Genomic DNA, 57,671 nt, shown 5'->3' with positions numbered 1-57,671 from the left:
GTCCGCCGACACAACCTGCGTTCCACCCGACCTGTTCGTGATCTGCAGCGCTTCAAGCTGGGTATCGCCATAGATCGCCGAGACGGACGACTCGAAGACCACCCGCACGTTGCTCGTATGGGCGATGCGATCCAGCAGGTAATGCGAGAGCGTCGCGGCAAGCGACTCGCCGCGAACGATCAAGGTGACGCACTTCGCGGTTCGCGCGAAATTCATCGCGGCCTGCCCTGCAGAGTTTCCGCCGCCTACGACGAAAATCCTTTTGCCCGTACACATGGGCGCTTCGCTCGCGCCCGCGCCGTAGTACAAGCCGGCGTTCAACAGCCTTTGCTCGTCGGGAATTCCCAAGCTGCGGTATTCGATACCCGTTGCGCAAATATTGGCGCGTGCCCTTAGCAAGCTTCCGTCCGCCAGATTGACTTCGATCTTTCCGTTCACAAAGGTGGCGTGTACGCCCTCGCGCATCATGAGCAGTTCGACGCCGAACTTCACGGCCTGCTGACGCGCGCGTTCCGCCAATTCTGCGCCGGCGATGCCTTGCGGGAAACCCATATAGTTTTCAATGAGCGAACTGGTTCCCGCCTGGCCGCCCACCGCCGACCGTTCAATGACGACAGCCCGCAGTCCCTCCGAGGCCGCGTAGACCGCGGCGGATAGTCCTGCGGGTCCCGCACCGTATATCGAAAGATCGTACTCCTGATAGCGTGGACGCGATACCCACCCGAGTTTGGCGGCAATGTCCGCAAGGCTCGGCGCCTCCAGCCTGGAACCATCCGGAAAAACGACCACCGGCCAGTTGATATCGTCAAAGCTGGCAACGCCTAGCTCCCGAAGACACGCTTCGTTTGAGGCGATTTCGGACCATTCATATTCGACGACGCCTCGCGCGAGGAAGTCCCGGATCTCGTACGCTTCCTTGCTGTGTGCCGCCCCAAGAACCCTGACTACTCTTGCGCCGTCCATCGCCCGCCTCCGCTGCAAACCCGCCGCCCCCGTCGAGATTGCCTTGCACGGGCGGCACCGCTGCACGTTGTCCATTGCGCATGCTGACTCAATGCAATCTCGCAGTCGAATTAAAGTTTCTGAATGGGTAGCGCGAGCCGGGCTGCCGCCCGACCTTCCAGGCAAGCAACCCATGGCCGCCGCAGCGCCGCTTACGCCGCGGTTGCGCGCTGTTTCAGCGCGTCTTCAAGCGTTGCCCGAAACAGAGCGACAGACTGTGCGCCACTGATCGTTTCGTCGCCGATCTTCACCGACGGGACCGAGTTGATGCCATGCCCGATTTGCCGGGCTTCTAGCGCACGAACTTCGTCTACGCCGCTGTCCGAGGCGAAAAACGCTTCGACCTTATCTTTCTTGAAGCCCGCGGCTACCGCGATTTCCGTCAACACGTCGATGTCGCCAATATCGCGGCCCGCCGAAAAATACGCATGGAAGATCGCCTCCACCAGCGCCGTTACGTCATGCCTCTGTTGCAACACCCATACGAGCCGGTGCGCGGCGAGCGTGTTCGGCGTACGCTTCGCCAGCGCATAGTTGAATTCCAGACCGACCTGCCTTCCGGCCTCCGTGACCTGAGCGTCCATGACCTGCGAGCGCGCCCAGCTCCCAAACTTCGCCGACCGGTATTCTTTACGGTCGCGACCGTCAACGGGCATTGTCGGATTCAATTCATAGGGAACGAATACGAGTTTCGTTTGCTCGCCGGCATTCGCTTCGCGAATCGCCTGCTTCAGTTTTTCCTCGCCAATCCAGCACCAGGGGCAAATAAAATCGTAGGTAACCTCGATATTCAGCGTGTTCATCGAACATCTCCAAAAGGGATTGTCTGCAGAAGCACGATAGCGCGGCAGCCAGCCGACCGGAATGGCAACGCGAGGCAATGCACTTTTGCGTGACAGGCAATGAGATGAAGATGAAGCTTCGCCGTTAGCAACTGACCGGCAGAGTGAAGGTGCCCGATACGGAACCCAGCGGCAGGGCTGCCTCGCTAAGCGGCCGCCTTTGCATTAAGCTGGGCGCAAAGTCGGCACGCCGCCGCGATCACGCTAACGTGTCGATTTCACCGCTTTGCCGCAGTCACGTCTGACGCATCGAGAAAAATGGCCGCACTCGCGGCATGGGTGCCCGCCGCAAAACTGCACACTGTATGGACCAAGGTTATGGACAAAATTTTGTCGCTTCGGGCGTTCGTGGAAGTCGCTGAGGCAGGCGGTTTTTCGAGTGCGGCACGGCGCCTCGAACTGGCGACATCGTCGGTGATGCGTTCGGTCGATTCGCTTGAGAAGGAGCTTGGCGCGGTACTCCTGAATCGGACCACGCGCCAGGTGACCTTGTCCGAGGCCGGGACCTTGTACTACGCCAAGGCGAAAAAGCTCCTCGACGATATGGCCGACGCGGACGCGTCAGTGTCGGACAGAGGCGGTGAACCGTCGGGCCCATTACGCGTTTCCGTGCCCGTCGCATTCGGCTCCCGGCTGATCGCCCCTTCCCTAGCGGCGTTCCTGCAAAAATATCCAAAGCTGGAACTGGACGTCAAACTGAGCGATGCCTTTGTCGATCTGGTGAGCGAACGAATCGATGTCGCCATTCGCCTTGGTGAAGTTGCCGCCATGGCCGACGTCGTCAGCAAACGCGTCGGCACCTTCGCCCGTTATCCTGTGGCGAGCAGCGAGTATCTCGATCGTGCAGGCTATCCCGCGTCTCCTGGCGAACTGGCCGACCATGAATGCCTTCGCTTCACCTACACGACAGAACCTCAAGTCTGGACGTTTTCGCGTGGCAAGGAAGAGGTGCGCGTGCCCGTAACGGGCAGACTCAAGGCAAACAGTTCCGAGGTATTGCGCGAAGCGGCACTGGACGGTATGGGCATCGCATTGCTTCCCGACTGGCTGGTGGCGTCTGATATTCAGTCAGGCGCCCTCACCCGGCTGTTCGCCGAGTTCGAAGCCGGACCGAACGACGCACGGGCTGTTGTGAGCGCCCTGTATCTACCGAATCAGCGCGGGTCGCGACGCGTCAACGCGTTTATCGACTTCGTGTCCGAACTGGCGGGTGGCCCTCAGTAGCCGCTCGCAACACCGGTAGCGCCCTTCTCTATCTTTGCACGCCACGCAACGGTGTATAGCGCGCCGTTGGGATTCCGCCCCAGCCCCGTCCCGCCTAACCTTACACACATCGACCAACCGCACCGCCATGCAGCACCGCTGCATGTCCGCCAACGAACACGGCATCTCTCAGGCGCGTTGCGGAAAGGATCAGGTAAGGCGTGCCGCACCAGGCGATGCCTTGACATGCACATGGCGGCGCTGCAAGGCGCGCCTCACATCTTGGACGGAGATACACCATGACGAAGCACCTCTTTCAGCCTATCAAACTGGGCCGCCTCTCCCTCGATCATCGCGTTGCGATGGCCCCCCTCACGCGCTCGCGCGCCGGCCAACCGGGCAACGTGCCGACCGACGTGAACGTCGAATACTATCGGCAACGCGCGAGCGCAGCGCTGATCGTGAGCGAAGCAACGCAGATCTCACAGCAAGGCCAGGGTTATGCATGGACGCCGGGCATCCACACGGAACAGCAGATTGAAGGCTGGCGTGCTGTCAGCAAGGCGGTTCACGAAGAAGGCGGCCACATGTTCCTGCAGTTGTGGCACGTCGGCCGTGTTTCGCATCCCGTCTTCCAGCCGAACGGCAGCCTGCCGGTTGCACCTACCGCCATGCCGGTGCCCGGAAAGACGTTTATTCTCGACGAGGCCGGCAATGGCGTGTGGGGCGACGTACCGGTACCGCAGGAACTGACCGTCGAAGGCATTCGGGAAATCGTCGCCGACTACCGGCGTGCCGCAAGCAACGCGATCGCGGCCGGCATGGACGGCGTTGAGATCCACGCCGGAAACGGCTATCTGCTGGATCAGTTCATCAACAGCAACAGCAACCAGCGCCTCGATAACTACGGCGGCAGCATTGAAAATCGCGCCCGCCTGCTGCTTGAAGTCGTCTCGGCCGTCAGCGACGAAGTAGGTCCGCAAAACGTCGCGGTTCGCCTCACCCCCATGGGACGTTTCATGGGCATGGGCGATGAAACGCCTGAGGCAACCTTCGGCTACATCGTGAAAAAGCTCAATGAATATGGTCTCGCCTATTTGCATCTCGTCGAACCGGCAATGGTGGGTACGGTAAAGGACGAGAACTTCGACCCGCGGTGGGACGCCATCATCAAACTGCTGCGAGACGAATACAAAGGCGTGCTGATGATCGCCGGCGGCTATGACCGCGATACCGCCGAAAAGGCGATCGCCAACGGCCGGGCGGACATCATTGCGTTCGGACGGCCCTTTATTGCGAATCCGGACCTGCCGGCCCGTCTGCGCGACGGACACCCGCTGAATGCCGCCGACAGCACGCATTTCTTCGGCGGGGACGTGACCGGCTATACCGACTACCCGAGCATGAACTAGGCGCCGGCTTTCCCGGTAGCCCGATTCAAAAAGGTGTATGGCGGGCGGACAATCCGCCCGCTGACTTCGCGCGGCGTTGCCCTGCTCAACGCACGCCGTGATTTAAGGACAATTAATCTGCCCTCAGGATATCCCGTGCACAATGAGTGGCTGAACCCGCCATGCCGCGTTCTGAACTACCCATACGTCAATAACCTTAGCCCGGGAACCCGCGGATCGTGAAAATCGAAAGCAGCATCGTTCAGCCCGTCTCTCTGCACGAACGGACATGATGCCCGACCGGCGCGCCGGGCTGCGCTATCTCGCGGTGCTTTGGCTCTCGGGCTGCATTGCCCTGAGTGGCGCGACCTGGCTGTGCTTCCAGCTTGGATTCGACTTGAGCGCAACAGGGTTTGTCTTCCTGATTGTGATCGTGCTGCTGTCCTTAATGGACAGCCTGATCTCTTCCATCGTCTTCTCCGTTTTCGCCTTAGGTAGTCTTAACTATTTCTTTGCGGACCCAATCTTTAGCTTTCAGATCGCCTACGCACGGGATCTCCTTGCGCTGGCGGCTTTTCTGATCACGTCGCTGGCCATCACTACACTGGTCAGGCAACTACACCGGCTCGGGAATGCTCAACGCGAGCAGGCCCGGCTCCTCGATCTCGCTCACGACACCGTGTTTGTCCGCGACATGAGCGGCGTGATCACCTACTGGAATCGAGGCGCGGAAGAACTCTACGGGTGGAAAAAGCACGAGGCGATCGGCAAAAACGCTCACCCTCTCTTGCAAACCCGTTTCCCCGCTCCTTTTGATGAGATCAACGAAACGTTATTGCGCACCGGTTCGTGGGAAGGCGAACTCGTCCACACGAAGCGAAACGGCGTGAATGTCGTTGTGGCAAGCCGTTGGTCATTGCAACAGAGTGAAAGCGGCCGGCCGCTCGCGATACTCGAAACCAATAATGACGTGACGGAGCGCAAGCAAGCCGAAGATGCACTACGCCGGAGCCAGGCACAGTACCTCGCGGAAGCGCAAACACTGAGTCGTACCGGCAGCTTTGGCTGGAACGTCTCTCGCGGAGATATCTTCTGGTCGGATCAAAGCTTCAGGATCTTCGAGTACGACAGCGCAATCACGCCCACGATCGACATGGTGCTCGCGCGCGTGCATCCAGATGACGTTGCGTTCGTTAAGCGGATGATGGATCGCGCAGCAGAGACCGGGTACGATTACGACTATGAACACCGGCTGTTGATGCCCGACGGCTCCGTCAAGCATCTTCACGTCGTGGCGCATGCGGTCCGCGACGACCCCGCCATCCGGCGGTTTGTCGGCGCGATAATGGACGTTACCGCGGCCAGACTCGCGGAACGACAGTTGCGTGAAGTGCAGGCGGAACTCGCTCATGTCACGCGCCTGACCGCCCTTGGCGAGCTGAGCGCATCGATTGCGCACGAAGTCACCCAGCCGCTCGCTGCTATCGTGACCAACGGCGAAGCCTGTCTGCGATGGCTTGGCTACCCGATCCCGTCTCCTGATGAAGTGCGAGCCTGCGTGGAGCGGATGATCGTCGACGGCAAGCGCGCGGCCGAAATTGTCCGGCGCGTGCGCCAGCTCACGAGGAAAGGGGCTTCCCAGAAGACGCCGTTGGATCTCAACGAAGTCATCAATGACGCCGTGTCCCTGGTGCAGCACGAAGTCCTGAGTCACCGGGTTTCGTTGCGCCTCAAACTCACCCCCGGCTTGCCTCCCCTATTCGCCGACCGGATCGAACTTCAGCAGGTGATCCTCAATCTGGTCATGAACGGAATCCAGGCGATGGATGCGCTGAACGACAGGCCACGTGAACTACTGATCGAAACGCTGCGGGACGAAAATGGTTGCGCTGTGGCCGCGGTCCATGACGCCGGCGACGGCATCAAGCCAGAGAGCGCAAATCAGCTATTCGAACCGTTTTTCACCACGAAGCCGGACGGCATGGGCATGGGACTGTCGATCTGCCGATCGATCATTGAAGCCCACGGGGGGCGAGTCTGGGCATCCAATCATGCGAGGCGGGGTGCGGTTTTCCAGTTCAGCCTTCCGCCGGTCAACCCGGGCGAGTCGTGATGCGTGGGCCGCTGTGGCTTTCGCTCAGGCGCCCACCGCACCATCATGGCGTCAAGGCGATCCCAATGCCAGATTGAGCCAATGCGCCATGGCGGCCGCGTCGACGGGTTTGGGGAGAAAAGCCAGCACATCGTCCTTCTGGATTTTCGCGTGCAGCGCGACGGGAGGGAATGCCGAAATAAATAGCGTGGGCGGCGCGTACCCGAGCTTCAGAAGCTGATCGTGCATCTCGATCCCCGACATGCCCGGCATACGCACGTCGGAGATCAGACACGACGTTTCAGCGAGATCGCCGGACTGCAGGAACGCTTCCGCCGACGCGAATATGCGTGTTTGCCATCCGAACGAGCGAACCAGGCTCGCCGTGGCCATCCGGACGGACTCGTCGTCGTCGACGATACAAACTATCTGGGTGACGTCCACGCAGCGGCCCCGGTATTCAAAAATGATCAACGGACACGCGGATTTCCAATCGTGCGCGTTCAATTAAGCAAGAATAATTCAGAAGACGCTGACAGGAAAGCATACGAATGTATAACAGTCAGGCTAGCCGCGCGCAGCCAGATCCGGCATTGAAGCGATGCACGGCCGCGGCCGTGACACTATCCCTCAAAGACGACAGCTCACGTTCAGCGTTGCGATGAGCCCCGGTTTATTGTCGGCAAAGTCGAGCGAGCCGCGATGGAGAGTCGCCACCGCCTTCACGAGTGCGAGCCCAAGGCCGACGCCCGGCGTTCCTCGACTCGCGTCTCCACGATAAAACCGCTCCGTCACTTTGGACTTCTCCTCATCCGGAATGCCTGGGCCGTCATCCGCCACCGAGATGGCGATCATGTCATCGCGGCGCGTCGCGGCCACCATGATCTCGCCCTCGTCTCGCGCGAACTTCAATGCGTTGTCGATCAGATTGCCGATCGCCTGCGCAAGCAAAAGCGGATCGGAAACCGCCATGAGGTCGCCCGAAGTCCGCAGCGATAGCGTAACGCGGCGCAATTCCGCCACCGGCTGATAGAACTCGACCGCATCCGAGACGATCGCTTCCAGATCGCTTGGCATGAACCCCGAGCGGCGCACGCCCGCGTCGATCTCGGCGAGACGCAACAGCGCATTGAAGATGCCGATCACGCGATCGACATCCGTCAGGGCGCCCTCCAGATCCGGCAGGCATTCGTCATTGCCTTGCCGTCTCAACGTGAGCGTCAGCACCTCGAGCCGGGAACGCAATTCGGTCAGCGGCGTGCGCAAATCGTGAGCAATCGCATTCGACACATTGCGCACTCCATTGATGACTTCGATCAGCGCTTCCTCAGCCTGTTTGCGTGTCTTCACTTCCCTTTGCAGCTGGATGTTCTGCTCGGCCTGCAATTTTTGCAGCACGCGTAGTTTCAAATGCGTATTGACGCGCGCGGCGACTTCTTCCATCTGCAGCGGCTTGGTGATGTAATCGACCGCACCGGCGCGAAAGCCCGTGATCTTGTCCTCTGTTCGCGTCAGCGAAGTCATGAAGATCACCGGAATATCCCGGGTCTTCTCCATCGCCTTCAACCTCCGGCAGGTCTCGAATCCGTCTAGTCCGGGCATCATGACATCGAGCAGGATCAGATCCGGTTGCACCAGCTCAGCGCGACGCAATGCCTCCGTCCCGTCACGCGCAACGGCTGCCCGCAGATGATTGCCTTCGAGGCATTCGACCACGAGCCCAAGATTGGCCGGCGTGTCGTCGACAACCAGAACAACGGGCTCACCCATGTCGAATGGTTCCATTGTGTTCACGCGTTTCGATCCAGATGTTGTTCGATCAGGGAAAGCAGGGCCTGCGACTCGAAAGCGGCCGCAAGACGGCGCAATTGCGTCGCGAAGGCCTCATAGCGGATGTCGAGACCGATCAGATAATCGGCGTGATGAACGATGTCACGCATCGAGCCGAGCAGCGCAAACCGGTGCAGTGTCGCCATTTCATCAGGCGGCGGGACGATGGGTTCGTCAATCACAAGCACGTGACGCTCTTCGCTTTCATTGCTCGCGATCCGGGGAGGTGGACTAAAGTCCGCCATTTCCGCGTAGGACACGGGCGCATCGAGCTCGAACCAGAACGTGCTCCCCCTGCCCACGGTGCTTGTCACATGGATTTCGCTGCCCATCACGCGCACCAACTGACGGCTGATCGCAAGTCCGAGGCCGACGCCGCCTGTGCGCCGCGTGAGATCTCCGGCCTGTTCGAAGGGCTGAAAGATGGTCTCGAGCCTGTCCGGACTCACGCCGATGCCGGTGTCCTTCACTTCGAAACGCAGCCTTGCTTCCGACATCATTCGCACGACAAGCGTGACTTCACCCTGGTCCGTAAACTTGACGGCGTTGGCAAGAAGATTCAGCAGCACCTGCCGAAGGCGTTTTTCATCCACGCGAATCACCTTCGACAAATTCGCCGGCGCCTCATGCTTCAGGACCAGATTCTTCTGATCGGCGCGCACGCTCACCATCTCGGAGATGACACGTAAGAACGGGCAAAGGGGTACGTCTGTCATGTTCAATTCGAGCTTGCCCGCTTCGATTCGCGCAAAATCGAGAATGTCGTTGATCAGCATGAGCAGATGCTCGCCGCTCTGTTCGATCACCGCCAGACCCGACAGTTGCCGCTCGGTCATTCCCGCATCGCGCCGCAAAATCTGGGCGTAACCCAGGATGCCGTTCAGCGGCGTGCGCAGTTCGTGGCTGATGTTGGCAAGAAACTGGTCTTTGGCGCGATTCGCCGATTCGGCAGTGTCCTTTGCGACACGCACCGTGTCCTCGAGCGCCTTGCTCGCCGAAATATCCTGGAAGATGGCAATGGTGTGAATCGCCTGGCCGTTAGCATCACACTGGGGCGCCACCGATACACTCACCCAGACACGGGATCCGTCGAGCTTGACGAGCGGCGTCTCCTCCGAATAGTGCGAGAGCTGCCCCCCGGTCAGCAAACGATATTTTTCCTCGCTCGCGGCCAGAAAGTCCGGATCGGTGATGTCCTGAAACCGCTTGAGCAACAGACTCTCACGCTGATAACCCACGATCTCGCACAAGCGTTGATTCAGGCGCAGAAAGTGCCCGTCGAGATCGCAGTGCGCGATGCCGACCGCGGCATTTTCGAAGGTGCCCCGAAAGCGGGCTTCACTCGACCGAAGCGCCTGCTCCGTGAGTTTCAGCTCCGTGATGTCCACCAGACTGCCCACGAAGCGAATCGCTTTTCCCCTTGCATCCCAGCGCGCCATACCGCGCACGAGCACCCAGCGGATGCTGCCGTCTCGATGGCACAGGCGGTTCTCCAGTTCGAACGCATCGACGTCCCGCTTGAGGTACCTGACTATCGCCGCCTCGGTGCGCGCCCGGTCGTCGGGATGCAACACACTCATGTAGGCGTCGTAGTCCAGCAGGGTCGGCGGCCGCGTGTAGCCGAGCCATTCCCAGATGTTCGAGAAACGCGCGAAGCCGTGACGGTAGTCACCGTCCGGCATGTCGATTTCCCACACGCCGACGTTGGATCCGTGCATCGCCATTTCAAGGCGCGCATTCGTCTCGCGCAGTATTTCGGCTTCTTCCGCTCGACGCCTTTGCGTGACGTCGCGAAACACCAGCACCACGCCGAGGATTTCACCGCGGTCGTCGACGATCGGCGAGCCGCTGTCGTCGATCGCGATCTCGCGCCCGTCGCGAGCGAGCAGTAGGGTGTGGTTCGCCAGTCCGACAATGGTTCCGGCGCTCAGCACGGCCGTCACAGGATCTTCCGCCGGGGCGCGGGTCGTTTCGTTGATCACGCGAAACACGTCCGCCAGTGGGCGCCCCATCGCCTCGTCGCGCGGCCAGCCCGTCAGCGTTTCCGCGACCGGGTTGATAAAGTTGATGCGTGAATCCCGGTCGGTCGCGATCACCGCGTCGCCAATACTCGAGAGCGTGACTGCATAGCGCTGTTCGCTTTCGCGAAGACGGCGTTCCGCGCCGTGCTTATAAAGCGCCATTTCGACCACGGTGCGCAACTGCATGTCGTCAAACGGCTTGAGAACATAGCCGAACGGTTCGGTGACGGTTGCGCGCCGGACGGTTTCCTCGTCGGCATACGCGGTCAGGAAAACGACCGGCAAGTTGAAGTTCTCGCGCAGCAGCCGTGCGGTATCGATGCCGTCAAGTTCGCCTTCCAGCCGCACGTCCATCAGGATCAGATCCGGCGCCGACTCGGCCGCGAGCGGAAGCGCGTCTTCGCCTCGTGCGGTGATGCCGACCACCGTGTGGCCCGCGCGGTTCATCTGTTGCGCGATGTCTCTCGCGACCACCCGATCGTCTTCGACTATAAGAATGCGTGCGGGTGCCATCACTCGTCCCTATCCACGTCCGTTTGCGTTGAAGAGAATGCTGCATGTCGTACCACCCACGCGGCTCAGTTCCAGCGTTCCATGCAGCTGGTGCGTGAGGTCGTGGACCAGTTGCAAGCCGAGCGAGTCGGCTTCGTCCAGCGAGAATTCCGGCGCGATGCCAACGCCGTTGTCGGCAACCGTCAGCCTGCACCGCTCTTCGTCGACCAGTCCAAGTTCCACGCGCACAGAACCGCCGCGCCCGTCCGGAAACGCGTGCTTCAAGGCGTTGGAAACCAGTTCGTTGATAATCAGGCCGCAGGAAACCGCACGGTTCATGTCCAGTTGCACGTCGTCGACCTCGATCTCCAGCTCCACGGCCATCTGACGCATATCGTAGGCACGCGAAAGATGACCACACAGGGTCCGCACGTGCGTCGCCATCATGATGCGAGCGAAGTTGCCCGCGCGGTACAGGTTCTCGTGTACCAGCGCCATCGAGCGCACGCGGTTGCGGCTATCGGCGAATAGTTCGGCAACCGATCTGTCGGTAACGCGCGACGCCTGCAAGTTGAGCAGACTGCTGATCAGTTGCAGATTGTTCTTTACCCGATGGTGGACTTCCTGCAGGAGCGCCTCCTTCTCTTCGAGCAGAGCCTCTTTCTCTTCCAGCGACGCGTTTTCGAGCGAGATCGCCGCCTGCGACGCCAGAAGCTCGAGCACGGCGATGCGTGGTGGCGTGAACACGCCCGGCGCCAGGTCGTTCTCCAGATACAGCACACCGATCAGCTTCGCCTGCTTCATGAGCGGAAGACACAAGACGGCACGCGAACGGCTTGAACGAAGGTATTCGTCCGCCGAGAACGGATTGGGCAGCGAGGCGTCGTCGAGCAGCACGCGCTCCTGCGTGCGAATGCTGTGATGCAGAATCGCCGCGGGCAAATGGCGCGGTGTCACGGCTTCACTTTGAAGACGCACCTCCACGCCTTCGCGACCCGCCAGCGCTTCCGCTTCGATCCATAATTTCTCCGCACGCGGCAAAACGAGTAGCGCCCGTCCCGCGCCGGCGTGCTCCAGCACAATGGTCATCAGCGTATCAATCAGCTTGTCGAAGGCAATCTCGCCCGAAATGGCCTGCGATGCTTTGACGACCGTTTCGACATCAAGTTGTTGCGCGACAAAACTCCTCGCGGGCGCGTCGTTCGCCAGTTCACGGACCAGATTCGGATAGCGCCGGTCAAGCGCCTGAACCTTGGCCAGCGCTCCCCACCGAAGGTAGGCAAGCCGCGCATTGCCGAGATAAACGAAAGCGATCGTCGTAAATCCACGCGCCATATAGAACGCCGCTGCCACTTCGTGCGCCAGCGCTTCAATCAGAGAGGACTCGTGCTCACGCGCGAGACGGATTGCGCTTTCGTATTCACGCATCGCCTCGAATTCATTCCCCTTGATACGCGCAATCTCGCCGGCGACCAACGCCGAGCGGCTGGCGAAATTGCTGGGACAGTGTTCAGCCCAGGTCGCGAGCCTGGCGTGATGCTCGACGAGCGCACGGAATTGCTCCGCCTGCTCCTCGGGCGCCGCATCGTCGTGTCGGCGCGCGCGTGTGAGTGCTGCATAGAAATGGTACTCGGCAAGCTCGAAATGGCCGGAAGAGGTCCATAACAACGGTGCCGCCTTCGCTGCGGCTGCCAACGCATCCGCTATATCTCCCGCGAAATAGCGCCCTTGCAGTTTGCGAATCCAGTACCAGCAGGTGGCAATCGCCAGGCACGGATCGGCTTCGAGATGCTGTTCAAAGGCCGCTTCATCGAAGGCGTCGTCATTAAAAGACCCGAACGAGGCCGTCAAGCCGCGCAAATTCCGAATGAGTTGCAACTGCGCACCAATGATATCGACGATCAATCCAAATTTCGCGGCTTGCACCACACCCAGGCGCTGCATCGCTTCGCGTTCGACGTCGCCGAGCGGATCGCCCGCGGCCAACAGACTCGTCACCAGGGTGCAACTGCTAAAACCCGTGTACGTGAGGTCCCCGCTCTCACTCGCGGCATCGAACGCGCGCCGCAATAGCGGAAGTCCTGCGCGAATATGCTTGGTCCATGGCATCACGTGATAGGCAAAGCACATATAAACGCGAGGCTTGAAGCGTTGCAGACCGCGTTCGTCGACGAGACCCAGGCCGAGCCGGCCGAAGCGGAATCCTGCCTCGTAATCGCCGAACACCGGGCCGGCCACCATACCGAGGTAGGCATAGCCGATCGACGACGCGTCGCAGTTGCCATACTCGAGACTCAGATTCGCCATACGGGACAACACGAGGCAGACCAGGTTTTCGTCGCTGAAAAACGCCGGCGGCAAGACCGCCGTGAGTACGTCCAGCGTCGCGCGCCGGTCGGTATCGGTAAGCAGCGGCAGATCGATCAGCGATCCGATCGGAGACTCGCCGATTTGCTGCAGAAGCCGGTCGTATTCACTGCGCGCCTGTTCACGGGTTGGATGCGGGTCCCAGTCAATCCCGACATCGCGCAGATAGTCCAGGCATATTTCCACTGCAAGATCGCTCTGATCGAGCGCGGTGAACAGGGTCACGCGCAACCACGTCACGGCGGCGCGGTCAGCCAGCGTGGCGGCACGCCGCGAAAGATCCGATAGCCGCTCCTTGGCCGAATTCGTGTCGCCAGTCAGAAACTCGCACTCCGCAAGACCGCTTTCCAGTGCGAACTTAAGTGAATAGCGGGTAACCCAGGCCTCGTCGCCAAGCATCGCGCTTCCCGTCGACAGATAGGTCGATGCCGATGCGTAGGCAGACGACGTCTTGGCACGCCGCCCGGCGATCAGATTGAATCCCGCGACGCGTCCGCTCTCCGCCGGGTCGTTGATGAGATCGGCCGCCCGGTTGTACTGATTGACGATCTCGAAGATAGTCTGTTCGAGCTCCGCCGCCGTCGCGTTTGTCGCGAACATGCGGCCGATTCGCAGATGGGAGGCCGCACGCTCATCGATGGGAATCAGCGCGTAGGCCGCTTCCTGCACGCGGTCGTGAAGAAACGCGTAGCCGTGTTCACGCCGGAACACGAGGCCGGCTTCCACCGCGTCGGCGAGTGCGAGATGCACCGCCGCCTCGGACGTGCCCGCGACTCGCATGAGCATCGCGGTCGTTGCACGGTTACCGAAACACGCAAACTGTTTGAGTGCGGCCTGCGTGATATCCGCGACACGCTCGATCTTGCCGACCATCAGGTCGACCACGCCATCCGAGAAGCGCGCCTCGCGAAGGCGCGCGAGATCCCATTCCCATGCGCGGCGCACGGGATCGAACACCAGGTGACGCTCCTCGGCCAGCGTCTTGAGAAACTGCACCGTAAAAAAGGGGTTGCCGCCGGTCTTCTCGAACACGAATTGCGCGAGCTCGTACACCTCAGCCGTGCCGGCGTGCAGTGCTTCGCCGGTCAGGCGCGCCACGTCGGCGATCCGCAGCGGCGTCAGCACGATATTGTGAACCGGCACGCCCAACTTTCGGATCGAACCCAGCGCGCGGCTGAGCGGGTGCGTGGGGCCCACTTCGTTGTCGCGATACGCACCGACCAGCAGGAGATTCTGCAGCGTCGGCGTGGCCAGAATATTCTCGAGCAGGCAGATCGTGCCGGCGTCGAGCCATTGGAGATCGTCCAGAAAGAGCACGAGCGGATGATCCGCGTGCGTAAAAGCGCCGATAAAACGCCCGAAGACCCCCAGAAATCGAATCTGTGCATCCTGCGCCGGAAGTTCCGGCACCGCCGGCTGCGGACCGATGATTTTTTCCACTTCCGGAATCAGGTTGACGATCAACTGTCCGTTCGCACCCACCGCTTCGCTGAGCCGCTCACGCCAATGCGCGATTTCTGTCCGGCCCCGGTCGAGTATTTGCCGCGTCAGACTCTGAAACGCCTGCCCGAGCGTCGTATAGGGAATGTCGCGCTTGTACTGCTCGAATTTGCCGGCAGCGAAGTGCCCCTGTGACGGTGCGAGCTTCTTTTGCAGTTCGTTCACCAGCGACGATTTGCCGATACCGGAATAGCCCGATACCAGCACGAGCACCGGCTTGCCTTGCTGCACCACGCGGTCGAACGCGGCATTCAATGCGGACGTCTCCGCCTCGCGCCCATACAATCGCTCCGGAATGAGCAAGCGCTCAGGCGCATCATGTGCGCCGAGCGCAAATGGCTCGATGCGCCCCATTTGCTCCCACGCGTCGAGACAGCGGCGCAGATCGCTTTCAAGGCCCTGCGCCGTTTGATAACGGTCCTCGGCGGTTTTCGCGAGCAGGCGCATGACAATCGCGGCGAGTTGGGACGGCACCTCGTTCGCAACTTCGTTCAAGGGTATCGGCAGCCTGGCGACGTGACAGTGAATCCATTCGATAGGCGAGTTCGCGCGATACGGAGACCCGCCAGTCAGCATTTCGTAGAACGTCATGCCCAGCGAATAGAGGTCGGCGCGCGAATCGATTGAACGATTCATGCGACCGGTCTGCTCAGGCGCGAGGTAGGCCAGCGCTCCTGCAGTGACGTCCGGCAGCGCGCTAGCGGGCAGCTCACCCGTTGCGCGCGAGGCGATGCCGAAGCCGGTCAGCGCCACGCCCCCCGTTTCCGTATTGACGAGAATGTTGGCCGGCCTGATGTCTTTGTGGACAAGACCGCGCCCATGCAGCGCGCCGAGCGCGACCACAAGATTTCCGGCAATCGCGAGGAACCGGCCGATCGTCAGCGAACCCATCGGTATCGCGGAGAGCGAGACACCCCCTGGGTCTTCGAGTACCAGCGCCGCACTCCCACGGTACTCGATCAGGGCATGAGGCCGGGTAACGAAACGGCCATCGAGCAAGCCGCGTAACTCATAGGCATGTTCGAGACGCGCCTGACTGTTGGCGGCAGGCTGCAGGGCCGGCAAGGTGACGATCAGCCACGTCTTGCCACCGTGGCGCCTGGTGATCCGGGATAGCACGAACTCGCCGTCGTCACAGAGCGTCTCGAACCCGAATTCCGATAAATCAATCATGCCGCCGCCCCCACCCGCCACTGTCGGACTAATCGTTCACCGTCAACACATAGCCCGCGTTGCGAACCGTCTTCAGCAAGGACCGCTCGAACCCCGCATCGATCTTGTGACGTAGCTTGCTCACATGCACATCGATCACGTTGGTTTGTGGATCAAAGTGATAGTCCCAGATATTCTCGAGCAGCATGGTGCGCGTGACGACCTGGTCCGCGTGCCGCATCAGATATTCCAGCAATTTGAATTCACGCGGCTTAAGCGCGATCGGCTTGCCGGCACGCGTCACTTTGCGCGAGAGCAGATCGATCGAGAGATCGCCCACCTTCAGCGCGGTTTCCGCGTAGCTTTCATACGAGCGGCGCGCCAACGCGTCGAGTCTCGCCAGTACCTCGCCCAACGCAAACGGCTTGACGACGTAGTCGTCGCCGCCCGCTTTCAGCCCGCGAATCCGCTCGTCAACCTCGTCTAGCGCGCTCACGATCAGGATGGGTACGCGATTTCCGGTTGCACGCAAAGCCGCGATGATTCCCAGACCGTCGATCCCGCCGGGCAGCATGCGATCCATGATGATCGCGTCATAGGTTTCGCCTGCGGCGAGGAACATGCCGTCGCGGCCGTTATCCGCGCAATCGACCACATGCCCCGCCTCCATCAGGCCTTTCTTCAGAAACCCGGCGACCTGTTCGTTATCTTCGACGAGCAAGACTTTCATTCAGATCTCGCCCGTTCCGGTTTCAGGCGTGGCCAGTTTTCCATTATTGACGCGACAGTCGTGCATGCCTGGTTCCGCCCCTCAGTAACTTTCGAGTCTGCCTCACTGCGCCCCCGGTACGGTGGAGTCAACCACCGCCTGCCATCACGCCACGGGCAGTGGGCTCGATCGTGCCTTCACCTATGAAGCCTTCAATTATCCGCGAAAAGAGCGGCACACGAATTGCCAACCCTATTAATTTTTTTTAATTTTTCCAGGGCGACTCGCAGGCTTTACGTCGAACGCTCCAGAATCCCCCAATCCGGCGCGTTCAGGTTCACCCTCATGCTCTCCGCTCTCCACGTTAACTTTCTTTAATGATTCCCTCACCGTAGTGGTAATTCGCAAGGCATAAGATCGTCGTCACTGCGCCGGACATGCGGTTGATCACGGCCGTGCTCAACTCAACCCTAGACGGAACCGCCATGATCAAGATCGGTCGACTCGACGTGTCGCTAGAGCGACGGCAGCTTTATCTGCAAGGCCGGCCGATACGCGTCGGCACGCGCGCGTTCGACGTTCTTCAGGTGCTGATCGAGGCAGGCGGCAAGCTTGCAAGCAAAGAGGAGATTTTCCGGCGCGTGTGGCCGGAAACGATTGTCGAAGAGAGTAATTTGCAAGTGCATATTTCTTCACTTCGAAAAATGCTCGGAGACGACAAGGACCTCATCAAGACCATACCGGGGCGTGGCTATTGTCTGACTTGCCCGAATGAAACCGAGGGCCGGACGGGCACGCGGACCCTCGCATGGACCGGCAAATCGGCCAGCAAGGAAGCGCTTCAAACGAGCAACGTTCCGCTCCGTCACACACCGCTTATCGGCCGCGAGACAGCACTCGGCGACGTGAAATGCGCGCTCGGCCAATCGCCGCTCGTCACGCTGGTCGGCACAGGCGGTGTCGGCAAAACGCAGCTCGGCCTGGAAGTGGCGCGCGTCCTGAACCCGCTCTTTGCCGAAGTCCGGTGTGTCGATCTGTCGACCGCCGAGCGGCCCGGGTCCACGCTGAATGCGATCGCCAACGGCCTCGCATGCGGAAGTTCGATAGGCACGGTCACCGCAACGGACCTGATTCATGCGATCGGTTGCCGCAAGATGCTGGTCATGCTGGACAATTGCGAACATGTGATTCTGGAGACGGCCTCGATCTGCGAACAGCTTGTCGAGAGCAATCCCAACCTCAGAATCCTGGTGACGAGCCGCGAGCCCCTGCGTGCCCGCTTTGAGCAGATTTACAGGGTTGCGCCGCTCGAGGTGCCGTCCGAAGAGGCGGGGCACGACGACATTCTCGGGTGCAGCGCGGCACACATGTTCATGTCGCGGGCCCGTGCCTATGACCCCCGCTTTCAGGCAGACGCCGAAAACATCACCTTGATCGGCACGCTCTGCCGGCGCCTCGACGGTTTGCCGCTTGCCCTCGAACTGGCGGCAGCCCAAGTCGCCGCGCGGGGCATCAGGGATCTGGTCGCGCAACTCGACAATCGCTTTCGCGTGCTCGCGGGTGGACATCGGACGGCGCCGGCGCAGCAGCAAACGCTAAAGGCGGCACTCGATCGCAGTCACCAGTTTCTTTGCCAGCGCGAGCGCATCGTCTTACGACGTATCGGCGTATTTCGCGGCGCCTTTGCGCTCAATGCGGCATGCGAAGTGGTCGCACGCGAGGACCTCGCCGCGGCCGACGTTACAGAAGCGATCGCCGGTCTGGTCGCGAAGTCACTGCTCACGTCCAGGCCGAGCGGTTCGTTCATGACTTACTACCTGCTCGAGACGACCCGGGCGTACGCGCTACAGATGCTTGCCGAAGCCGGCGAAAGCGAAATCATGGTCCGCAGGCATGAATACTATCTACGCACGTGCGGGGCCGTAACACATGAATTCGATGCGACAGACGCGTCTAATGACCGGGCGAGACTTGCGATACAGGATAGTTAAATGGGAGCCATGATTGAGCACGGAGTGAGCCCCTCGCGAGGGCTACTGACTCCGGGTTCAGTGCGCCCCGCTCCTGCGCCCAATGGCAAGCTCGATGGAATCGAGCAGGACTTCTTCAGCGAAGGGCTTGCGCAGGAAACTGATCGCGCCATGCTGCATTGCCCGCCGAACCGCCTCGTCGTCGCCATGCGCGGACATGAACACCACAGGGATATGCCGTTGTTCCGCGTTCAGTTGCCGCTGCACTTCGAGACCCTGCATGCCTTGCATCTTAAGGTCGAGCAAAACACACAGCGCATCGTCGACCGTCGGGGAGGCGAGGAATTCCTCTCCCGATGAAAAGGTCACAGTCGCATAACCCACTGCTTTAAGAAGGTTTCCGACGCCACTTCGTACCGAGGCGTCATCGTCGACGATGCAAACAAAACTCATAGCTGCCAATACTCCCATTGCGCCGACGTAGTCACAGAAACAAATATCCGGCGCGATATTTACTGCTTCAGGATGCTCATCGCGTCCGACGTATCAATTCCCACATTTTTGCCAGGTCGATCAGGGTCTTGGCCCCCATCTTGCTCATCACGCGCCGCTTGTGAACCTTCACCGTCACTTCCTGGGTGCCCAGTTCATGCGCGATCTGCTTGATCATCCGGCCGTCCACCGCAAGTTCGAAGACATCCATTTCACGCGGCGTCAGCGACGCGGCACGCTGCAGCACCTCTGCGCTGAAGGCGCGCTCCGCGAGGTTGGCCTCGTCTTGTGCCAGCGCCCGTCTCACCGCGTCGAGCAGTTCTTCGTCGTCGATCGGTTTGGTGAGGAATTCATGCGCACCCGCCTTGATCGCGCGCACCGACATGGGAATGGACCCGTACCCGGTCAGAAAAATAATCGGCACCTGCACGCCCTTCTGCGCGAGCTGGCTCTGGACGTCGAAACCGGTCATGCACTGCAGGTTCATATCCAGCAGGATGCACATCGGCACGTTAGGCAAATCCTTCGAGAGTATCTCCGCGGGCGACGCAAAACCTTGCGCGTTGAAACCCGCTGAGCGCAGCAGACGCCAAAGCGCCTCGCGCACCATTTCTTCGTCGTCGATCACATACACCATCGGCTCAAGCCCCGAAGGATCAGGCATTTCAGCTTCCAGAAAGATTGGGGTTGGGGTGCCGTCATGGTACCTGAGAGCACACGCCAAACGATCCTTTCCAGCCTGCATGGGCAGCCGCTTCATCGCGACGCGACGGATTCCGCCGCAAGGGTGTTGCCGCCTGTCGCCGCCCTGAAACGGCGCCCGTAAGGCTGCTCTTCAACCCGCGCCAGATAGGCCGCGTTTCTCGTCAGCACTTCGTCCGATTCGTCCGATTCGTATAGTTTGCGCAGGGCATATTCGCGCGTTGTTTCGAGCAGGAAATACTCTTTGGTCCTGCTGTCGAACGTTGTCATGACGACGCACTTGGAGGCAAGGCCGACGATCGCCTCCGTCACTTCGTTGGGCGACAAGCGTTCACAGGCCGCGACGGCACATGCCGCTTCCAGCGAGAACCTGGCAGGAAAAATACCGAGCCTGTGCAGCACAATCCGCTCCGTCGAACTGAGCAGCTGGTAGCTCCAGTCGAGCGAGGCCTCCAGCGTTTGCTGCCGCGGGGGCGCGGTACGGCGGCCGCCCGTCAGAAACTGGAACCGGTCGTCGAGTTCCGTGACCGTCTTGCGGATGCCAAACACTGCCGCACGGGCCGCGGCCAGTTCGAGAGCAAGCGGCACGCCGTCGAGCCGCCGGCAGATCGTCGCGACCATCTCGAGGCTGCCGGGGTCGGTCTCGACGTCCGCATTGACCGCTCGCATCTGCGCCAGAAAAAACCTGACCGAACTGGAGGCCAGAATCGCCTGGGGACTCGCCTCTGCGTCCGGGGTGTCGAGCGGCGCGACCCAATAGAATTTCTCGTCACGCGTTCGCAACGGCTCGCGGCTGGTTGCGAGAATGCGCAGGTCCGCACTTGCCTGGACGAGCAGTTCGCACACTGTTGCCGCCGACTCGATCACATGCTCGCAGTTGTCCAGCATGACCAGCAAGGTGCGCCCCTGGACCGCCGCGACGAGCGACGATAGGGCAACGTCGCCATCGGCACGCTCAACGCCCAGCGCTTCGGCAAGGGCGCTCACCACGCCCTGGGCGTGGTCCACCGCGGCCAACGTGACGAAGCACACTTCCCGATCCGACTCAGCCGCAATCGACCTCGTCACCGCGATGCCGAGTTGCGTCTTGCCGATGCCTCCCGGTCCGAGCAAGGTGACGATCGGCGTCCCGTTCAGGGCCCGCGTGATTTCAGCCATAGCGCTGTCGCGTCCGATCAGGGGCGCATGGCAGACCGGCACGCCGGTCCGGCGCGCCGTGCCAGGTTGTCCCGCTGGTCCGATTTGTCGCGTCGGACCGTCCTGAACGGCTCCAGACAACGCGACTGGCTCGTCCCCTTCGACCTGAGTGGTGAGCCGGTAGCCCCGACCCGAGATCGTGCGAATCGCGTCCTTGTCATCGCCCAGGATCTTCCTGAGCGCCGAAAGCTGGACGTGAATATTATTTTCCTCGACCACCGAATTCGGCCACACGTGCCGAAGAATCTCGTCTTTCGTGACAGTTTTGCCCCGCGCCTGGATCAGCAGTTCGAGGATATCGAAGGCCCTCGATCCGACCTGGAGCAGCCGATCATCCAGGTACGCCTCGCGCCTTTCCAACGACACGGTTACTCGACCGATCTTTATCATGCTGCACTCACGCCTGGTGGACTAGCGGGACGGGCGCGTTCGATGACTGCGCCCTTTGCACTAACGCGGCCGGTGCGAGGCTTGCGTCGTTGGAGCCATATTAATTGGGATAGTCATCCGAAACTATTATCCAAAGGGATAGGATGCCCACCCTTGCGGCGCCCGCAAAATCACGCCTCTTCGGGGTAGATGCCCGCGGACACAAGGCAGACGAATGCCGTAGCCTTTAAAACGCACTCCACCGAAGACAGCAGAAATCCCAGCGGAAACACGCGGTATTCGGCAGGCAGGCCGAACGCAACGGCCATTAATCCAATCGTGCAAAGGAACGCATAGGCAAGACGCGCCAAGCGGCTTCCGGCCAGAACGAACAACACGAGCGCCAGCCACACAAGCTTTGCAGCGACGCAGCACACCACCTCCTGCGTCGTGCGGCTGAACCACACCTCAAACGGAAGCTCGCAGACCGACCAGAGCGCGGTAGCAAACACGACCCGTTGTGTCCATCGCCCAAGCGCCAGTTCGGGCGCCGGCAGATCGGGCGCGGACCACACCTCCCTATCGGTCGGATCGATGTCCGGCAGAAACACCCGATCGCTTCGATTCAGGTCGTGCTGTGTCGTGTCCAGATAGCGCATGATGGTTCTCCAGGTTTCTTCTCGGAATCCGACGCGAATACCGCGGGAACCCTGCCGCCAACCGTCATGCAGCCTCTCCGCGTGGAAAACATTATTCGGCGACATGATCCGCCGGTCTTTTCAGTTCGCCTGCGCGATTTCGAAAACGCACGGCATGCAAGAAGGCGCGTCCGGCGCGCGCGACCACCGGCGTGCAAATATGAAACCGGCGGGCGTTTGAACAAGCGCCGTGCTCGATGGCGAGCCATGATTTCTCCTCGTGTTCCTCAACGAACCTCAAGTCACGCTTCGACCGGCGGGAGTTCCTCATGCATCTCATTGGCGTACTCGATCTGTCACGCGGCCAGTTCGCAATGACAGCCCTTTTTCACATCATGTGGCCGATTCTGACCATCAGTCTTTCGGCCTTCCTCGTGCTGATCGAAGTGCTATGGCTGCGCACCGGCAACCTCGCCTATTACCGGCATGCGCGCTTCTGGAGCAAGCTGCTGGCGCTGAACTTCGCGGTGGGCGTGGTCAGCGGCATCCCGATGGAGTTCCAGTTCGGCACCAACTGGGCCGGCTTTTCGCGTTTCAGCGGACAGTTCTTCGGCAACATCCTCGGCTTCGAAGGGGCGATGGCCTTCATGCTGGAGGCGGGATTCATCGGTGTGATGCTGCTCGGCTGGGGACGCGTGCCGCGCGGCGTGCATCTCTTCGCCACCTCGATGGTCGCGCTGGGTTCGAGCATCTCCGCGTTCTGGATCATGGTCGCCAATTCGTGGATGCAGACGCCGGCGGGCATTGCGGTCGAAAACGGCAAGATCGTCGTGACCGACTACGCAGCCGCGATCTTCAATCCGGATATGGTCTGGGGCGTCACGCACATGTGGGCGGCGGCGATCGAAACCGGCATGTTCGTGATCGCCGGCATTTCCGCGTGGAACCTGTTCAAACGCCGCCATCCGGAATTTTTCGCCCACTCATTCAGGATCGCGCTACTGGTGCTCGTATTCGTCGCGCCAATCCAGATCTGGCTCGGCGATTCGAGCGGCGGCAGCGTATTCAAAACGCAGCCGGCAAAGGGCGCGGCGATCGAAGGGAACTGGATCACGAACAAGCCAGGCACCGGTGCGTCATGGTCGCTGCTCGCGTGGCCGAACCAGAAGGCGCAGCGCAACGACTGGTCGATTGAAGTGCCGGGCATGCTCAGCATTCTCAGCACCCATACGCTGCACGGCCAGGTCAAGGGCCTCACTGACTTCCCGCCCGCCGACCAGCCGCCGACGATTCCTCTGCTGTACTACGCGTTCCGTGTGATGGCGGGCATTGGCTTCGCTTTCATGGCACTGGCGTTCTGGACGGCGTACGTCTTGCGCAAGACGCGCGGCAACCTCGAGGCGCTGCTCGCTCAACGCAAGCTGCTGCTCGCATGGGTACTGTGCATTCCCCTGCCCTATGCGGCGGTCGAGGCCGGCTGGATCGTGCGCGAAGTCGGCCGCCAGCCCTGGGTCGTCTACGGGCTGCTGCGCACGAAAGACGCTGCGTCGAGCGTGGCGCCAGCGTCGGTCACGTTGAGCATGGTGATGTTCTTTGCCTTCTACGTGGTGCTGCTGCTCACCTTCTTCGTGCTCGCGCGCCACTGGCTGCGCACCGGTCCCGATCTCACGTTGACGCCGCCCACGCCAGCCGAAGCTGAAACAGCGGCGGCCGTCACCGGGTACTAACCCAATCCCGTTACGAGGAAATCTCATGGACCACTCGATTCACACCACGCTGGCACTCACCTGGTTCGGCCTCATCGGCCTGATGCTGGTGTTCTATGTCGTCACCGACGGCTTCGACCTCGGCATCGGCATACTCAGCCTGCTACGCAGCCGCCGAGAAGATCACGACGTGATGGTGCAGACAATCGGCCACGTCTGGGACGCCAACGAGACGTGGCTGGTCGTGCTCGGCGGCGCGCTGTTCGGGGCGTTCCCCGACGCGTATGCGCTGCTTCTGCAGGATCTGTATCTGCCGGTCATGGCGCTGATCGCGGGTCTGATCATGCGCGGCGCCGCGATCGAATTCCGCCATAGCGTAACGCACGGGCTCCTGTGGGACAAGGCGTTCGGCATCGGCAGTCTGATTGCCGCCATCGCCCAGGGCGTGGTGCTCGGCAAGGTCATCACGGGCCTGTTGCCGGGCGAACTGCGCGGTGTGTTCGTCGCCGTTTCGGCGGTGGGCGTGGTGGCCGGCTATTCACTGCTCGGCTCGACCTATCTCGTCAACAAGACCGTTGGGCCGCTCGAACACTGGGCGCGCCGTTTGGCGCTGCTGAGCGCCTTCATCACAGCCGCCGCGGCCACGCTGCTGACCGCCGCGACGTGGTTCATCAGCGCCGTCGGCCGCGACCGCTGGACCCAGCCTGGTGTGTTTCATCTGCTGATCGGGCTCGGTGCGGCCGCGGCGTTCGCCTTCGCGACCGTCATCGGTTCATTGACCATGGGAAGATCGCGCGCGCCGTTCCGCGCATCGGTCGCCATGTTCGCCGTGTCGTTTATTGGCCTTGCAGTCAGCCTGTTTCCCGACTTCATTCCGGGCAAGCTCCGCATCGTCGAAGCGGCGTCCGATTCGTCGACACTCGTGTTCATGCTGATCGGGATCGGGCTCATCTTTCCGGTGATGATCGGCTACAACCTCTACCAGTACTACATTTTCCGCGGCAAGGTCGTGGCCGGTTCACACGCGGCCGAGTGAGCATCACCTTGCGATGTAGGAATGCAGCCCGATTTTTTACAGCAAACGCCCGGGCGCAGCGAGCAACGTGTCGCTATCGCCCCGGCGCTTCAAATGCGTATCGATCAAAGCGCGACGGCTTTATCGAGCACGGTGCGCAGAATCATCGCACCCGTGTTGAGCGGCGCGGGACGGCAAGGACGGGGCTTGTAGATCGCGTCGCCCGGCTGGATCGCGCGTCCGCTCATGGCGCACACGCCGCTCACGCGCGCGCGGCTTGCGTGCCAGACCTGATCGCCATAGGAGCAACGGGTCGGGTCGCGCCATATGACCGTCGCGGTCGACTGCGACGGCCGGTCGATCACATGGACCTGGACTTCAAATCGTTGCCCCATGACCGGCAGCGCGCAGTTCTTGCGGCCGTTCCGGGCAACTTCCGCGGCCAGTTCGTTGACGCCGGCGCCGGCGTCCGTGTCACCGGATAGGACGGACAGCAAACCAAGGGTTTGCATCCACGGATCGGTGAAATTCGCATTCGCCAGCATGATTGCACTCCTGTTTCGGATAATCCGGTTGATCGTCGAGGTGGCCATCGCGAACACTTCGCATGCCGTCCAGCGACAACAGTCCGTCATGGCGCAGCCCACTTCCGGACTGCCGCAGAAAAGTTTCGCTGACTTCCAGAAACGCACGAATCTGTTTAGCCATCGACATTCGCTTTCCTTCTCCAGCAAAAAGGCGTCTCTCCGACGAGGCGTTTGAACACCGTCGTAAAGTGAGCCTGCGATCGGAAACCGCAGCTCAGCGCAACGTCGAGCACCTTGTATCTCGACCCGGCGAGAAGATGCTGTGCGTGCTCGATCCGGCGCCGCAACAGGTATTCGTGCGGACGCATGCCGGTCGCGCGACGGAACTGCGAAGCGAAATGCATGCGGGTCAGCCCCGCGCTGCGGGCAATATCCGCAAGCCCGATCGACTCGGACAGATGCGCGTCGACATACTCGATTGCACGGCTGAGCCGCCATGACGGCAAGGCACTCACTTCGCGGGTTTGCCGTTCCGCAATCGTGAAGTGACGTGCGATCACGCGCGATACGATGGCGAGACTGACGCTGTCGGTGAAGACCTTGCCGAGCGCGGCGTCGTCGGACTGCGAGACGGCCAGCGCCTGCGCGAGACGTTCGAGCGCAGGGTCGCGCACGAGCTTCGGATCGTCGATACGGATATCGCCCGCATGCGGGTGGCCGAACAGGTCTTCGAAGCATTCGCCTAGCACCTGCTGCGAGACGAAAAGATGCAGGACGTCGCCCGGCGATTCGAACACGGCGCTGCACGGCACCTCCGGCGCGGTGATCTGCACCGCGCCCGCCGTTACCCGGCCGCGCACGAGTGTGCTGCCGGCGTGAACGAACGTGAGCGAGGTGCACTTCAGGTTCATGGCGATGCAATGAAGCGCGGCGCTGCCCGGATTGACGACCTCCAGCGGCTGGGTATCGTTACGGGTCCAGCGCGACACGAGGATATTGCTGCGCTGCCACGCATCGCCCTGATCGTCGCCGGGTGTGCGCCATTGCTGCTCCACAGCGATCGGGCTGCCCCGGCTTCTCTGAACGACGTGCGCAGCGGGCAACGTCAACGAACTGATCATGATCTGGTCATCCGATTGAATGGTGAAACAGTCCCGGTTAATCGGGGCTCCGTGATGACTCCACGGTATCGCACCGCAAATACGTCAACTAGCCCTACATACGGTTGCTTGCAATGACCAATGGTTGGGTCGATTCATATTCAGGTTTAGTCATGCAGCGAAAGTTGCGGACAGCACGCCACCCCGCCTCGTCGCGGCGAGCACGGAGCTGGTCCGGTTGATACGGAAACGAAACGGTTTGGTTGCCCGAAGCGGTGTGCGATCTATACGCAGGGATGAGATCGATGTCCGGCATGGCCGTGTGAACCCTGCGCCAGCAACGAACCGTTCCGCAAGTTGCGTTCAGCTACGCGAGTTGCGCGGCGGCGCCGTCATGCCTTGCGGCGGCTTGACGCCAAGCGCCTCCGCCTTCAGCACGAAGTCGGCCAGCGAGCGTGCGCCCATCTTGCGCATCGCCTGGCCGCGATGAATCTTCACGGTGATTTCGCTCAGATTCATTTCACCCGCAATCTGCTTGTTCATCAGTCCGGCCGCGACAAACGCCATCACTTCGCGCTCGCGCGCGGTCAACGATTCATAGCAGCGCCGCAGGTCCGCGACGGACCGATTGGCTTCGCGCCGTTCCTCGTCGCTCGTCAATGCATGTGCGACCGCGTCCAGCATGTCCTGGTCACGAAACGGCTTGGCCAGAAAATCCTTTGCGCCGGCCTTCATGGCTTTGACCGTCATCGCGATATCGCCATGCGCCGTCATGAAGACGATCGGCAAACCGAGTTGACTTGCCGCGATCTGTTCCTGCACCGCGAGCCCGCTTTGACCTTTGAGGCGAACGTCGAGGATCAGACAGCTCGGCACGTCCGGCATGTCGTAAGCGAGGAATTCTTGCGCGGAGCCGAAGGTTTCGACACCGAGCCCGACCGAACGCAGCAACGTGCTGACGGCCTCGCGCATCGACTCGTCGTCGTCCACGACATAGACCATGGAATGGCCCGCGTTGCCGTCGGCATCGCTACGCACATCACTGCTCATGACATCTCCCTTCGCCGACGGGCAGGATGAACTGCAGCACCGCGCCGCCCGCCGCAGGCGATTCGGCCCAGATACGGCCACCGTGTGCCTCGACGATCGAACGGCAGATCGACAACCCCATACCCATGCCCTCGGCCTTGGTCGTAAAAAAAGTATTGAACAAACGGCCGCCGTTTTCCTCGCTGATTCCCGTGCCCGAATCCTGCACGATCACCTGGACATGCGCGCCTTCGAACGGGCGCGTGGCGATCCGGAGCTTGCGCGGCCCGGTCACGTCGGCCATGGCCTGGATACTGTTCATGATCAGGTTGATCAGGACCTGCTGCAGTTGCACTCGATCGCAGCACGCCGTGGGCGGGGGCATCGCGAGGTCAATGTTCAGTTCGATGCGGTGGCGCTCGAGTTCGAACCGCACCAGTTCGATCGATTCGCCGACGATCGCATTCAGCTCGACCGCAACCGGGAGACTGTCGCGCTTTTTGGCCATCGAACGGATTCGCTGGATGACTTCGTCCGCGCGCTTCGCGTCGCGAATCATCTGTGTGACGGATTGCGCCGCTTCGTCGATCTCCGGTGCAGGACGGTTCAGCCAGCGCAACGCGGCACCGCCGCACGTCACGATGGCCGCGATCGGCTGCGTCACCTCGTGCGCAACCGAAGCCGCCAGCTCGCCGAGCAGGGTGATGCGCGTGGCGTGAGCGAGTTCCGCGGTCGAGCGCGCGAGCGCGTCCTGAGCGAGCTTGAGCAGTTCGACCTGTTCGTGCAGCAGCGTCGTCGCGGCCAGGTTTCGCAATGCCAGAATCGACGTGATGGCGATCGCCAGCAGGCTCACCGCGCACCGCGCAAGCGCGCCGCTGGTATAAGCGCCATTGTGCGAAATCGCGAAGCCGAGCAACGTCAACGCCACACAGCCCCACGCGGCGATGATCGTGGCCGGCCGGTTGCCGGCCGAGGCGACCAGCAGCACCACCACCCCATAGAACACAGCTGCCGTAATATCAAGGGAAGTCAGCGCGGCAACCCCGAACACGGCGAGCGCGATCACGGCGCCGAGCGTCGACACGACGCCAACGTCAGGGCACACCGCGGAGGGAGCGCGTCGGCAATTTTTCATGGCAGCCGGATCAATGGGCCACCAGCCGGCAATTTGCCGAAACGGAACTAGCAGGCGTGAACATAGGCGTTCGAAACGGCGTTCATTGACGAATACCGGAGCCTGTCCATCTGGATGGCAGCCAGAATGGCTGCCAGGACGCATGATTCTCAGACCTACCGGTGACGGATCGCTTTTAAGCTGAATGTGATCATGCGCGAGCCCGCGTCAAACGCGGTACTTAATGTTCCTGAATCATTCCAAATCCACTGCTGCGCGGCAGCCGCCCCTGGCCACCGCGCAGGCGCGACCGTCAGTGCTGACCGTAATTCTTGCGCGCCACGGGAATGCTCCGGACCTTCGCATACTGGAAAGCCGGAATCGACTTCACCGCCTCGCGCGTGGCGCCCGCCCACACGAGCTTGCCGTTCACGTAGTCCAGTTGCGACATCGGAAGCGCCACGTCGTGCTGGGACACGCCCAGAAACTGATGCGCCGCCACGATCGCGAACGACGCGGCGTTATCCGGCGCGATGATGATGTCGTGGAGCACCCCGACTTTCTCGCCACTGTCGTTATAAATGCTCTTGCCCAGCAGGCTCTTCGTGGTGCTCCAGCCCTCGACGATGAGCTGGGACTCCTCCACGGTGGCGCCGATAGTCTGCGTGCCTGCGACCTGTGCGCTTGCCGACTGGCACACCGCACCAAACGCCGACGCGGCCAGAAATACAAGTGCCCACTTTGCCTTCATGATTCTTCTCTCCAGAAAATGCGTTGATTTCAAAAAAAATAGTTCGCAACACTGAGCGGTGCCTGGGGTGCGGCGTGCCCGTGTCGCGCTAACCCCTACTTTGAACCCTTTGCGCGCGCAGCGTTTTCGAATTCGCACGGTGTCGGCGTTCAGGCGCTCACAGTGAGACGACCTGCGCGCCGCCGACGGATACGGTCAATGACCACTATTTTGCGGTTTCAGCGTCACCGTGCAGGTCATGCCCATCGCGAGCTTGACCCCGGCGGGAATCCGATCCAGATGAACCCGCACCGGCACACGTTGCGCGAGCCGCACCCACGTGAAGATCGGATTGACGTCCGCCAGCAGATCGCCGTTGCTGGTTGGGTTATCCCGATCGGCGATACCGCTTGCCAGGCTGTCGACATGCCCCTGGATGTCGTTACCGCCCGACATCAGCCGCACAACCGCCTGATCGCCGACATGCACGCGCTGCAGCTTCGTCTCTTCGAAGTAGCCATAAACCCAGAACGAATGAGAGTCGATCAGCGCCATCCGCGCGATGCCGGCGGTCGCGAAATCGCCGGGATACAGGTTCAGGTTGGTGATGTAGCCGTCTGACGGCGCGCGCACTTCGCTGCGCGTCAGGTTGAGCAGCGCGGTCTGCCGCTCGACCATCGCTGCTTTGTACAGGGCCTCCGCCGCGCTATAGGAAGCGACGTCGGCGGCATAGGCGGCCGCGGACTGCCTCGCGAGCGACGCCGAATCCTGCCGGCTTTCATCGGAGATCACATCGCCCGCGAGATTGGCCCGGCGCGCCGCCTGCGCGCGCTTCATCGCGAACGTGGTTTCGCTGGCGCTCATCTGGGCTTTGGCCTGGGCCATCTGGGCCTGGGCCCGCTGAAGATCCGCGTTGGCTTGTGCCACGGCATAGTGGAAGCGGGCCGGGTCGAGCACGAACAGAACGTCGCCCTGGCGCACCAACTCGTTGTCCTTCACGCGCACCTCGCTGACCAGGCCCGACACGTCGGTTGCGACCTGCACGACCTTGGCACGGACCCGGCCGTCGCGGGTCCACGGCGAAAACATGTAGTCCAGCCACAGCATGCGAACCAGCACGACCGCGACCAAGAGAAGGGTCAGCGTGAAGCCTGCGCGCAGAAGGGATTGCGTTTTCATCTTCGTTACCGGGCGTGAGCGGTCAGTGAATTCGTGGAAACCTGGGGTGTTCGAGGTTCATTGCAACAGCAGCAGCGAAGCGCCGCAGAACAGCGTGGCGAACAACGCGACCCGGAACAGGCCGGGATGCCACGTGTAGTGATAAAAGCCGAGTCGGGCCAGCACCAGATCGAGCACGATGAACAGCAGCACACACCCCACGAGAAGCGGCAGCAGGCCCGGCACCAGCAAGGAAAACAGGTCAATTTCGCCGGGCATCGTCCACTCCTTGCGCCTCGTGATCGGGCGGCGCCGAGGCGAAACCGCCACCCAGCTCCTTCATCAGCAGTGCCCAAGAATCGAGGCGTTTGGCCTGAATCTGCGCGAGGCTTTCCTCCTGCTGCAGTTGTTCGTTCTGCGCCGCCAGCACGTTCAGGAATTCGGTAATGCCGCTGCGGTAGCCCGTATCGGCGAGCCGGAACGATGCGCGCGCCGAATCGAGCGTGTTTTCAACCGACGCCTGCTGCTGTTCGAGCGAACGCAGCGAGACAACTTGCATCGCAACCGCCTGCACTGCGTTCACCACGCTCTGGTTGTACGCATCGACGGCGGCGTCGCGCGACGAAACGGCCACGCCGTAATTGCCGCGGCGGCGTCCACCGTCGAAGATCGGCAGCGAGATCGCCGCGCCTACGCCATGCCCCATGCCGTTGCTATTCACAAAGTTGAAGAAGCCGCCGAACGTCGCCGCGGAGCCCAGCGACGCGGTTGCCAGCAGGTTGATGTCGGGATAGAAATCCGCGTGCGCGACATCGATACGCTTATCCGCCGCGAGCACGCGCCAGCGCTGCGCCACCACATCCGGCCGGTGCCCGATCAGTTCGGCCGGCAGCGACGCCGGCAACGCCACCGGCACGTTCAGCGCGAGGCCCGGACGGCGCAGCGCGTCGCCATAGCCCGGCCCCTTGCCGGCCAGGCCGGCGATGCTGAGTCGGGTCAACGCGAGTTGCTGCTGCGCCTGCTGCACCCGTGTCGTGCTCATGGCGAACTGGGTCGTCGCCTGGCTGACTTCGAGACGGCTGCCGACACCCGCGCGCCAGCGGCGCGTCGCGATATCGAGCGTGCGCTGCTGTTCGTCCTGCACGGCGTGGTAGACATCGAGCAAGGCGTATTGCAGTTCCAGTTGCACGTAACTGCGCACCACCGCCGTCTGCAGTTCGACTTCCGCGAAGCGCGCGTCCGCGGCGGCCGCGTGCACATTGTCGAGTGCGCCTTCGCGAAGCGCGCGCGTCTTGCCCCACAGATCCAGGTCATAGGACAGATCGGCCTCGATGGCATTGCTCCACACCGTCGTGCCGCCCGGCGGCGCCGGCGTCGTATAGCGGGCGTAACGTCGGCGCTCGAACGTGCCACCCGCGTTGAGTTGCGGCAATGCGTCGGCGCCGGCAATCTGTGCCTGGAATCTCGCCTCGTCGATACGCGCTTCCACGGCGCGCAAGCCGGGGTTGCCGGCGGTGGCGTCCTGAACCAGCGTGTCCAGTTGCGGGTCGTTCCACTGCCGCCACCAGCCACCGGCCGGCCATCCGGCATCGGGCTGGGTCGCGCGCAATGCCGCGCCGGGGTCGAGCGTTGCCGGGTCGATCATCGAGGCTTGCGTGCGAATGCCGCCGCTGTTGATACAGGCGCCCAACAGCCAGGCTGACGCGAGCGCGACGGCCGCCGAGCGACCTGTTGCAATGGCACACAGGCAATTCCGTTTCATGCCCGCTGCGCCGTTGTTTGCCACAGGGACAAGGTGTCGTCCAGCAGCGTGAGCTCGGTGAAATGCAGCAACGCGCGCATCCGGCAGCGCGTGAGCATCGTCGCATCGACCGTCAGGCTCTGCGCGAACGGCAGCGTATCCAGCGCGCGTCGCGTCGCGGCCAGCGCTGCGTCGACGGCCTGCGGCGTGACGACGGCGAACACATTCGCGAGCGCCGCCAGCCACGCGGTCTGCACGTCGGGCCACCCGGCCGGTAGCGTGTCTGCCAGCTGTTCGGTGTCCAGCCGCATCTGGATCATCGCGCGGCCAATTTCCAGCGCCGCGAACGCCCATCCGATCAGGTGATTGCGGTCCACGCGCGCATCGGCCGGCGCCGACGCGATCTGCACGATGAAATCACGCAGACTCAATTCGAACGTGTAAAGCAGGTCGTCGAGTTCGTCATCCCATGCGCTATCCGACACCAGCGCGCGAATCTGATTCAGGTATTGGGCCGATATCCAGTCGCCCGCGCGCGGCACGATGATCGAAAACGCGGCGGCCGCCGTCGCGATGCCGCACAGCAAGGCAAAACCGGTGTCAAGGTACGCGCTCGGGTTGTAGACGGTCGGATTCGATATGCCGACGATGAAGCAGAAATAGATGTTGAAACCGAGCCCCAGCACCATCGTTTTTGCAAACGTATTCACATAGCTGCCGATCATCACGAAGATCGCAATACATGCGGCGAGCAACACGAAACCGTCGACCCGCGGCAGCAGATAAAAGTTGAACGCGAAGCCGGCGAGCCAGCCGGAGAGGCAACCACAGAACACCTGCCAGCTCGCGGCGGCGGGATTGGGCACGAGCGCGAATAGCGCGCTCGTAATCGCAACCGCGACAATTGCGCTCGATCCGCCCACCCATCCCGAGGCGAGCCATGCCGAGCCGACCAGCATCACCGCCACGGCCGCGCGTGTGCCGGCGATAACCGCGGCGGTACGGTTGGCCGTGGCACGACTTCGGCCAATGCCGCCGATGGCCTGAATCACCGACTGCGACCACGGCAGCCGATCGACCCTGCGCGCTTCGAGATAGCTTCGGCAGTACAGCCGAAGGTCGGCAATCGAAAAGAACAGCGCGGAGCCGGTGGTCGCCACGAACTGCCGCTGATGCGGCGACACATCCGCGAGTGAATGGAGCAGCCGGCCCAACTGCGCGGGCAAGGCCTGCTCGAACGCATCGAGACGGTTCGACAAGGTCTCGACCTGGTCGAGCGTAATCAGCTCCGGCGGCGCCTCGGCCGGCACGATGGCGAGCAGCGCCCCGATCAGTTCGTCGACAGCCGCAAGCGCACGCGGATCGGCCTCCGCGGCGACGCGCGCCTTCAATTGATGCAAGGCATGAATCCACGCGACCGTGTCGAGAAAACTCCGGTCGAGATCGAGAAAAACATGGTTGTGCAGGCGTATCGACGGGTCCTCGAAGACCGCCCCGCTACGCAGATTTTCCACCCCGGCGCGCTCTCGGATCAGGTCGAGAAACGTGTCGAAACCCACGACCGCGGTCGCGCGCCCCAGCATCTCGTGCACCGCGTTCAGCAGGTTTGTGAAGTTTCTCCGGCTCGACGCATAGAGCGCCGGCGTGACAGGCTGCGGAAACACCACCGCGCTGACGAGACTCGCACACACCACGCCGATCACCACTTCACTTACGGTGAACACGACGTTGTCGAACACGCCATAGGGATTGGACCAGGCCGGTATCGCCGTGATGGCCGTACCGTATCCCGTCAGGACGAAGCCATACGATTGGAAATTGCGGTAGTACGAGGCACCGAAAACGCACACACCGATCCACGCGGCCAGCGCGACGAGGAACAGCAGCGGCTGTTGCGGAAACAAGGCGATGAGCACGAGGCCGGCCAGACTGCCGCACACCATGCCTAGGCCGCGATAGAAACCGCGCGCGATCACCATGCCGCTTTGCTGATGCATCATGACGATGACGACCGACACCATCGCCGTGGCCGGCGTGCGCAGTTCGAGCCGCATGCACAGCCCCATCGCGAGAGTCGCCGCGGCAGCCACTTTCGCGATATGCAGGAACCGGGGGCCGTCGTCCTTCCAGTACGTCTTCAACTCGTCCAGCCATCGCGGCAAGGCTGGGCTGTCCGTCAGCAAAGTCATAAGCTACCCGTCAGTTCTGCGTGCGGCTGGCGCGCGTGGGTCCGAGCCGGTTCCAGGATCTCATCGCCCTACCGTTGAGGATCGCCCGCATCCAATCCGCTTAAGCTATTGGAGTGGCGGGAAAATGTCCTGAAACAGATCTGAAAACACCTGAAAGACGTGCCTCGGGGGGCACGCGGGGGCACGCCGCAGGGGATTGGTCGAGTACGGGCGAACGCCGCCGGGTCGTGTTACCTGATTTCTTCGCTCGGCGGCGAGTCGGGAGAAACGGCCTCGGCAGGCGCGTTGGCAGCCGTGCTGGCAGGGGCGTTGGCACAAGCAGCGGCCTGCTCGCCGGCCGCTGCCGCGATCTGCAGCAAATGAGTCGCGGCTTTGAAATCGTCCCAGTTGAGGCCCTCGGTCAGCCTCGAACAGGCTGACCTCAGAAGCTGGGCGGCCTCCGCGCTTCGGCCTTGCGCGTGCCAAAGCCGGGCAAGGCTGGTCGCGGCGCGCAATTGCAGCGAGCGGCAGCCTTGCGTCAGCGACTCCCCCAACGCTGCGATCAGACATACTTCGGCGTCCCTCGCGAGGACTCCTGACGGGGCCGTGTCCGACTCTTCCATCAGCAGCAGTTCGCCGTGGATGCGCCTGAGTTCACCGGCATACCACTGGTCACCGGTTTCATCACACTGAACCAGGGCTCGCACTACGGCGGCAATGCCCGCTTCCCGCTGACCGGAACGGCCAAGCGCCAGGCTGTACTGTCCGGCGAGCATGGCGCGCGGCGCACCGAACTCGAGCGCCTCCAGATCGTCCAGCGCCGTGCGGAAAGCCTTCAAACGTTCGTGAGTCACATCGTTCATCGAATGCAGATATTCGTCGAAACAGCGGCAACACGCTTGCGCCACACTCAAACCGGCGCGCGCCGACACGTCCTTTAGCAACGCGATCGCGTCGGCCGCCTGGTCCCGTTTGTCCGACAACAGCGCGAGTGGAATGAGCGCCTCGACCAGCACATAACTCGTGACGATCGCCTGTTGCTGATCGCAGGCGGCGGCCACGCTGTCCTCCGCGAGTCGCAGCGCCTGATCGCGGAAACCCTGCAGCCACAGCACGCGCGCGAGCGTCGCGCCGCTGACGATCCGGTGATCGACGGATTGGCCCAGCGGCAGGCGCTGATGCAAGCCCTCGCTATGCCGCAGAAATTGTTCGAGCGAGGCGCGCGCCTGCCGTTGATCGCCGGCGTAATGCGACGCGATGCCTAGCAGGCGGTAGGCGAGAACCGCGGAACCCGTGCCGTCCTCCTCGGCGGCGAGCAACTCGAAGCGCCTTGCGAACGCAAGCGCGTTGCGCGCTGCGCCGGACGATTGACTGGCGTTCCACATACCCCACAATGCGCGCGCTTCAAACGCCTGATCCCCGAGCGCGATCGCCGAGGCGAGCGTCTCGGACCAGATGCTGAAGGTCTCCTCGTTCGGTCCGTTGACGTAGACGAGAGCCGCCCCAAGGGCCGCCTTCAGTTGCATCCGCACACGAAGGTAACGGGTCGAGCGCGAGTCGTGGTGGGTTGCGGCGACGGTATCGAGGGCTCGCCGCGCCCATGCGCAGCATTCGTCGACCAGCGACAGTTCATAGAGAAGGAAGACGACTTTCACGGCCAGCGTTTCGCCCAGCGCTGCGTCGCCCTTCGGCGATAACGCCCAACCCAGCGCCATGCGCAAGTCGTCGAGCAGCGCGCGCATCCGATGATGCCAGCCGTCGGAGAAAGCGCGCGCGGGGTCCGCGCGGCTCAGCGCTTCGCGCTCCAGCAGGCCAACGAAGTAGCGTGCATGATTGAGTGCGACGACGCGCTGCTCGCCATTATCTTCGAGCTTCTGCATCGCGTACGCGTGTGTGGTTTCCAGCAGGCGATAGCTCGCGCTGCCGCACGCCATGCCCCTCACCACCAACGATTTTTCCACCAGCCCGGAGAGCGCCGCGACTACCTCGGGGTCCCGCAATGCGCCGTCGCTCACAACCGCAATCGCCGCGTCCATCGTGAAGCCGCTCGCGAAGATGCCTAGCCGGCGCAGCGTCGTGCGCTCGGCATCGTCGAGCATCGCGTGGCTCCAGTCGAGCGTCGCCTTCAAGGTCTGGTGGCGCGGCAACGCGGTGCGATTGCCGCCGGTCAGCATGTTGAAGCGGTCGTCGAGATGGCTTGCGAGTGTCGCGATTCCGAGGATCGCCGCGCGCGCCGCCGCCAGTTCGATGGCCAACGGTATGCCGTCGAGCCGGCGACATACCATGCCGGTCAGATGGATGCTTTTTTCGTCGGATGAAAAACGCGCGTCGATCGCGCGGGCGCGTGACAGGAATAACTCGACGGCACTGCATTGCAGGACATGCTGACTGTGCTCGTCCTGAGCGGGCACCTGCAGCGAAGCAACCCAATAGAGGTGTTCGTTCGCGATGCGCAGCGACTCCCGGCTCGTTGCGAGCACGCGCACGCCGGGCCCGACGCCAAGGAGCGCTTCGGCAAGCTCGGCGGCATGACCGAGCACATGCTCGCAGTTGTCGAGCACGAACAGCACGCTCCGCTCGCGGAACTCCTTGCTGATGCGCGCGAGCGTGAGCGGCCCGCTCGCCGGATTCACGCCGATGCTGGTCGCGAACGCCGCGAGGACGCTGCTCGCATCGGAGGCCGAAGCGAGCGCGACCAGATAGACACCGTCAGGAAAGCGCTCGAACGAACCGCGCGCGACTTCCACCGCCAGACGCGTCTTGCCGATGCCACCCGAGCCGACGAGCGTCACGTGACGTGCCGACGCGAGCGCCAATGAAACATCGTTCAGCGCCTCATCCCGCCCGATCAGCGCCGACAGATTGACAGGCAGATTGTGGGGCACGCTCCCGCGTTGCATGACGTCCTTGAGCGTATCGTCATCCTCTCCGCTGCCGGAGAACGCACTCGACGAAGCCCGCGGAATCAGCCGGTAGCCTCGTCCAGATACAGTCTGTATCAGTCCGCGGCTTTCGCCCAGCACCTTGCGCAGCGCCGACATATGAACCTGAAGATTATTCTCTTCAACAATTGCGTTCGGCCAGACCTGTCTGAGTATTTCGTTCTTCGACACCAGGCCGCCGTTCGCCGCGATCAGGATAGCCAGCACGTCGAACGCGCGGCTGCCGAGGCGCACAGGCTGGCCGTCGAGAAACACTTCCCGACGTTCGACGTCCACCTGCAGGGGGCCAATGTGAATCATTACCTGAACATCCCAAACACAGCGGATAAAAGAACAACTGGGGGAATACGGAAGGGGAAAACTGAGGAAAGAACGCTCAGCGTCGAGTCCCCCGGAGTCTAGAGCAGCGGCGACATCGCATGCGCGGAAAAAACTGAACGTATAGTTCAAAAAATTTGGACTAAGCGCATTCGGCCGAAGCGCGCCGGAGGTCGCCATCGACCGTTGCGCGCACGCGCCGAGGCGTCCCGTGGCACGCTCGGCAAGCGCGGCCGCAGGACGCCTTCGCCTAGCCAGACCGGGGTAATCTTTGTATGATGCGTCCGAACATCCTGGGTACCGGACACACCATGCCGAGAAAAGTAGGGACGCCCAACACAGCGTCGAAGAGCGAGGTGCAGGACAACGAGAAGGGCATCACGCGCCGCCTTGCCCCCGAAGTGCGGGAGCGTCAGATCGTACTGAAGGCCGTCGAGCATTTCGCCACGCACGGTTTCTCCGGCAGCACCCGCGAACTCGCGCGCCAGCTCGGCGTGACGCAGCCGCTTCTCTACCGCTATTTCCCGAGCAAGGAAGCTTTGATCGACCGCGTGTACGAAGAGGTCTATCAATGGGACACGCGTTGGGAAAGCCTGATCAAGGACCGCTCCGTGCCGATCCAGGAACGCATGGTCAGGTTCTATTCGTCGTACGCCGGCGTGATCCTGCGGCGTGAATGGATCCGGATTTTCATCTTCGCCGGATTGACGCGCGAAGGCATCAACTCCAAGTATCTGTCGCGGCTGCGCGAACGCGTGTTCCTGCCGGTCATGGCCGAAATCCGCTCGTCCTACGACCTCCCCGCTTCGTCCAGCACGAAGCAGCGCGACATCGACCTCGAGCTGATCTGGAGCCTGCACGCCAGCATCTTCTATCTCGGCGTGCGCAAATGGATCTACGGGCTGCCGGTCAGCGACAACGTCGAAGATCACATCGCGCGCCAGGTCGACGCCTTCCTCAATGGCGTGCCTGAAGCCCTCAAGCACGCAACCAAAGCCCCCAGCAAGACCAAAGCCTGACGCCGGCCGGCGCTCCAGCCGGCCGCTCGCTGCATCGCCCATTGCGCAACCTCCTCTGCGTTTTCCAGGGTAAACACCGCCGATTCGCTGCTTTCTCCCGCCGATGCACTCGCCTACAATTTATCCATCGATCACTAATCGACCGATAAATAGCATAGTAGGAGTTCCTTATGCCCGTGTCAAAACTTGCGCACTACTCGATCCGCACCATGGACCTCGAAAAATCCTGCCGTTTCTATGAGCGGATTCTCGGTTTCAAGCGGGGCTACCGTCCGCCCTTCGATTTTCCGGGCGCGTGGCTTTACAAAGGCGGCGATGAGGCCGACTTCGGCACAGTCCACATCATTGGCGTCGATCCGGACAATCCCGCCGGGCTCACCGCCTATCTCGGCGACAAGGCACTGCCCGCCACCGGAACCGGCACGGTCGACCACATCGCGTTTCTTGCGACGGGTGTCGAGGACATGTGGAAAACGTTGCAAGCGGAAGGCGTCGCCTGGCGCGATCGCACGGTGCCGAGCCTCGGCCTGCATCAGGTGTTCATCGAGGACCCGTCCGGCGTGACCATCGAACTGAATTTCCCCGCCGCAGAAGTCGCCGGTCTGGCCGAAGCCCATCCGGCCGCCGACCGGGCATCCATCAACGCAGGAGCGTAACCATGGCCCAATCTTCCACACGTTTTAAAGCGATCATCGTCGGCGGCTCGCTGGGCGGCCTGTTTGCGGCCAATCTGCTGGTTCGCAATGGCTGGGATGTCGACGTATTCGAGCGCGTTCCTGAAGAACTCGCTGGCCGCGGCGCCGGCATCGTAACCCATCCCGAATTATTCGACGCCATGACGGCAGCGGGGATCGCAATCGACGATTCGATCGGCGTCAAAGTGCAGTCGCGCGTGACCTTCGCGCAGAACGGCGCGGTGTTGTCCGAGCGCGACCTGCCGCAGACCCTGACCGCGTGGGGCAAGATGTATCACGTGCTGCGCGCGGCATTGCCCGACGTCCACTACCATGCCGGCGGCTCAGTCGTATCGGTGGCGGACGGCGCCGATCAGGCAAGCGTGACGCTCGGTGACGGCACGGTCGTGCGCGCGGACCTCGTGATTGCAGCGGACGGCTTCAAGTCGGCGATTCGCGAGCAGTTCCTGCCTGACGTGAAGCTTCAGTATGCGGGCTATGTCGCATGGCGCGGCCTGGTCGACGAAATGTCGCTGTCGCCGGCAACGCGCGCGGCGCTGTTCGACAAGTTCGCCTTCTGCCTGCCGCCGCACGAACAGATTCTCGGCTATCCGGTTGCCGGCCAGGGCAACAGCACAATCCCGGGTGAACGCCGCTACAACTTCGTCTGGTATCGCGCGACGAGCGAAGACATCCAGTTGCCGAACCTGCTGACCGATGAATCCGGCAAGCGCTGGGTGGGCGGCATTCCGCCGACGCTGATTCGCCGCGAGGTGCTCGCCGACATGGAGGACGCGGCGCTCACGCTGCTCGCGCCGCAATTCGGCGAAGTGGTGACCAAATCGACACAGCCGCTCTTTCAACCAATCTTCGACCTTGAAGTGCCGCAGATGGCATTCGGCCGGGTTGCCTTGCTGGGCGACGCGGCGTTCGTCGCGCGGCCGCACTGCGGCATGGGCGTCACCAAAGCGGCGAGCGACGCGATGGCCCTTGTCAGCGCATTGGTCAGCGCATTGAAGCGCCAGACCGGCGTTCAGGACGCCCTCGCGGAGTACAGCCGCGAGCGCACGCAGGTCGGCGCGGCCATCGTTCAGCACGCACGCCATCTCGGCGCCTACATGCAGGCGCAATTGAAAGACGAGGTCGACCGTGAAATGGCCGAGCGCTATCGCACGCCAGACGCGGTGATGCGCGAGACCGCCGTGCCCGCACGCTTTTAAATGTTCGTTGTGCTTGCGACAGGTTCCATCCACGGTCGCAGCACCGAAAAGAGTCGTTTCGAAAGGAGACAAAGTGAACCCTGGCGCCTCAACCTATTCAATCAGCGCGCAAGACGTTGCCGGCGACCCGCCGCCCCCCGCCAATCCGCTGCTCGACGATCCGCGCTTTTGCGCACTCGTGCGAGCGCGACGCACGTTCTCGTGGACGCTCACGATCCTGATGCTGACGGTGTACTTCGCCTTCATTCTCACGCTGGCGTTCGCACCGGCGCTGCTCGGCCGGCCGATCGTCGACGGTTCTCCGGCAACGTGGGGCATCCCGGTCGGCTTCGGCATGTTCGTCTTCACGTTTGCGCTGGTCGCGGTGTATGTCGCGCGAGCCAATACCACCCAGGACCGCGCCGTGAATGAAATCCGGCAAGGAGTACGGCAATGAAATGGAATCCCCTATGGCATGGGCTGATGTCGGGCGCGCTGCTTGTCGGCGTGCTCACCGCCCTGCCCGCCGTGGCCGCCGATAGCACGGCGCCGGCGCGATCGCACAATCCCATCGCGATCGGCATGTTCCTGCTGTTCGTCGCGTCGACGCTGTTCATCACCCGTTGGGCGGCGAAAAAGAACCACAGCGTGTCCGACCACTATGCGGCCGGTGGCAAGATCACAGCCTTCCAGAACGGCTGGGCGATCGCCGGCGACTATATGTCCGCCGCTTCGCTGCTCGGCATTTCCGCGCTGGTTTTCACAAGCGGTTATGACGGACTGATCTATTCAATCGGCTTTCTCGCCAGCTGGCCGATCATTCTCTTCCTGATTGCCGAACCACTGCGCAATCTCGGACGCTATACGCTGGCCGACGTCGTGTCCTATCGACTGCAACAGCGGCCGATCCGCGCCTTCGCCGCCTCGAGTTCAATCGTCATCGTGCTGCTCTATCTCGTCTCGCAGATGGTCGGCGCCGGCAAGCTGATCGAATTGCTGTTCGGTTTCAACTATACGGTTGCGGTCGTCATGGTCGGTGTACTGATGGTCGTGTACGTGTTTTTCGGCGGCATGCTCGCCACGACATGGATTCAGATCATCAAGGCAGCCTTGCTGCTTGCGGGTGCCGCCTTCATGGCACTTATGGTGCTCAGCCACTTCGGCTTCAGTCTGAATGCGCTCTTCTCGCAGGCAATCCTCGCCCATCCGAAGCATGCCGCAATCATGAGACCTGGCGGGCTCGTGTCGGATCCGGTGTCCGCCGTCTCGCTCGGGCTGGCGTTGATCTTCGGCACGGCCGGATTGCCGCACATCCTGATGCGGTTCTTCACGGTGGGCGACGCGAAGGCCGCCAGAAAAAGCATTCTGTACGCAACGGGCATTGTCGGCATCGGCTACGCGCTGATCATCGTCATCGGCTTCGGCACGATTGCGCTGGTCGCGACCGATCCGCACTATCACACGGCCTCCGGCGCCGTGATCGGCGGCGTGAACATGGTCGCCATCCATCTCGCGCACGCCGTAGGCGGCAACGTGTTTCTCGGCTTCATCTGCGCGGTCGCCTTCTCGACGATTCTCGCGGTCGTCGCGGGTCTGACGCTCGCCGGATCCTCGGCGGTTTCGCATGATCTGTACGCGAACGTGATTCGCCGCGGCGCCGCCACGGACCGCGAAGAAATGCACGTATCGCGAATCACCACGCTCGTGCTCGGCGTGCTCGCCATTCTGCTGGGCATTGCCTTCGAGAAGCAGAACATTGCGTTCATCGTGAGTCTGACGTTCTCGATTGCGGCCAGCTCGAACTTTCCGGTCCTGCTGCTTTCGATTTACTGGCGCGGCATGACCACGCGCGGCGCGGTGCTAGGCGGCTCGCTCGGCCTGATCACGGCGGTGACCTTGACGATCCTCAGCCCGACAGTCTGGGTGCAGGTGCTTGGACATGCGCATGCGATCTATCCGTACGAATACCCCGCGCTCTTCTCGATGATCGTCGCCTTCGCCGGTGTGTTCTTCTTCTCGATCACCGACAGCTCGCCGCGTGCCGTGCGTGAACGTGCGTTGTACGGCAACCAGCTCGTGGACTGCGAGCTCGGCATGGTGAAGCACGGATAACACTAAAGACAGACATAGGAGACCGACTCATGGATTGTATGTGTTGTATTTCGCCGAAGCGCCGCCGGCTGCTCGGGACGATGGCCGCGCTTGCCGGCGGCCTCGCATCGGCACGGCCGGCATCGGCCTCGACCACCGGGCCCGCCATCGGTACGGCGGGCACCACGGGCACCGTGGGCGCTGTCCGATCGATCGACATTCACGCTCACTACTACCCGGAGAGCTACTGCGACCTGGTAGGCAGCGAGGGGCAGAAATTCGGCGGCAAGTTCACTCGCGACGCCACCAGCTTCAGCTTTCAGACGCCGGCCGGCGGACTCGGACCGCTGCCGCTCAAGTTCATCAAGATCGACAAGCGGCTCGCGGACATGGACGCATCCGGGGTCGACATGCAGGCGCTGTCATTGAGCGTGCCCATGGTCTACTGGGCCGACCGCGCCTTCAATGCGAAGCTGGCGACAACGTGGAATGCGGCGGCGTCCGGCGTTCACCTGCAGCATCCCACTCGCTTCGTGGTGCTGGCGACCCTGCCGATGCTCAACCCGCACGACGCGATCGACGAGCTCGAACGCGCTTCGGAGTTGCCGGGTGTGCGCGGTGTCTACATGGGCACCAACATCAACAACCGGGATCTCGACGACCCACTGTTCGAGCCGGTCTTCGCACGGATCGAGCAACTCGATCTGCCGGTGTTTCTGCATCCGCAGCAGACGGTCGGCGGCGCGCGGCTGGGCGACTTCTATCTGAGCAACCTGCTGGGCAATCCGTTCGACACCGCCATCGCCGGTTCGCATCTGATCCTCGGCGGCGTGATGGACCGGCATCCGCGCTTACGCATTACGTTGCCGCACGCGGGCGGTGCGCTGCCGATCCTGATGGGCCGCATCGACGCGGGTTGGACGGTGCGCCCAGAAACGCGACGGCTGGCGCAAAAACCGAGCAGTTACCTGCGCCGCTTCAGCTATGACACGGTCTCGCATTCCGGACCCGTGCTGGACTTTCTGATTCAGAACATCGGCATCGACAGGCTGGTGCTCGGCAGCGACTATTGCTTCGATATGGGCTATGAGCAACCCGTCACGTTCCTGGATCGTCTTGCATTACCACCGGAGCAAAAGAATCTGATTCTTGGCGGCAATGCCGCACAGTTGCTAAAGATCTAACGAAAAAACGAATCGGCTGCCACGGTTTCTATCCGGCACGCCACCGGCTCCGTGCGTAGCAGCGCCCTCGTCGCCGTGCTCATGCTCAAAGCATGGTGAGAGGCCGCCTGATACCGCGGCCAACTATTCTTAATTTTCCTGAACTCCTCCGTCACCCTATACGCGCGGATTAGCGGCGTGAATGCATTGATGAATGCAGCACCCCTATGTAGGGATGGCGCGCGCTCGCTGCAGATCGTATTGTCTTCACATCAGGCAAGACGGGTTGCCCAATTCAACCGGCTCCAGGAGTGAAGCGGCTATGGACAGGATTTTCAGCATGCGCGTGTTCTCGCGGGTCGCCGAGACCGGCAACTTCAGCGTGGTGGCAAAACATATGGAATGCAGCGCCGGCAATATTTCTCGCGCGGTGGTGTCGCTCGAGGCGCATCTTCATACGCGGTTGCTGCAACGAACCACTCGCCACGTCTCGCTGACCGAGTGCGGCGAGCGCTACTACCACCGCTGCAAGAAGATTCTCGCCGACCTCGACGACGCGGAGGCGGAGGCCAGCAATGCCCACACGCTGCCGCGCGGCAGATTGAGAGTTCACGCGGTACCCGACATTGGTCTGAAACAGTTGACGTCCACCATCGTCGAATACCGGCAGGTCTTCCCGGCTGTCTCCGTCGATCTGAAACTGCTGCCGCGCATGGCGAATCTGATCGAGGATGAGTTCGATGTGTCGATCGTCTCGGCGTTGGCCCTGCCGGACTCTCGCAATGTGAGCCGGCTCATAGGACGCTGCGAGCGCATGCTGGTCGCCGCGCCCGACTATCTCGCACAGCACCCCATTGCCACAGTGAACGACCTGCCGAACCATACGTTCATGCACACCAGTTCGACCCTGGATCCACCCTCCGGGTGGCTGGCTGAAATCGCCGGGCATGCCGCAGCCGGCGCGGCGCTGGCCGGGCAATTCGTCGTCGACAACATGCAGGCGCTCAGGGTCGCGCTGCTCGCGGGCGCCGGGGTCGGCGCGGTCCCGGCTTATTCGGTCGTGGACGATATCAGGGAGGGAAAACTCGTTCAGCTATTTCCCGAGCATCCACTTCAAACAACCAACGTTTTTGTCCTTTATCCGTCCCGTCGATTCGTCGACGCAAAAATAAGGACGTTCGTTGAATTCCTCAGCGTGTCGTTAAAAGAAAAACTTGATTTGCAGATCGAAAATCCCGTGGCCGTCGATCCATCCGCAGAGGTCCACGCCGTACTGCAATCCTGATCCCGATCGGCGTCGCCCATCGAAAGCGAGTCGATGGAAAAAGATCATCGGATCGCCGAACCTGAACGAAAATTAATAATTGATCCCGGCATTTTGGAGATAATCGCGCAGCAATGCTGATTTCCACCCTCTTCAGCTTCTGGCAAAGCGAACTGGCATCCGGCAGTAGCGCAACGAACGGAGGTGACGGATCATGATTAACGGTACGGAAACGTCCACCGCTACGGTAGCGCGGCAGAAAGACTCGCTGGGATGTCTTTCGAATCAACTGCACAAGGACCTGGAACTTCAGACGGGTGAATTCACGTTCTATCGCAAATGCAGACACCACGAGACGACCAGTGAAGTTGCAACGCCCGCTTCGGATCGCGGCTTCCTGATCGGCGTTTCGCTAGCAACGGGCCACCGCAGGCGCATTCTTTCAGGGAACCGCTCGGCGTCGCACGATTTTGAAAAAGATTCGGTCTACATACGTAATTTCGAAGAAGACTACCGGGCCGACTTGCATGGCGCGTTCGATTTCGTGCTGGTGGAGCTGTCGCATGCGTTTGTCGCCAACACCTGCTACGAACGAAATGGCAGGACCATCAAGGGCTTTTTCGTCGCCGTCGGGCCGCAAGGACCCCATCTTCGGCCATCTCGCGCAAGTACTGGCCCTGACACTGGATCGCGAGAGCGAAGCCAGCCCACTCTTTGTCGAACAACTGGGTGTGACGATCGGGACGCATCTGATCGACCGGTACAGCGATACGCCGGCCCAATCGAGCAGGAAAAATCAACGCCTCTCGAGTCTGCACGAAACGCGCGCCAAAGACATGCTGCTCGCGAAGGCGCAGGGCAATGTTTCGCTGGGTGAAATCGCGACCGCCTGCAACCTGTCGCGCAGCTACTTCATCCGGGCGTTTCGTGAAACCACGCAACGCACACCGCACCAATGGTTGCTGGAGCGGCGCATCGATCGCGCCCGCGAGTTGCTCAGGTATTCCGACGCGTCCCTGTCGGAGATCGCCATTGCATGCGGTTTCTCCGATCAAAGCCACTTCACGCGAACCTTCTCGCAACTGGTCGGCACACCGCCGGGTACCTGGCGCCGACAAACCGGCAGTTGAACGAAGCATCGGCCCATCGTGTTTTATCAGGCGATACGGTAGCCCGACTGGGTGCGCGACACGCCGGCCGCGCCCATAGACTTTTCTACAAAGCATCGCACTAACGTGCAAGACGCATCAGTCCCGCCGCGGTACTTTCGCACCGTACCCGGCTCCGGCAGCCGCGACTTTCCGCCCGCCCCCGCCGGCACGCAACATACTTACCGTGACTCGCTCACTGCTCCTGGACCTGACAACGTCATGATCGAATTAGGCCGCTTTCAGATCGATCTGGAGATGCGCACGCTCAAGCGGAACGGCGAAACCGTTCATCTTGGGTCCCGCGCCTTCGACATCCTGGTCGCCGTGGCTTCCGCCAATGGCCGACTCGTCACGAAAGACGAACTGATGAATATCGTCTGGCCGGACACCGTCGTCGAAGAAAACAACATTCAGGTCCATCTGTCCGCGCTGCGCAAAGCACTCGGTCCGGACCGGGACCTGATTCTCACCGTGCCCGGGCGCGGGTATCAGCTTCTCCAGCGCCGGAAAACTGTCCTGTCCGACAGTGCGGGTTCGCCGACGCCCGGCGCTCGCCCTCTCCCGCCGCCTTCTAAATCCGGACTGCTGGGGCGCGGCACGGCCGTCGCGCAAATCCGCGCGATGCTGGCACACACGCATGTGTTGACGCTGGTGGGCGCCGGCGGCATAGGCAAAACGAGTATCGCCGTCGAAGCCGCGCACCATAGCGCGGCGGACTTTGTGGAGCCCGTCAATTTTGTCGAACTTGCCGCGTTGACCACCGAGGCGGCCGTGCTCCGCGCGATCGTCGAGTGCTGCGGGTTGTCCGTGCCCGACCCGCAAGCCGGTGTCGAGCGGGTGGCGGCGGCCCTGTCCCGGCAGCGCCGCCTGCTGCTGCTCGATAACGCGGAGCATGTGATCGGCATCGTGGCGCACATCGTCGAGGCACTGGTTGCCGGCAACGATGCGCTCCGGGTGCTCGTCACGAGTAGAGAACCGCTACGCATCATGCCTGAGACGGTGTTTCGGGTTGAACCGCTGGATGTGCCGCCGCCCCGCTCCACCGATGCGGACATCCTGCGATGTTCGGCGGTGAATCTGTTTCTTCAGCGCGCCAATTCGTTGCAAGGACACATGGGCAGCGACAGCGCGGAAATCCAGCTTGTCGGCGAGATTTGCCGCCGGCTCGACGGCATTCCGCTCGCGATCGAGCTCGCGGCGGCTCGCGTCGTCGCGCTCGGCGTGGAAGGCGTACATCGCCGGCTGGACGATCGCATGGCGATTCTGGCGGGCGGCTACCGGACTGCGCTGCCACGCCACCAAACCTTGCGCGCGACGTTCGACTGGAGCTTCGCGATACTCGATCACAGCGCCCAGTCGCTATTCCGGCGTCTCGCGGTATTCGGCGGCGCGTTTACCTTCGAGGCGATGTGCGCGACCGTCTGCGACGAAGCGCACACGGTGGCGAACGCGATCGGCAGCATTGCCGAGCTCGTGGCGAAATCGCTTGTCAGCGTTGAATTCGAGGGCCCGGTTGCGAAATATCGCCTGTCCGAATCGGCCCGCGCGTACGCGATGATGAAGCGCCAGGCGGAAGGCGAGCAGCAGGACATCGCCGCGCTCGCGAACTAGTCTCTCCCGCTACGCCGCAGCCGGCAGCGTGAAAACGAAGATCGTTCCGCGAGGATTGCCGGGCGTTGCGGTCAACGTTCCGCCGTGCGCTTCAATGATGGATTTGCAGATCGCGAGTCCCATGCCCATGCCGGTTTCTTTTGTCGTGAAGAAAGCGTCAAAAATGCGCGACCCGATCTCTTCGCCGATCCCGCTGCCGTTGTCCAGTACGGACACAACCACCGCTCCGCCCTCACTGACGCGGGACGTGACGCTCAGCAAGCGCTGCCTCGCGTCGAGATGGCTCATCGCATCCGCGGCGTTCATGACAAGGTTGAACAGCACCTGCTGCAATTGCACCCGGTCGGCCATCACGGCGCGGCCCGCCGCCAGATCGAGCCGCACGATGAGACGCCGCTGCTCGACTTCGGCGGCCGCAAGCGCGAACACTTCACGAACGACGTCGTCGACCCGGATGGAAACGAGACTCGGCCTGGTTTCCTTCGCGAGAGACTGCAACGCCTTGATGATGTCGCCGGCTCGCTTCCCGTCTTTCACGATATCGCGCAAGCCCGCCAACGCTTCCGGAATGTCCGGCACGGGACGATTGAGCCAACGTACCCCCGCGCTCGCATTCGACACGATCGAGGCCAGCGGCTGATTGATTTCATGCGCGATGGAAGCAGCAAGCTCGCCCATCGTGGTCGCCCGCGACGCTTTCGCCAGTTCGATCTTGGCGTTCTGCAACGCCAGTTCGGTCGTGTGCCGATCCGTGAAATCCGTGACGACGCCGACAAAATTGCTGACGCCTGACGGCTCGCCCAGCACCTCGAGATATTTGACCGCCCCCTCCATGGTCACGATGCGGTACTTCTGCCGGAATGGCGTGCGGTTATGCGCGGCCCGAGTGACAGCCTCCTGGTAGGCGCCGACGTCTTCCGGATGAATCCGTTCGAGGACGGTCTGGGTGCTCGGGCTCCCGGCTTCCATCGGTAAGCCGAACACGTTGTAAAGCTCCTTCGACCAGTAGCGCTCGCCCGTCAACGCGTTCCAGATATAGCTTCCCGAACGGCTGATTCTTTGCCCGAGCGCGAGCGCCTCCTCACTCATGCGCAGGGCCATTTCCGTTTCCTGGCGCCGTTTGTTTTCTTCCACGAGTTCGGCATAGAGGCGAGCTGTCTCAAGTGAAATCGCGGCTTGCGAGGCCAGCAATTCCAGCACGGATGTGCGGCTCGCCGTGAACACGCCCGCGGTCAGATTGTTCTCCAGATAGAGCACACCGACCGCGTTACCCTGTTTGACGAGCGGCAAACAACACAGGGAACGAACCGCGCGGTTCGAAAGAGAAACGTCGAATGAAAAGCGCGGATCGCTTTGCGCGTCTTCCACCACAACCGGCTTGCGGGTGCGCAATGCCGTGTAGAACACCGAGGCCGGCACATCCTCCGGCGTCAATCTGTCCGCACCGAGCGTCACCTGAACGCCGCCTGGCTCGTCCCGTCCAATCGCCTCGACGACCGGAACATTGCCCTTCAACAGGATCAGCATTCCGCTTTGCGCACCGGCATGAACGATGGCGAGCGTGACGAGCGTCCGGATGAGTTTGTCGAGCACGATCTCCTCGGACAACGCCTGCGACGACTTCAATGCGGACACGAGGTCGAACTGCTGCTGCGCATCGGGGATTTCGACCGAAGGCCGGGATGCCGCCAGCCGCGCGAGCGAATGCCGGGCAGGACGCTGGGCGCGTTCGAGCTGCCCGGCTTTGGCCAGCGCGCCCCAACGCGTGTAACTATCGATAGCGCGACGGCTGTGATGGCGTGCCGCACTGAAGAGACCATTCGCCTCCGAGCACACCGACGCGAGTTCGTGCGCCAGCGCGTTGCTGTGATTGAAACCGTTTTCCGACGCAGCCTCGGCAGCCTGCTCGTATAACGACAGCGCCTCGAGCGGCGCCCCGTTGAGCCGTGCCACTTCGGCCTCCACTAACAGAAGCTTGTCCCGGAACGTGGCCGGATTGAGTTGCGCCCAGTTGCGCAGTGTCGCCAGATGCGGCCCGATCATCGCCACCGCGGCGGCCGAATCTTCCTCGCCCCCGGACAGCTTCGCGAGATTCAGCGCCGAGTAGAAATGATAGTCCAGCAGATGAATATGCGCCGGTGTCCCCCACTTCAGTTCGCCGGCAACGGCAAGGCAATACCGCGCGTTCTGATAGTCGCCGTGAAAATAACAGGAGACGCCTTTAAACAGCCAGATCCAGAAGCGCAGCGTGGTCATCTGGGTGTCGAGCAAATCGGCGTCGAAGGTCACCTTGCCGTCGACCACGAAGCCGAAGTTGCCCGGCAGCCCCGGGCCGCCCGTCAAACTGTGAACGAAGCGCTTCTGCAGTTCGAGGATATGTTCGACGTCCTTGAAACGCACGCGTCTGGCGAATGACAGTCCAAGGTCGATTTCCTTGTCGACCTGTTCCAGTGGCGCCCCAAGAATCAGCAGGTCCGACACGATGTGATTGCATGAGTAGCAGCTCATCGTCAGATCGCCGCTCGGACGAGCCGACTCGAATGCGGCGCGCGCGCATTCCAGCACGTACGAAAGGGGTTGGGTCCAGACAGCGACCTGATCGAGCGCAACCAGCGTACTGGTGGCCGCCGCGCGATAGCCGCGCTCCTCAACCAGCGTGCGCGCCAGACGGGCGAATTCGAAGCCTTGCGCATAGCGGCCGAAAAATTCCGCGACGTACACGCCGAACCACGCAAGCCCAGGCGCCGAGGCCCCTGCGATCCCGTGGTCAATGGTCAGTTGCACCATACGGCACAGGCTGAGAAAGCCAAGCCTTTCATTCACGAACGATGCCGGCGCAAAGACACTCGCCAGCAGATTCATCTCCGATTCGATCGCCTCATTGCGCATGGGCGGCAGATCGGCGATCGAGGCGACGGTTCGCATTCCCAATGATTCATTGAGCCGGCTGTAAGCGGCCTCGACATCCGCAGCTTCCGGATCACGCGGCAGGTACGTGCCGAACAGCTTGATCCCTTCGAGGGCGGTATCGAGGGCGGCTTCATAGTCCGACAGATGCTGCTGCATATCGGCTTTCAGCTTGTAGACCGACGCTCGCGCAATGATCGACAGGTCCTGATTCAGCAGCTTTTCGATCTGAATGCCCGCGGCTTCGAAGTTCGCCTCCAGAATATGGCATTGCACCCGCAGAATGCCGGTCTCGTAGCCGAGCGATCGGAAATAGTCTTCTCCGCTAGCATCGAGAAGCTTCTGCGCGACGTCCAGGTAGCTCAGCGCGGACTGGATGGCAATCGCTTCTTTGGCGTGACGGGCCGCCTGCAGACAGACTCTGCTAAAGACAGTTGTCTCGTGCGCGTTCAGTTCGCGCAGCGCTCCGGCTTTCTGGGCGCGTTCGATATGGTGAGCGATGTCGAACATCGGCCGCCGCACGTCGCGGATATCGAAATCTTCCAGGAGGATGCGCGCGATACGGGCATGTTCGGCGCCACGTTCCTCCTCGGCGATCAGCGCGTACGCCGCCTCCAGGACCCGGTCGTGCGCGAAGGCGAAGCCCGTGCGGTCCGACACGATCAGCCCGGCCTCCACCGCGGGAAGCAGGCGGCGCTCCAGTTCCGCGCCCCCGGCAAGATCGACCCGCACCAGAGTCTCCCTGTCGAAGCGCCGCCCCATCGAGGCCAGCAGCTTGAGGACGGTCTGCGCTTCCACGGGCAATCTCGACAGCCGCGCGACCATCAGGTCGATGACGTTATCGGAGGACTCGTATTCGCTAATGCGGTCGATATCCCATGTCCAGCGGCCGGCAACGCCGTTGTAACCGATCAACTGGTGGTCGGCCAGCGCAAGCAACAGTTGCTTGACGAAGAAAGGATTGCCGCCCGTCTTCTCGTGCACGACCGCGGCCAGCGGATAGACATGCGCGGAACCGCAATGCAGCACGTCGGCCAGCAAGGCCGTGACATTCGCAATATCGAGCGGCGCCACCTCGATCGTGGAGATACGCGCGCTGCCGCTCGGCAACGCATTCAGGAAATCCTTGAACCTGGGGGACTGGTCGACTTCGTTGGCGCGATAGGCGCAGATCAGCAGGACGTGCCGGTCTCCGACCGTCGTCAGAAAACAGGCGATGAAATTCAGCGTTGCGTCGTCGAACCAGTGAACGTCGTCGAAGAACAGAATGAGTGGGTGCGCCTCGGTGGCGAACACGGACAGAAGCCGCGTGATCAGCGCCTGGAAACGAAGCTGCGCTTCCACCGGCGGCAGATCCGGCACGTCGGGCTGCGTGCCGAGCACCAGTTCGAGTTCAGGGATGTAACTGACGAGCAGTTTGCCTTGTATCCCGACGGCGTCGCGCAGCACCTCGCGCCAACCGTCCAGCTCGCTATCGCTCTCGCCCAGAATGCGCTCGAACAGCGAGCGTATCGCCTGCATCAGCGGCGCGTACGGCGCGTTCTGGCCGTACTGTTCGAGCTTTCCCGAGGCGAACAGCGCGGGTGACTGCGCGGTCGCGCGGTACGCGCTGCGCACGAGTTCGGATTTGCCCGCACCGGAGTATCCGGACACGAAGATCAGTTCCGCCATGCCCTGCCGCGCGTTGCGCTCGAATGCCTCGAGCAGCGCGTTGTGTTCACGCGCGCGGCCAAACAGACGATGCGTGACGACAAGGTTTCTGACGTTGTCTTCCGCGGCCGGCTCGAAGGGAACGATATGCTGCATCTCGTTCCAGTCCGCGAGACAACGACGCAAATCGGTCTCGATACTCGAGGCGCTTTGATAACGATCCGCGGGATTCTTGGCCAGCAGTTTCAGGACGATCGAGCTCAGCACCGCGGGACAGCCTCGGCGATGTTGCCGCGGGTCGGCGGGCTGGCGAGCCACGTGGTTATAAACCCATTCGACCGCATCCGCCGCCTCGAAGGGCAACTGCCCGGTGAGCAGCTCATATAACGTGACGCCGAGCGAATACAGATCGCTTCGCTCGTCGGCGGACCCTTCCGCTCGCCGCGCCTGCTCCGGCGACATATAGGCCAGCGTGCCGTACAAGGTGTCCGGCGATTCGGTCAGCGGATCGCCGGCGACGTCAAACGCGTCACGAAAGCCCAGCAAGCGGAACGTGCCGTCACTGCACTCCAGCAGATTGGACGGCTTGAGGTCGCGGTGCAGAACACCGCGCGTGTGCGCGAGACGCAGTGCGTGCGCGGCGCCGACCGCGATCCGCAAGAAACGGCTGACCGCGATCAAGCCATCGGCAGGCGGCAAAACCAGCGTGCCGCCGGTGTCTTCGTACACGAGCACGGGACCCCGCGACAAGCGCACGAGCACGACCGGCCGCACGGCCCATGTCGAATCGAGCTTGTCGGCCGGCGCGAATTCCTGCTGCAAGCGCCGGAATACCGCTTCCGAGGGCAGATCGGTCGGCACCGCGATCAGCCACGATTGCGCTGCGTCCTGCGATCTCGCGCGATAGCGCACGATGTTGCCGTCAACCAGCAGAGCCTCGAGCACAAGCTGGTCGAACCAGTCCTGATCAAAACGCACAGTGACACCGAAGTCCGGCGAGGACCCGCGACCGCCCTCGATGCATGTCCCTGTGCTCAATTCGTCTCTCCCCCTTCCGATCAATGGCGCGCAGTATCGCACACCATTTTTTCAGCTTTTCGTCAGCGGACGCCCCTACGCGATTGCCGCCGTCAGTTGGCTCAGATACGCATGGATCTGACTGACCACGGCCGCGCCGTCGCCGACTGCCGCGGCCACCCGTTTCGCGGACTCCGAGCGCACATCGCCGACAGCAAACATGCCCGGGATGCTCGTTTCAAGCGGATACCGCTCGCCGGCTTCAGAGAGCCCAAGCTCACTGCGGGCGAAACCCGTGACGACAAAGCCACGGTTGTCGAGCTCCACGCCGCTCGAGCCGAGCCAATCGGTCTTCGGGTCCGCGCCGACGAAGAGAAACAGATGACGCGTAGCGATGACTTCGTCCACGTCTTCGTCTTCACGGCGGATATGAACGTGCGTGAGCCCGGCTTCGTCGCCATCGAGCGAACGCAGCGTGCAGCGCGTGCATAGCGTGACGTTGGGCAAGGAACCGATCCGGTCGATCAGGTATTTCGACATGCTGGCCTCGAGGTCCTTGCCACGAATCAGCACGCGAATGCTGCGCGCGAAATTGGCAAGAAACACGATCGCCTGGCCGGCCGAGTTGCCCCCGCCGATCAACACGATGTCCTGCCCTTTCACCAGCTTCGCTTCGATCGTCGACGCCCAGTAGAACGTGCCGCGTCCGTCGAAGCGATCGAAGCCCTCCACTGTCGGCTTGCGGTAGGCAGCGCCGCTCGCGACAACGACCGTGCGGGCGCTGATGCGCTGCCCGTCGAGCAGCGACAGCATGAAGATGCCGTCATGACGGCTCACGTCCTTGACCTTGCCGGGAATCGCCAGATGCGCGCCGAACTTCAGCGCCTGCTGGAACGCCCGCGCAGCGAGTGCCTGGCCCGAGATCCCGGTGGGAAAGCCCAGATAGTTCTCGATCCGCGAGCTGGCGCCGGCCTGGCCGCCTGGCGCGCGTTGATCGAAGACGGCGACCGACAAGCCTTCCGTGGCGGCATACACGGACGCCGCCAGCCCCGCCGGCCCGGCGCCGACGATCGCGACGTCATAGATGTGAGATTGCTCGAAGGTCGGCACAAGGCCCAGGCACGAGGCGAGCTGCACCTCGTCCGGCGCGCGCAGCACGTTGCCGTTCGGGCAGAAGACGAGCGGAAAGTCGTCGGGCCCGGTGGTCATGCCGCCCAGCAGCGTGATCGCCTCGGGATCGCTGCGCGCGTCGATCACCGTCGCCGGGTACGCATTGCGGCGCAGAAAACCTTGCAAGCCGATCAGCCGCGAGCAGTCGCCATCGCCCACGATGATCGGCCCGAGCCCCTGCTCGATCAGTCCAAGCCGGCGCAGGATCAGGGCGCGCATGATGTGCTCGCCCAGTTGCGCGTCGGCCACGATCAGCGCGCGCAGCCGGTCCGGCTCGATCACGAGTGTCTCGACGTCGGTCAGCGCGACGCCGTCGATCAAGGCCGGCTTGCCGGAGAGTTGTGCCATCTCGGCCATGAAGTGGCCGTCTTCATGTTCGGTGACGAGCGTCGAGCGGCCGAAACTGTCGCGCGAATAGATCCTCACGCGCCCGCGCAGCAACACGAACAGGCCGAGTGCGACGTGCCCCGTTTCGAAGATCAGTTCGCCGGCCTTGAACGCCATCGGCCGGGCGAAACGCCGCAAACTTTGAATCTCCGCCGCTGAAAGGCGAGGAAACATCTGGTGCCGACGGTACTCCAGCGAAGAGCTATGGGTGTCGAGTTCAGACAGTGTCGTCGCGTTGGCGGTTAAATCGGGAGTGCTCATAACATGACCTCATCTGCCACAGTTTGCGGATCGCGCATCTACCAGCCGAATTTGAGTTCCGCGCCGATGTAGTCGGCATTGCGGGCGCCCAATTCGCGCAGCGACGGTCCGACCTGGAAATGCACCGCTTCGAGCGCCGCCGCAAGGTTCGCGGTGACGGCCCAGTCAGCGCGAAATTGCGTATAGAACCCGGTCCAGGGACTACCGTGCCCCGCCGTGCCCGGCACGACGGCCGAGCCTTGCTGGTAGACCGCGTCCGCGGTGGTCTCGCGCCATTGCAGCCCCACGCCGGCCAGCAGGGTCAGTTTGCTGTTCGGTTTGACGATCAGCGAAGGCTTGACGTGAATCAGGTTCGAGTAGCCGGTATAGCCGGCGAGCGCGAAGTAATACCCGTTCGGGAACAGCGGATTGAAGGTGCCGACGCGGCCGTCGCCCGGGTGGTTGTCGCCCGACGCGGCGTCGACCTGGATGCCGATCCGGGGCGTCCATGGCACGGACGTCAGCGTGTAGCCGGCGAGCGAGCCCACCGCCCACGCGCCGATCGTCTTGCTGCCGACATGACCCGACTGAATCATTCCTTCGACGTCCCAATCAATATGGTTGACGTTGCCGGAATAGCGCGCATCGAATACGTCGCGGTGTTCGTCGCCGGTTGCGTCGAGAAAGTGCGCGTTGCTGCGGTTGTAGCGCGAGTAATACGCTGACAGATCGCCCGGCCCCACGCCCTTGCGCTCCACGCGCAGACCGCTGAACGTCAGATCGCGGTTGGAGACGTCGTCGAAATCCGAATAGTCGCGATACTGAACCGGCTGCGTCGCATAGGCGATCCAGCGCCAGGGGCCGGTTTCATAGTCGGCCCATAGCGCGTCGAATGCCTGACGCACGTTGGGGCCGTCGCGCACCGAGACGAAGCGCTGCAAGTCGAACGCCATTTCCTGACGCCCGACGCGGAACTTGAAGGTGCCGGGCCCAAGCGGCTCGGTGATCGCGACGAACGCCTGGCGCAGATCCGGCGGATTCTTATCGACCGGCGTGACGTTGTCCTTGCCGTACGGTTGCGCGTCTTCGAATTGCGTGAAGATCTGCACGTGCGGGCCGAGCCGGATGTCCGCGTGAACGTCCAGACGTTGCAGCAGATACGTGTCGTCATGCGCCGATCCGAGACCGAACAACGGTGCGTCGTTCACCTCCAGGCGCTCGCGAAGCACCACGCCTAGCGAGATATACGCGTCGGGGTTGCCGAACAGCGGGATGTACTTGAGCGAATCGAGCGGCTTTTTCGGCACGCAGGGATTGGCCAGCACGCCCCAGTTTTCCTGCCAGCGGTTGAACATGATCGCCGGCCGCGCGCACGACGCGGTCCCAGCGGACGAAGCCACGGCGGTGCTCGCCTTGGCGGTATCGTCAGCCCCGCCGAGCGCGGTGTCCGCCGCCGAAGCCGGCAGCGCGGCCGCGAGACCCGTGCTGATCAGCAAGGCACGGGCGGCGCGCAGCGCGGAAAAGCGTGGCGCGCGCCGGCGGGACTTCAGTGACCTCAACGGCTTCGTGGCGCGTGCGTCACTTGCCATCGTGTACTTCAGCAATGTATCGGCCAGGGAATTCGAGCATCGCGGTGGTACCCGTTGCGCTGTGGTACGGCGGGTAGAGCACCTTCGCGCCGGCCGCCTGTGCGCGCTCGATCGTCTGGGCGACATCGTCCACGCTATAACCCGTCGTTTCGCCGCCGAACGGGACCGGCAGCTTGCCGTCCGTGACGAACACGAGCATATGGCCGAAGCCCGAGTTGATACGGATCACGCGGATCGTTTCGCCCGGCCGGCCAACCAGGCCGCCGTCGGCACTGCGGTTGTCCGACACCACCTTGCCGTGCGAGAAGCGCACCCAACGGCGCACGAAGTTGTCCGCTTCGTAGCGCGACACGTACACGCGGTTATCCGGCACGCTCTGTAAGGGCGAATAGTTCGGCGCCTTGGTGTGCCAATAGAGCTGCATGGTCAAGCCGCCCGGCCATTGAATGATCGCGTCCTTGCCGATCGGATCGTCGAACGTATCGACGACAACATCGGCACCGGCCGCACGCGCGGCTTTCACCGCCTGATCGATATCGGTGACCAGATAGCCGGTTCGCTCATTGCCGAACGGATACGGAATCGCCGTTTCAAAGCCGAACACCGACAACATGCCGACCGGCGTTTGCACGTACTGCGATGCGGTCTTGCTCGGCGTAGGCGTCACCGTGAACACCGCACGCGGGGATGCCTTGCCGCCGAACGTGGCGAGAAAGCTGTTGACGAACGCGTCGAGATCGGCCGCAGCCACGTACACGTGGGTCGTGTCGTACTGCGCACCGACCGATACGTCGGGGTATTTGCCGGCGAAGGCGACTTTTGCGTTGGACACCTCTGGCGGCCCGGCATCGGCGAACGCGGATGCCGCAGGTGTCAATCCAATCAATATCGCTGCGCCGAGAGACGCAAGCGAAGCGAGCCGATGATGCGACTTGAACATGGTATTACCCAAATGTATTAGCAATATTTGAATGGCCTGCCTCTGATCGAGGCAGTGTCAGGTCAACCGCCCTGCTTCTTCG

The 57,671-nt window shown here is 62.2% G+C and carries 40 protein-coding genes and 1 pseudogene (2 of these 41 running past the window's edge); 15 read left to right on the top strand and 26 right to left on the bottom strand.

Annotated features, from left to right (window positions below):
• Positions 1 to 963: the 5' portion of an NAD(P)/FAD-dependent oxidoreductase gene (locus tag B0G76_RS09300; RefSeq protein ID WP_120296270.1), read on the bottom strand. The gene continues 294 nt to the left of window position 1, outside the view; 963 of the gene's 1,257 nt are visible here — the first part of the coding sequence; its start codon is at positions 961 to 963; its stop codon lies off the left edge, out of view.
• A 191-nt stretch (positions 964 to 1,154) separates the two neighbouring features.
• Positions 1,155 to 1,805 carry a DsbA family oxidoreductase gene (locus B0G76_RS09295; protein WP_120291527.1) on the bottom strand — a complete coding sequence of 217 codons (651 nt, stop codon included), beginning with the start codon at positions 1,803 to 1,805 and terminating at the stop codon, positions 1,155 to 1,157.
• Positions 1,806 to 2,162: 357 nt separating this feature from the next.
• Between B0G76_RS09295 and B0G76_RS09290 the strand changes: the two genes are divergently transcribed.
• From B0G76_RS09290 to B0G76_RS09280, 3 genes are all read left to right on the top strand, one after another.
• Positions 2,163 to 3,068, top strand: a complete 906-nt coding sequence (locus B0G76_RS09290) for a LysR family transcriptional regulator (RefSeq protein ID WP_120296269.1) — start codon at positions 2,163 to 2,165, stop codon at positions 3,066 to 3,068.
• Positions 3,069 to 3,346: 278 nt separating this feature from the next.
• A complete protein-coding gene (locus B0G76_RS09285) occupies positions 3,347 to 4,459 on the top strand; it encodes an alkene reductase (protein ID WP_120291525.1) in 1,113 nt (370 codons plus the stop codon).
• Between the two features lie 268 nt (positions 4,460 to 4,727).
• Entirely contained in the window at positions 4,728 to 6,551 is a 1,824-nt protein-coding gene (locus tag B0G76_RS09280; RefSeq protein WP_120291523.1) for a PAS domain S-box protein, read from the top strand.
• 51 nt (positions 6,552 to 6,602) lie between these two features.
• Here the strand turns inward: B0G76_RS09280 and B0G76_RS09275 are convergent, their stop codons facing one another.
• From B0G76_RS09275 to B0G76_RS09255, 5 genes are all read right to left on the bottom strand, one after another.
• Positions 6,603 to 6,974 (bottom strand): response regulator transcription factor, encoded by a 372-nt coding sequence (locus tag B0G76_RS09275; RefSeq protein WP_120296268.1) that lies wholly within the window; start codon positions 6,972 to 6,974, stop codon positions 6,603 to 6,605.
• A 186-nt stretch (positions 6,975 to 7,160) separates the two neighbouring features.
• On the bottom strand, positions 7,161 to 8,315 hold the full coding sequence (locus B0G76_RS09270) for a hybrid sensor histidine kinase/response regulator (protein WP_120291521.1): 1,155 nt from the start codon (positions 8,313 to 8,315) through the stop codon (positions 7,161 to 7,163).
• A 5-nt stretch (positions 8,316 to 8,320) separates the two neighbouring features.
• Entirely contained in the window at positions 8,321 to 10,894 is a 2,574-nt protein-coding gene (locus tag B0G76_RS09265) for a PAS domain S-box protein (RefSeq protein WP_120291519.1), read from the bottom strand.
• 9 nt (positions 10,895 to 10,903) lie between these two features.
• Positions 10,904 to 15,913 carry an AAA family ATPase gene (locus B0G76_RS09260; protein WP_120291517.1) on the bottom strand — a complete coding sequence of 1,670 codons (5,010 nt, stop codon included), beginning with the start codon at positions 15,911 to 15,913 and terminating at the stop codon, positions 10,904 to 10,906.
• Between the two features lie 28 nt (positions 15,914 to 15,941).
• Entirely contained in the window at positions 15,942 to 16,622 is a 681-nt protein-coding gene (locus B0G76_RS09255) for a response regulator transcription factor (RefSeq protein WP_120291515.1), read from the bottom strand.
• 464 nt (positions 16,623 to 17,086) lie between these two features.
• On the opposite strand from B0G76_RS09255, the gene B0G76_RS09250 reads away from it, so the two are divergent.
• On the top strand, positions 17,087 to 18,592 hold the full coding sequence (locus B0G76_RS09250) for a winged helix-turn-helix domain-containing protein (protein ID WP_183082017.1): 1,506 nt from the start codon (positions 17,087 to 17,089) through the stop codon (positions 18,590 to 18,592).
• 57 nt (positions 18,593 to 18,649) lie between these two features.
• On the opposite strand, the gene B0G76_RS09245 is transcribed toward B0G76_RS09250, so the two are convergent.
• The 4 genes from B0G76_RS09245 to B0G76_RS09230 all read right to left on the bottom strand — a co-directional run bounded on the left by B0G76_RS09245 (position 18,650) and on the right by B0G76_RS09230 (position 21,990).
• Complete coding sequence (locus tag B0G76_RS09245) at positions 18,650 to 19,024, bottom strand: response regulator transcription factor (protein WP_120296267.1); 375 nt, start codon at positions 19,022 to 19,024, stop codon at positions 18,650 to 18,652.
• Between the two features lie 76 nt (positions 19,025 to 19,100).
• On the bottom strand, positions 19,101 to 19,727 hold the full coding sequence (locus B0G76_RS09240) for a response regulator transcription factor (protein ID WP_120291511.1): 627 nt from the start codon (positions 19,725 to 19,727) through the stop codon (positions 19,101 to 19,103).
• Between the two features lie 92 nt (positions 19,728 to 19,819).
• Positions 19,820 to 21,352, bottom strand: coding sequence for a winged helix-turn-helix domain-containing protein (locus B0G76_RS09235; RefSeq protein WP_120291509.1), 1,533 nt, complete (start codon positions 21,350 to 21,352; stop codon positions 19,820 to 19,822).
• Positions 21,353 to 21,522: 170 nt separating this feature from the next.
• Positions 21,523 to 21,990, bottom strand: a complete 468-nt coding sequence (locus B0G76_RS09230; protein ID WP_120291507.1) for a hypothetical protein — start codon at positions 21,988 to 21,990, stop codon at positions 21,523 to 21,525.
• Positions 21,991 to 22,298: 308 nt separating this feature from the next.
• Between B0G76_RS09230 and B0G76_RS09225 the strand changes: the two genes are divergently transcribed.
• Positions 22,299 to 23,696 carry a cytochrome ubiquinol oxidase subunit I gene (locus B0G76_RS09225; RefSeq protein WP_120291505.1) on the top strand — a complete coding sequence of 466 codons (1,398 nt, stop codon included), beginning with the start codon at positions 22,299 to 22,301 and terminating at the stop codon, positions 23,694 to 23,696.
• 25 nt (positions 23,697 to 23,721) lie between these two features.
• On the top strand, positions 23,722 to 24,711 hold the full coding sequence (locus B0G76_RS09220; RefSeq protein WP_120291503.1) for a cytochrome d ubiquinol oxidase subunit II: 990 nt from the start codon (positions 23,722 to 23,724) through the stop codon (positions 24,709 to 24,711).
• A 104-nt stretch (positions 24,712 to 24,815) separates the two neighbouring features.
• On the opposite strand, the gene B0G76_RS09215 is transcribed toward B0G76_RS09220, so the two are convergent.
• The 10 genes from B0G76_RS09215 to B0G76_RS09170 all read right to left on the bottom strand — a co-directional run bounded on the left by B0G76_RS09215 (position 24,816) and on the right by B0G76_RS09170 (position 37,499).
• A complete protein-coding gene (locus tag B0G76_RS09215) occupies positions 24,816 to 25,235 on the bottom strand; it encodes a DUF3331 domain-containing protein (protein WP_120296266.1) in 420 nt (139 codons plus the stop codon).
• A 155-nt stretch (positions 25,236 to 25,390) separates the two neighbouring features.
• Positions 25,391 to 26,338, bottom strand: coding sequence for a helix-turn-helix domain-containing protein (locus B0G76_RS09210; protein ID WP_120291501.1), 948 nt, complete (start codon positions 26,336 to 26,338; stop codon positions 25,391 to 25,393).
• Between the two features lie 342 nt (positions 26,339 to 26,680).
• Positions 26,681 to 27,367 (bottom strand): response regulator transcription factor, encoded by a 687-nt coding sequence (locus B0G76_RS09205; protein WP_120291500.1) that lies wholly within the window; start codon positions 27,365 to 27,367, stop codon positions 26,681 to 26,683.
• Entirely contained in the window at positions 27,357 to 28,481 is a 1,125-nt protein-coding gene (locus B0G76_RS09200; protein ID WP_120291498.1) for a sensor histidine kinase, read from the bottom strand. The genes B0G76_RS09205 and B0G76_RS09200 overlap by 11 nt, the downstream gene beginning before the upstream one ends.
• Positions 28,482 to 28,773: 292 nt before the next feature.
• Complete coding sequence (locus tag B0G76_RS09195; protein WP_120291496.1) at positions 28,774 to 29,211, bottom strand: PRC-barrel domain-containing protein; 438 nt, start codon at positions 29,209 to 29,211, stop codon at positions 28,774 to 28,776.
• A gap of 195 nt (positions 29,212 to 29,406) precedes the next feature.
• The gene (locus B0G76_RS09190) at positions 29,407 to 30,369 is read right to left on the bottom strand and encodes an HlyD family secretion protein (RefSeq protein WP_120291494.1); all 963 of its coding nucleotides are present in this window, start codon (positions 30,367 to 30,369) and stop codon (positions 29,407 to 29,409) included.
• 57 nt (positions 30,370 to 30,426) lie between these two features.
• The gene (locus B0G76_RS09185) at positions 30,427 to 30,627 is read right to left on the bottom strand and encodes a DUF1656 domain-containing protein (protein WP_120291492.1); all 201 of its coding nucleotides are present in this window, start codon (positions 30,625 to 30,627) and stop codon (positions 30,427 to 30,429) included.
• The gene (locus B0G76_RS09180) at positions 30,611 to 32,110 is read right to left on the bottom strand and encodes an efflux transporter outer membrane subunit (RefSeq protein WP_120296265.1); all 1,500 of its coding nucleotides are present in this window, start codon (positions 32,108 to 32,110) and stop codon (positions 30,611 to 30,613) included. The genes B0G76_RS09185 and B0G76_RS09180 overlap by 17 nt, the downstream gene beginning before the upstream one ends.
• Positions 32,107 to 34,278 carry an FUSC family protein gene (locus B0G76_RS09175; RefSeq protein WP_120291490.1) on the bottom strand — a complete coding sequence of 724 codons (2,172 nt, stop codon included), beginning with the start codon at positions 34,276 to 34,278 and terminating at the stop codon, positions 32,107 to 32,109. The genes B0G76_RS09180 and B0G76_RS09175 overlap by 4 nt, the downstream gene beginning before the upstream one ends.
• A 230-nt stretch (positions 34,279 to 34,508) precedes the next feature.
• On the bottom strand, positions 34,509 to 37,499 hold the full coding sequence (locus B0G76_RS09170) for a winged helix-turn-helix domain-containing protein (RefSeq protein ID WP_120291488.1): 2,991 nt from the start codon (positions 37,497 to 37,499) through the stop codon (positions 34,509 to 34,511).
• A gap of 329 nt (positions 37,500 to 37,828) precedes the next feature.
• Between B0G76_RS09170 and B0G76_RS09165 the strand changes: the two genes are divergently transcribed.
• The 9 genes and pseudogenes from B0G76_RS09165 to B0G76_RS09125 all read left to right on the top strand — a co-directional run bounded on the left by B0G76_RS09165 (position 37,829) and on the right by B0G76_RS09125 (position 47,689).
• On the top strand, positions 37,829 to 38,536 hold the full coding sequence (locus tag B0G76_RS09165; protein WP_120296264.1) for a TetR/AcrR family transcriptional regulator: 708 nt from the start codon (positions 37,829 to 37,831) through the stop codon (positions 38,534 to 38,536).
• A gap of 170 nt (positions 38,537 to 38,706) precedes the next feature.
• Entirely contained in the window at positions 38,707 to 39,192 is a 486-nt protein-coding gene (locus tag B0G76_RS09160; RefSeq protein WP_120291486.1) for a VOC family protein, read from the top strand.
• A gap of 2 nt (positions 39,193 to 39,194) precedes the next feature.
• On the top strand, positions 39,195 to 40,430 hold the full coding sequence (locus B0G76_RS09155; protein WP_120291484.1) for an FAD binding domain-containing protein: 1,236 nt from the start codon (positions 39,195 to 39,197) through the stop codon (positions 40,428 to 40,430).
• Positions 40,431 to 40,503: 73 nt separating this feature from the next.
• Complete coding sequence (locus tag B0G76_RS09150) at positions 40,504 to 40,866, top strand: DUF485 domain-containing protein (protein WP_120291482.1); 363 nt, start codon at positions 40,504 to 40,506, stop codon at positions 40,864 to 40,866.
• A gap of 26 nt (positions 40,867 to 40,892) precedes the next feature.
• The gene (gene actP / locus B0G76_RS09145; RefSeq protein ID WP_120291480.1) at positions 40,893 to 42,521 is read left to right on the top strand and encodes a cation/acetate symporter ActP; all 1,629 of its coding nucleotides are present in this window, start codon (positions 40,893 to 40,895) and stop codon (positions 42,519 to 42,521) included.
• A gap of 29 nt (positions 42,522 to 42,550) precedes the next feature.
• A complete protein-coding gene (locus tag B0G76_RS09140) occupies positions 42,551 to 43,684 on the top strand; it encodes an amidohydrolase family protein (protein WP_120291478.1) in 1,134 nt (377 codons plus the stop codon).
• A 319-nt stretch (positions 43,685 to 44,003) separates the two neighbouring features.
• Positions 44,004 to 44,948, top strand: coding sequence for a LysR family transcriptional regulator (locus B0G76_RS09135; protein ID WP_310793929.1), 945 nt, complete (start codon positions 44,004 to 44,006; stop codon positions 44,946 to 44,948).
• A 193-nt stretch (positions 44,949 to 45,141) separates the two neighbouring features.
• Positions 45,142 to 46,057 (top strand): annotated as a pseudogene (locus tag B0G76_RS09130) (helix-turn-helix domain-containing protein).
• Between the two features lie 240 nt (positions 46,058 to 46,297).
• A complete protein-coding gene (locus tag B0G76_RS09125; RefSeq protein ID WP_120291474.1) occupies positions 46,298 to 47,689 on the top strand; it encodes a winged helix-turn-helix domain-containing protein in 1,392 nt (463 codons plus the stop codon).
• A 9-nt stretch (positions 47,690 to 47,698) separates the two neighbouring features.
• Here B0G76_RS09125 and B0G76_RS09120 read toward each other — a convergent pair whose 3' ends face one another.
• From B0G76_RS09120 to B0G76_RS09100, 5 genes are all read right to left on the bottom strand, one after another.
• Entirely contained in the window at positions 47,699 to 53,284 is a 5,586-nt protein-coding gene (locus B0G76_RS09120) for an ATP-binding sensor histidine kinase (protein WP_183082016.1), read from the bottom strand.
• A 75-nt stretch (positions 53,285 to 53,359) separates the two neighbouring features.
• The gene (locus B0G76_RS09115) at positions 53,360 to 55,081 is read right to left on the bottom strand and encodes an FAD-dependent oxidoreductase (protein ID WP_120291470.1); all 1,722 of its coding nucleotides are present in this window, start codon (positions 55,079 to 55,081) and stop codon (positions 53,360 to 53,362) included.
• A gap of 38 nt (positions 55,082 to 55,119) precedes the next feature.
• Positions 55,120 to 56,649 carry an alginate export family protein gene (locus B0G76_RS09110; protein WP_120291468.1) on the bottom strand — a complete coding sequence of 510 codons (1,530 nt, stop codon included), beginning with the start codon at positions 56,647 to 56,649 and terminating at the stop codon, positions 55,120 to 55,122.
• Entirely contained in the window at positions 56,639 to 57,589 is a 951-nt protein-coding gene (locus B0G76_RS09105) for a VOC family protein (RefSeq protein ID WP_120291466.1), read from the bottom strand. The genes B0G76_RS09110 and B0G76_RS09105 overlap by 11 nt, the downstream gene beginning before the upstream one ends.
• 62 nt (positions 57,590 to 57,651) lie before the next feature.
• Positions 57,652 to 57,671, bottom strand: partial view of a DUF1427 family protein gene (locus B0G76_RS09100; protein ID WP_120291464.1) — the end only. Its footprint extends 232 nt past the window's final position; 20 of the gene's 252 nt are visible here — the last part of the coding sequence; its start codon lies beyond the right edge, outside the window; the stop codon is at positions 57,652 to 57,654.

Source organism: Paraburkholderia sp. BL23I1N1 (assembly GCF_003610295.1).
GTDB lineage: Bacteria > Pseudomonadota > Gammaproteobacteria > Burkholderiales > Burkholderiaceae > Paraburkholderia.
The sequence above is the reverse complement of the archived record's forward strand: the minus strand, read 5'-3'. Positions and strand labels throughout refer to the sequence as shown.

Bases quoted from the DNA above. Each gene is read 5' to 3' on its own strand.
- B0G76_RS09245 (WP_120296267.1), bottom strand. From the start codon at position 19,024: ATGAGTTTTGTTTGCATCGTCGACGATGACGCCTCGGTACGAAGTGGC.
- B0G76_RS09230 (WP_120291507.1), bottom strand. From the start codon at position 21,990: ATGCGCTATCTGGACACGACACAGCACGACCTGAATCGAAGCGATCGG.
- B0G76_RS09220 (WP_120291503.1), top strand. From the start codon at position 23,722: ATGGACCACTCGATTCACACCACGCTGGCACTCACCTGGTTCGGCCTC.
- B0G76_RS09105 (WP_120291466.1), bottom strand. From the start codon at position 57,589: ATGTTCAAGTCGCATCATCGGCTCGCTTCGCTTGCGTCTCTCGGCGCA.
- B0G76_RS09170 (WP_120291488.1), bottom strand. From the start codon at position 37,499: ATGATTCACATTGGCCCCCTGCAGGTGGACGTCGAACGTCGGGAAGTG.
- B0G76_RS09290 (WP_120296269.1), top strand. From the start codon at position 2,163: ATGGACAAAATTTTGTCGCTTCGGGCGTTCGTGGAAGTCGCTGAGGCA.
- B0G76_RS09260 (WP_120291517.1), bottom strand. From the start codon at position 15,913: ATGATTGATTTATCGGAATTCGGGTTCGAGACGCTCTGTGACGACGGC.
- B0G76_RS09240 (WP_120291511.1), bottom strand. From the start codon at position 19,727: ATGCCTGATCCTTCGGGGCTTGAGCCGATGGTGTATGTGATCGACGAC.
- B0G76_RS09195 (WP_120291496.1), bottom strand. From the start codon at position 29,211: ATGAAGGCAAAGTGGGCACTTGTATTTCTGGCCGCGTCGGCGTTTGGT.
- B0G76_RS09160 (WP_120291486.1), top strand. From the start codon at position 38,707: ATGCCCGTGTCAAAACTTGCGCACTACTCGATCCGCACCATGGACCTC.
- B0G76_RS09165 (WP_120296264.1), top strand. From the start codon at position 37,829: ATGCCGAGAAAAGTAGGGACGCCCAACACAGCGTCGAAGAGCGAGGTG.
- B0G76_RS09200 (WP_120291498.1), bottom strand. From the start codon at position 28,481: ATGAAAAATTGCCGACGCGCTCCCTCCGCGGTGTGCCCTGACGTTGGC.
- actP (WP_120291480.1), top strand. From the start codon at position 40,893: ATGTCGGGCGCGCTGCTTGTCGGCGTGCTCACCGCCCTGCCCGCCGTG.
- B0G76_RS09140 (WP_120291478.1), top strand. From the start codon at position 42,551: ATGGATTGTATGTGTTGTATTTCGCCGAAGCGCCGCCGGCTGCTCGGG.
- B0G76_RS09295 (WP_120291527.1), bottom strand. From the start codon at position 1,805: ATGAACACGCTGAATATCGAGGTTACCTACGATTTTATTTGCCCCTGG.
- B0G76_RS09215 (WP_120296266.1), bottom strand. From the start codon at position 25,235: ATGCTGGCGAATGCGAATTTCACCGATCCGTGGATGCAAACCCTTGGT.
- B0G76_RS09110 (WP_120291468.1), bottom strand. From the start codon at position 56,649: ATGGCAAGTGACGCACGCGCCACGAAGCCGTTGAGGTCACTGAAGTCC.
- B0G76_RS09180 (WP_120296265.1), bottom strand. From the start codon at position 32,110: ATGAAACGGAATTGCCTGTGTGCCATTGCAACAGGTCGCTCGGCGGCC.
- B0G76_RS09235 (WP_120291509.1), bottom strand. From the start codon at position 21,352: ATGATAAAGATCGGTCGAGTAACCGTGTCGTTGGAAAGGCGCGAGGCG.
- B0G76_RS09185 (WP_120291492.1), bottom strand. From the start codon at position 30,627: ATGCCCGGCGAAATTGACCTGTTTTCCTTGCTGGTGCCGGGCCTGCTG.
- B0G76_RS09190 (WP_120291494.1), bottom strand. From the start codon at position 30,369: ATGAAAACGCAATCCCTTCTGCGCGCAGGCTTCACGCTGACCCTTCTC.
- B0G76_RS09255 (WP_120291515.1), bottom strand. From the start codon at position 16,622: ATGAAAGTCTTGCTCGTCGAAGATAACGAACAGGTCGCCGGGTTTCTG.
- B0G76_RS09205 (WP_120291500.1), bottom strand. From the start codon at position 27,367: ATGAGCAGTGATGTGCGTAGCGATGCCGACGGCAACGCGGGCCATTCC.
- B0G76_RS09285 (WP_120291525.1), top strand. From the start codon at position 3,347: ATGACGAAGCACCTCTTTCAGCCTATCAAACTGGGCCGCCTCTCCCTC.
- B0G76_RS09265 (WP_120291519.1), bottom strand. From the start codon at position 10,894: ATGGCACCCGCACGCATTCTTATAGTCGAAGACGATCGGGTGGTCGCG.
- B0G76_RS09270 (WP_120291521.1), bottom strand. From the start codon at position 8,315: ATGGAACCATTCGACATGGGTGAGCCCGTTGTTCTGGTTGTCGACGAC.
- B0G76_RS09155 (WP_120291484.1), top strand. From the start codon at position 39,195: ATGGCCCAATCTTCCACACGTTTTAAAGCGATCATCGTCGGCGGCTCG.
- B0G76_RS09225 (WP_120291505.1), top strand. From the start codon at position 22,299: ATGCATCTCATTGGCGTACTCGATCTGTCACGCGGCCAGTTCGCAATG.
- B0G76_RS09280 (WP_120291523.1), top strand. From the start codon at position 4,728: ATGATGCCCGACCGGCGCGCCGGGCTGCGCTATCTCGCGGTGCTTTGG.
- B0G76_RS09135 (WP_310793929.1), top strand. From the start codon at position 44,004: ATGCGCGTGTTCTCGCGGGTCGCCGAGACCGGCAACTTCAGCGTGGTG.
- B0G76_RS09175 (WP_120291490.1), bottom strand. From the start codon at position 34,278: ATGACTTTGCTGACGGACAGCCCAGCCTTGCCGCGATGGCTGGACGAG.
- B0G76_RS09125 (WP_120291474.1), top strand. From the start codon at position 46,298: ATGATCGAATTAGGCCGCTTTCAGATCGATCTGGAGATGCGCACGCTC.
- B0G76_RS09250 (WP_183082017.1), top strand. From the start codon at position 17,087: ATGATCAAGATCGGTCGACTCGACGTGTCGCTAGAGCGACGGCAGCTT.
- B0G76_RS09115 (WP_120291470.1), bottom strand. From the start codon at position 55,081: ATGAGCACTCCCGATTTAACCGCCAACGCGACGACACTGTCTGAACTC.
- B0G76_RS09210 (WP_120291501.1), bottom strand. From the start codon at position 26,338: ATGATCAGTTCGTTGACGTTGCCCGCTGCGCACGTCGTTCAGAGAAGC.